The following is a 56730-nucleotide window of genomic DNA, read 5'->3' on the forward strand; positions in this document are numbered from 1 at the left end:
GGCGGCCATCAGCACGTTGTAGCCGTGCTGCGTGATCCGGCTGTCGTTGATCGGGATCCAGCCCAGGCCGGGGTGAACGCCGTTGGAGGCGCCGTCCCAGTTCTCCCAGTAGCCCTGCAGCACCTTGCCGGCCGGGCGGCCCTTGACCCCGCAGCCGGTGGGGTTGCTGGGGCTGGTCGACGGGCTGGGGCTGACCGAGACGCTGGGGCTGGGGCTGGGGCCGGTCGAGCGGGACGGCGACGGCGACGGGTTGACGCCGCCGTCGCACCCGCCGAGGCTCTTCCACAGGGTCGGCGTGGCGGCCGGGTTCCAGCCGGTGCCGGCCCAGGCGGTGTGCGTGACCAGCGCCTGGTAGAGCGTCGCCTGGTAGGTGACCTGCTGGCCGGCGGTGTAGCTGACCCCCTCGGCCCAGATCGTCGAGGAGCAGGCCACGGCCGCGTTACCGGTCGAGGCGAAGGCGACGGCCGAACCCAGCACCACCCCCACTCCGGCGACCAGGGCCAGCATCGTGCGGCGAACCCTCATGGCGAACTCCTCGACGAAGAATGTGACGTGTGTGACCACATCTTGAAGTTCACATACGTAAATATCAAGGGTTCTTAACAGTAAATGTGGCCTCAGTTCCCACCCGCGCGTGCCGAGCAGAACGACATGGTGCGGCGTCGGTTGGCCACTGCCGGGCTCCTGGTGCTGCTCGGCCTGGGCGCCGCGACGACTCTCGCCGTCCCGGCCCTGGGCGGCGCCGACCCCGCTGTCTACATGTCCGTGGTCGGTGGCGCGGAGATGCTGTTCAGCCTGCTCGGACTGATCTTCGCGGCCCTGGCCGGCCGCCTGCCCGGCCTGCCGCCCCGGGTCCGGCGGGCCTGGCGGTGGATGCTCCCGACCTACGCGTTGTGGCTCGTCGACGTGACGTTGTACGCGGTCATGCCCGCCCAGCGGTTCCCCAGCCTGCCCGAGGTCGGCCAGTTGCTCATCCCGCCGGTCACGCTGGCCGGGATCCTGGCCTTCACCCGCCTGCCGCACTCCCCGGTGGAGCGGATCAAGCTCTGGCTGGACGCCGGTGTCGCCGCCGCCGGCTCGGCGATGATCCTCTGGTTCCTCGTGCTCAGCCCGGCGCTGGCCGGCGCCGCCTCGGCCTCGTGGCACGAACTGATCCCGGGCATCCTACGGCCGCTGCTCTTCGCGGCGCTGCTCTTCGGTGTCGGTGTCGTGCTGCTGCAGGGCACCGAGACCGCCGCGGCACGGGCGCCGCTGATGACCGTCGTGGCCGCCATCCTGCTGCTGCTCATCGGCGACGTGCGCCGCGCCTACGTGGTCAACCACGGCGGGTCGCTGTGGCCCTCCTCCGACCAGACCACCTTCTGGGTCGCCGGGCTCTTCATGCTGATGCTCGCCCCGTACCTGCAGGTGTGGCGCTCGGGCCGGCCGCCCGTGCCCGGCGTGTCCGCCACCGGCGCCGCGCCCCGCTGGCCCTACCTGACGGCGGTCCCGGGCTATCTGCTGCTCATGCTGACCGTGGGGGTCGAACACCCGTACCCGGCGAGCGGACTGATCGCCGGCGCGTTCCTGGTCTCCACGCTCGTCTTCGCCCGGCAGATGATCGCCGCCCGGGAGAGCCGCCGGATGGCCGTCACCGATCAGCTGACCGGGCTCGCCAACCGGGTGCAGATGTACGAGGCCCTGCCCCGCGCGATGGCGCGCGCCCACCGCAACGAGACGACCGTCGCCGTGCTGGTCATCGACATGAACGGGTTCAAGCAGATCAACGACGAGTTCGGCCACCGGGCCGGTGACCGGCTGCTCGTCGGGTTCGCCGAGCTGTTGCGCCGCTGCGTGCTCGGTTCGGACCTGGTGGTGCGGCTCGGCGGTGACGAGTTCGCCGTCGTCCTGACGAACCTGACCGAACCGGACAACGCCGAGGCGGTGGTACGCCGGATCCGGGCCGCGATGGCCGAGCCGATCGACGTCGGCCCGACCGTGATCCAGCCCAGCGCCAGCATCGGTGTGGCCGTCGCCCGCCCCGGCGACGTCGAGATCGACGACCTGCTGCACCGCGCCGACGTGGCGATGTACGAGGTGAAGAAACAGAAGCTACGGCAGACGACGGCAGAGAAGAGCGTCGGGGGTACGTGACGACAGGAACCGCCCGGTGTAGGCGATCCCGGCCACGTACTCGTCGTCGGCGCACTGGCCCTTGTAGTGGCCGCCGGCGAAGTCGCCGCCCGGGCCGCCCGCCGGACGGTTGTCGCCCCGGTCGAACCACACCGTCCGGCCGCTGTCGGCCGCCGCCGTGATCGCCGTCGCGCACAGGGCGCTCGACACCGCCGCGCCGCGGACCGCGTAGCCGACCAGCACCGACGTCGCCGGGCACTGCAGTTTCGTGTAGCCGGACGCCCAGTCCCGGGAGACGTGCTGCTCACCGGTTACCACCTGGTACGCGCTCCAGGACACCGGGCGGCCGTGGTCGGTGCACAGGCCCCGGTTGCCGGTGTGGCTCAGGCCGATCAGGCGCTGGCCGTCCGGACAGGCGGCCTTGCGCGCGCCGCTGTCCCAGTCGGGCCGGCCCCGCATCGTCGCCGACGCGATGAAGTCGCCGTGGTCGGGGCTGAGCATGCTGCGCGCCGCGACCGGTGCGACGTACCCCTGCCTCGAAGTGGCCGTGACCAGCCGCCGCCAGGCGCCGGACCGCCAGTCCGGGCCGTCGATGATCCCAGACCGCCGCCCCGCGGCGTCGAAGAACAGCAGCCCCCACTCGTTGCCGCTCTCCGCCCAGCCGACCGCCGGCCAGTAGGCGAAGTCGGCGTCCGCCCGGATCAGGATGTCCACGAAATTCTCGAACCAGGCGCGCTGCCGACTGCCCTCGCTCGCGTTCGCGTCGACGCCGAACTCGCTGATCCACACCGGCGCGGTGAAGTGGTTGCCCGCCTCCCCCGCCACGAACAGCGCGTCCCGGTCGACGACGGCGGCCAGGTCGGCCGGGCTCAGGTCGCGGTAGCGCGGATCGGTGGTCTCGCCCGTGCCGGTGGCGCCGCTGTGGTTCGGGCCGGTGTAGTCGTAGAAGTGCGCCGAGTAGACCAGCTTCCCCGACCTGACCAGCGTGTGCGACAGGGTGCGCACCGGGCGCAGGGTGGGCCGCTCGTGGGCGAACCCGTCGACCGGGATGCCGGTCCAGTTGATGCCCTCGACGATGATCAGCAGGTTGGGGTTGGCCTCGGCGAGGATCCGGTCACCGGCGCGCTGCGAGGCGGCGAACCAGTCGTGGGCGTTGCCCCAGCCCCAGTTCGGGTCGTCGAGGATCGTGCGGCGCACCTCGTTGTACAGGTCGGCGCCGACCACCCGCGGATTGTCCCGGTAGCGGCGGGCCATGAACAGCCAGTCGTCCTCCCACTGCTGGACGCTCTGCGACGTGTTCCACCGCTCGTTGCCGTCGACCGCGCAGCACCAGCGGGTGGTGTTGGTGTGGTTGTTGAGGATCACCGCGAGACCGGCGCCGGTGAGTTCGGCGACCACCCGGTCGTACACCTGCAAGGGGGTTGATCCTCGCAGTTGGGGGTTGGCGGCCACGGCGGCGTCGCTGACCGGCGTGCTGTCGCGGACCATCTCGTTGGAGAACGGCAGGCGCACGCTGTTGAGGCCCAGGTCGCGGAAGCCGGCGACGATCGTCGCGATCGGCGCCCGGTCCAGGCCGAGCGGGATCCGGCCGGAGTTCTCGCCGGCGTGATGGTTCGCGTTGTCGGCGGTGTCGCCGGAGCCGTTCCAGGTGCCGCTCGCGCCGTGCCAGTTGGCGGACCGCAACTTGAACCGCTGCCCGCCGGCGTCGACGACATACCGCCCCCGCGTCGACAGCGGCCCCGTCCAGCCCGGCTCGGCCGCCGCGGTGGTCGCGGCCGCCGGCGCGGCGCCGGGCAGCAGACCGGCCAGGAGCGTCAAAACCATCAGCAGGGGTACGGCCGGACGCGTGATCGCCATGGCACACATTGAAGCCCATGGAACAGTTTATTGACAGATCGAGATTCCGGCGGTCCCATGGCCCTCGTGAGAGCTGTCGTCCACCACCGCTACGGCGGGCCTGATGTGCTGACCCTGGCCGAGGTGCCCGCGCCGGTCCCGGGTGACGGCGAGATCCTGATCCGGGTCCGGGCGGCCGAGGCCACCAAGTCCGACTGCGAGCTGCGCAGCCTCCACTTCCCGGTCCGTCGGCTCGCGCTGCCGCTACGGCTCGCGTTCGGCATCACCAAGCCCCGGCGGCACATCCTCGGCGGATACTTCGCGGGCGAGGTGGTGTCGGTCGGCGAAGATCAGGACCGGTGACCGGGTGCTGATCAACGGGGCCGGCGGCAGCATCGGGGCCCATGCCGTCCAGATCGCCCGGGCGATGGGCGGGCACGTCACGGCGGTCGACCATCGGAGCAAGGAGGATTTCGTACGCCGGATCGGCGCCCAGGACTTCCACGACTACACGGCCGGCGACGTGACAGCCACGGGACGGCGATACGACGTCATCTTCGACATGGTCGCGGGTGGGCCGTACCGCCGCTTGATCGGGATGCTCGAACCCGGCGGCCGATATCTCAACGGCAACCCCCGCCTGTCGGTGTTGTTCCGGTCGAAGGTCCTCGACCGCCGCACCGCCATCGTGACCTTCGCCCCGGAGACGGCGGAGGCGCTGGCCACGCTCACCGCCATGATCGAGAGGGGGGAGATCAGGCCGATCGTCGACCGCGTCCTCCCGATGTCCTCGGCGGCCGACGCCCACCGCCTCGTCGAGAGCGAGCAGCGGCTCGGCGCCATCGTGATCTCCCTCGACGACATCGTGATCCCCCTCGACGACTGAGCCGCCCGCCAACCCGGCGGGATGACGGGCGGCCGGCGGTCAGCCGATCGCGAAACTCGGATGCGGCGGCTGGTTGTAGGCGGTGTTCTGCCAGGCCACCGCCTCCCGGTACATCCGGTCCTGCATCAGCGACGGGCGGGAGATGCTCGTCGCGGTGGTCGTCGAGTAGATCCGCAGCGCGGTGTTGTTCGTCGTCGGCCAGATGACCTCCTCACGCCAGTCACCGAGGATGTCGGCCTGCAACGACGGAGTGGCCTTCGTGCCGTTGTTGGAGTGCACACCCTCCGCCGTCAGCAGACGGGTGTCGGCGCTCGTGCCGTACTTGTCGATGTGGGTGCCGTCGAGCAACTCCCGCTGCGCGTCGCCGTCCCACCAGATGACGAAGTTCGCGCTGGACGGCTTGCGCCCGATGTTCTGCCCGGACGTGTTGTAGATGCCGGACACCGCCGACGACCACGACTCGGCGCCGGGACTGCCGGCGTACACGTCGGCCGAGACACCCCGGCCGTTGTCGCAGCCACAGGAGGCGTTCGACCAGATGATCGATCCGGTACGGGCGTCGGCCATCCAGGCGGCCGGCTTCGTCGTGCTCTCGTCGACCTTGAAGACCTCCAGCCCGGCACGGCTCGGGATCAGGTCACCGACGTGGTAGGCGTCGCCGTGACCCTGCCCGTTGGTCCACAGCCCGTAGCCGTTGTCGTCGACGGCCATCGCGCCGTACATGATCTCGTCCTTGCCGTCGCTGTCGACGTCGGCGACGGAGAGCTGGTGGTTGCCCTGGCCGGCCCAGGCCGAGCCGTTCGTCGACGAGTTGCTGTCGAACGTCCAGCGGCGGGTCAGCGCGCCGTTGCGGAAGTCCCAGGCCACGATCACCGAACGGGTGTAGTAGCCGCGGGCCATGATGATGCTCGGATAGGAGCCGGTCACGTAGGCGGTGCCGGCCAGGAACCGGTCCACCCGGTTGCCGTAGCTGTCACCCCACGAGGAGACCGTGCCCCGCGCCGGAACATAGTCGGCGGTCGCCATCGCCCGGCCGGTCTGGCCGTTGAAGACGGTCAGGAACTCGGGCCCGGACAGGATGTAGCCGGAGGAGTTGCGGTAGTCGGCGCTGGAACTGCCGATCACCGTGCCGCCGCCGTCGACGGTGCCGTCAGCGGTCTTCATCGCCACCTCGGCCTTGCCGTCCCCGTCGTAGTCGAAGACCTGGAACTGGGTGTAGTGCGCGCCCGCCCGGATGTTGCGGCCCAGGTTGATGCGCCACAGCCGGGTGCCGTTCAGCTTGTACGCGTCGATGTAGACCGGCCCGGTGTAGCCGGACTGCGAGTTGTCCTTCGCGTTGGACGGATCCCACTTGAGGACGATCTCGTACGAGCCGTCGCCGTCCAGGTCACCGACCGAGGCGTCGTTGGCGCTGTAGGTGTAGGCGACGCCGTCGGGTGTGGTGCCACCGGCCGGGACCTGGATCGGCACGTCCTGGTAGGCGGCGGCCAGCGCGACCGCCGCGCCCGAGGTTGCGGCCAGTGTCGTGGCGGCGGCGCCCGCCGGACGGACCGTGTAGGTGGCGCCGGGCGGGGCGCCGGTGTCGGTGAAGTTGGTGGCCAGGGTGGTCGTCAGCCTCGTGCCGTCCCGGTAGACGTCGAAACCGGCGCCGGCCCGGTCGGATCCGAGGAGCCGCCAGGAGAGGAAGTTGCCGGTCGGGGTGCGGAGGCTGATCAGGGCACGGTTGCTGTCCGCGATCGTCGCCTGGTCGACGCTCTTGTCCGCGCTTGCAGCCGGTCCGGGGACGGCCAGCGCCGCGGCGACGGTCAGGGCCGTCGTGACGCCGGTGAGCAGTTTGAACATGGGGGATCCAAACTCTGTGCGGGGGAAACGGGGATTCCCGGCGGCTGTCTCGGCATGCGGCCGGGTGGCGCGGTGCCTCCCATCCATGAGGACTTCTGCCGACCGGGCATGCGGGGATCATGGCCGGGCGGCGGGGGTGGGTCAGCTTTGAAAGCTTTCAGTCACCCCGGGCCGATGCTATAGATAGGTGCCGATATCTGCAATAGTCGGCACCGGGAGCCGGGAGGGTATATCCCCTTGCTGCGGGTGGCCGCCACTCACTGAACCGACCCGCAACGCGGGCCACTGCCGGCCGGCCCCAGCAGCACCATGACCGCCAGGTCGATGGCGCCGGCCCGCGGCGCGAAGCTGACGGCCGTTTCCCGCCGGGAGGCCTCCCCCGAGGGAGGGCCTTCCCGGACGGACGCGCTCCTGCGACCTCTCCCCGCCTCGCGACCTCTCCCGGACCGGCCGTCCATCCCCACCTGACGGACGGTTCCCCCGCACGGACGCCCCATGCCCGGCGGGCGACCCCTGCCTCTTGACGACCCTTCCCGAACCAGCCACCACCGCCCACCGGACGGCCCCTCCCGGACCCGCCGCCACCGCCCACCAGACGACCCATCTCGGACGGGGCACCTACCCCACCCGACAGACGGTTCCCCCGCCCGGACGCCCCCTGCCAGGCGGGCGACCCCTGCCCACCTGACGGCCCTTCCCGGACCGCCCACCAGACGACCCTTCCCGAATCGGCCGCCACCGCCCACCGATCGGCTTCATCCTGACGGATTGCCCTTCCCGTACAGTGGCGCCGCCGCGATCCCGGAAACGAGCCGGCAGAGGATCCGGCAGTCCCTACAACGACTTCAGCACCAGCGGCAGTCCGACGAAGGCAGCGAACGGCTCCAGAGCCGGACGAGCCTCGTCGAGATCGAAATCAGCCAACGACTGGACGGTGACCGTCACCGCCTTCTTGCCGAGGGTGCGTTTCCAGGTAGCCATCACCCGGCCGTCACGAACCAGCGTGGACTGGAAGATGCCGTTGCCACCGGGGATGATCTTGGCGAGTTGCTCCTTCGTGGCCATCATCGAGCGGTCCTTGTAGCCCAGCATGTACTCGTCGAAACCGGGCAGCGCCCACCAGCCCGTCGCCGGCCCGGCGTCGAGCACCTCCGGGTCGGCCCACATCTCCACACCGTCCACATCGACAGCCGTCAACCCAGCGGCGTTGATCCCCTTGCGACAGTCGGTAACGGTCAGGCCGGTCCAGCCTGCGAAGTCCTTCACCGTCGTCGGGCCGTGTGAGCGGAAGTAGCGTTTCGCGAGGATGGCCAGCCCCTCCTCGCGGGACGGGCGGTTGCGCTCGGCCGCCCACTCGTCGAGCAGGACGAACGTCTGCTCAGTGCCCCGGTTGGGCGCGATGGCCGTCACGCCCCGCTGACTCACATACCACAACAGGTGGTAACCACGCTGGCCCTCGACCGAGATGCCGCCGTCGGTCAGCGCGGCCAGGCACTCGGATCGCGTAAGGCGTCCACCGCCGGCCGCGACCGCGGCGGCCAGGACGTCCATGGCCTGGTGGGCGGTCTTCTCGTCGAGCCCCAGGAAATCCCAGCGTCTCGCCACACCGGTGAGCGCCCGGACACCGGCGAGCTCCAACATCCAGTGAGCATCAGCGGACGGGATCAGGTGAACGGTGCCCCGCATCGGCCACGTGCGCACCACTTCACCACGCTCGGTGGCGGCGACGACCTCTGGCAGCGTCATCCCCGGCAGGCGGACACCGAGCGACCACAGAACACTGTTGAGGTCTTGCGCCTGCATGGCGCCGAACCACTCAACGATCCCGGCCACAGCCGCGCTCGCCACATCTCGACCGCCGGCCGCGCTCGCCACGTCTGGACCGCCGACCGCAGCTGCCACCGCTGGGCTCAAGGCCGCGCCCGTTTTATCCGGTCCAGCGGCCACGCCCGGCCCACTCCCGCCAGAAGCGCCCGTTTCGTCCGAGCCAACGGCCACGCTCGGCCGGCTCCCACCGGCCGCGCCCGTCGCAGCGGGTCGCGGGCGGGTGCCGAGCAGCAGGCTGGTCATCCGGAGGCTCAGGGCCGTGTTGGTGTCCACGGCCCTGAGCCTAGAGAACCGGTCTGACAGAAATCAGCGGCCGCGCTGCGTGCGGTACCGCTTGATCAGCGCGTTGGTCGACGAGTCGGCGTCGTCGGCGGGCGTCTCGGTGGAGGTCAGCTTGGGCGCGAGCTGGTTGGCCATCACCTTGCCGAGCTCCACACCCCACTGATCGAACGAGTTGATCTCCCAGATCACGCCCTGGGTGAACGTGATGTGTTCATACAGCGCGACCAGCTGGCCGAACGTCGCCGGGGTGAGCCGTTCGGCGAGGATCGTGGTGGTCGGGTGGTTGCCCTGCATGACCCGGTGCGGCGCGACCTTGGGATCGGTGCCCTCCGCCTGGACCTGCTCCAGCGTGCGCCCGAAGGCGAGCGCGCCGGTCTGGGCCAGGAAGTTGGACATGAACAGGTCGTGCATCTCGCCGATGTCGTGGTTGGGCACGCTGAACCCGATGAAGTCGGCCGGGATCAGCTTGGTGCCCTGGTGGATCAGCTGGTAGAAGGCGTGCTGGCCGTTGGTGCCGGGCTCGCCCCAGAAGACCTCGCCGGTCTGGAAGGTGGCCGGCTCACCCGACAGGCGCACCGACTTGCCGTTGCTCTCCATGGTGAGCTGCTGGAGGTAGGCGGCGAACCGGTGCAGATACTGCGCGTAGGGCAGGACGGCGTGCGACTGCGCGCCGAGGAACGTGTCATACCAGACGTTGATCAGGCCGAGCAGCGCCGGCACGTTGCGCTCGATCGGGGTGCTGCGGAAGTGCTCGTCGACGGCGTGGTAGCCGGAGAGCATCTCGGCGAAGCGCTCCTTGCCGATCGCGATCATGACGGAGAGGCCGACGGCGGACGGCAGCGAGTAACGGCCACCGACCCAGTCCCAGAAGCCGAACATGTTGGCCGTGTCGATGCCGAAGTCGGCGACCTTGGACGCGTTGGTGCTGACCGCCACGAAGTGCTTGGCGACCGCGGCGTCGTCGGCCAGTTTCGCCAGCAGCCAGGAGCGGGCCTCCTTGGCGTTGGTCAGCGTCTCCTGGGTGGTGAAGGTCTTGGACACCACGATGAACAGCGTCGTCGCCGGGTCGAGGTCACGGGTCTTCTCGAACAGGTCGGTGGGGTCGATGTTCGAGACGAACCGGCACTCGATGTCGCGCTGGGAGAAGTCCTTGAGCGCCTCGTAGGCCATGACCGGGCCCAGGTCGGAGCCACCGATGCCGATGTTGACGATCGTCCGGATGCGCTCGCCGGTGTGGCCCCGCCACTCCCCCGAGCGCACCTTGTCGGCGAAGGCGCCCATCTTGTCGAGGACCTCGTGCACGTCGGCCACGACGTCCTGGCCGTCGACGACCAGCGATGCCTCGCGCGGCAGGCGCAGCGCGGTGTGCAGGACGGCCCGGTCCTCGGTGATGTTGATGTGCTCGCCGGAGAACATGCCGGTGATCTTCTCGCTGAGCCTGGCCCGCTGCGCCAGCGCGAACAGGGCGGTCAGCACCTCGTCGGTCACCAGGTTCTTGCTGTAGTCCACATAGAGCCCGGCGACCTCGGCGGCGTAGCGCTCGCCCCGCTGTGGGTCGCTGCCGAACAGGTCGCGCAGGTGCACCGCGGCGAACTTCTCGGCCAGCCCCTGCAGGGTCTGCCACTCGGCGCTGTCGGAAACGTGTTCGCTCATCTCTCCCACTCCGAACCTGGACGACGCACAAATCGTGGCACGATCCGGTGCCCGGCACCCGCGAACCGGCCGCTCGGTCGTGTCCTGTCCGCGAGGTTAGTCCTCCGGACCACCCGATGCGGCTCCGGTGTCCTTCTTCTCACTTCCGTGAACCCGATACCCGTCCGCGGCCCGTCCATACCCGGCTTCCGCCACCGTCAGGACACTCGTCGGCGCCTTGGATCCGGACGGCCGGTCGAAATTGTCGTACCCCGCCTCTAGGTTCTGCGCATGTTTTCCGCGGCGTACTCGTACCTCGGCTCGTCGGCCCTCGACGACGGCCTCACCCTGCAGACTTCCGGTGGTCCCGCAGCGCACCCCCGCTTCTTCACCGGCTTCCTCACCGACCCCGGCGCCGCGGCCACCGGCCTGTTAGCCGTGGCCGAGGTCGCCCGGACCCGGTATTTCCGGCCCCTGCCACCGGCCAGCCTGGATCCGGTCGTCACGGCTGGCTCCGACCGGCTGCGGTTCGAGTCGTTCTCCGGCTGCTGCGGCGTCTACGCCCGGATGGACGTGCTGCCCGAGGGCCTCGACGGCGACATCGTCGCGCACGGCACCACCAACGTCGACGTCAACGTGCCGCTGCAGCGCGCGCTGACCCGTGTCGGCCGGGCCGATCCGATGCACGTCGCGGTCGGTCCCGACGACCTCACCGTCACCACGTTCGACGGCAGGCTGGTGGAGCGTAAGGTGCCGTTGCCGTCGCGCTGGCTACGCGGGTTCGCCGAGGCGCAGGTGCTCACCGCCCGGTTCGACCCACGAGCCGAGATCGGCGTTGCCGAGGCCCGCATCCTGCTCAACCGGCTCCCGGCCACCGACCGATCGATCCTGTGGGCGGTCCCCGCGGGGCGTTCGCTGCGCTTCACGTCCCGGCCGGTGCCGGGGGCGGTGTGCCTGCCGGGCGCCGGGCGGCTGGCGGCTCTCAAACCCTTCCTTCGGTACGCGACGAGCCTGCGCGTGTACGGCCCGGCTGTCGTCGCGGGCAGTGGCCCGGTGGCCAGCACGTGGGAGCTGAGCATGCGGTCGCTCCGGCTCTCGCTGACCCTCTCCCCCGAGCCGTATCGTGGCTTCTCCGGTGAGGGCGCCGTCCTCGACGCCCTGGCCAGCGACGAGGCGGCCGACGACGCCGACCTGGTCAGCGCCCTGCTCTCGTGGGACCCGACTATCGACGTGGACGCGCTGGCCACCGCCTCCGGGCTGGACGCAGGCCGGGTCCGTGACGCGCTGACCCAGCTCGGGACGGCGGGGCGGGTCGGCTACGACGTGGCCGAGGCGGGCTACTTCCACCGCACCCTGCCGTACGCGGCGGACGTGGTGGAGCGGATGAACCCACGGCTGGCCGGGGCCCGTGCCCTGGTCACGGCCGGTGCGGTGACAGCCGGGCCGGAGGTGTCGGTGGTGCGCAGTGGCGAGGAGACCTATCACGTCCGTGACGCCACCTCGTGCACGTGCCCGTGGTGGGCGAAGCATCGTGGCGAGCGCGGGCCGTGCAAACACGCCCTCGCCGTCCGCATGGTGCAGGCCGGCGCGGTCACCGAGGACGCCGAGGAGGAGGTGACGGCATGAGAGAGCCTGCGAGCGAATCATCAAGCAACGCCCTTAACTCATACCGGCGCCGGAGCGCAGCGGAGGTGACGGTATGAGCGAGCCTGCGAGCGAATCATCGAGCAACCCCTGTAACTCATGCCGGCGGCGGAGCGAAGCGGAGGTGACGGCATGAGCCTGGAGTGGGAGGTCGTCGACCGGCGGGCCCGCAGCGGCGACCAGCCCGGGGTGGCCCGGCTGATCCTGGAGGCGACCGAGGCGGAGCGGCTGGCGTTCGCGAAGGCTGTGGAGGCCGGGATCAAGGGCACCGACCCGGAGGTGTATTGGCGGGCCCGTGTGGATCCGGCGCCGGGCTACGCGCTCGCCGTGATCGGAACGGCGCCGACCGCCGCCCGCGCGGCGACCATGCTGCTGCGGCGCGGGTTGCGCGACTCGTGGCAGCAGATCCAGTTCGAGCGGATCACCCAGATCGCCGACGCCCGGCAGCTGGACTGGCTCGGCGAGCTGGGCGAGCGGCTGTGCGCCCGGCTGCCCACCCGAGACGTGTGGGACGGTGGCGACTGGGCGTTCGCCGCTCGGATCCTCGACGCGGGCGACACGCTGCCACCGGTCACCGAGGGTGTGGTGCGGGGCTGGCTGGCCCGGCTGATCCGGCCCCGTGGCGAGCGGATGCCGCCGCTGACCATGCGGCTGCGCGACGACCCGTATCTCGATCTGCTCCTGCCCGCGGTGTTCGAGGTCGACGGCATGGGCGCCGACATCTACAACGCCACCTGGGGTGAGGGCTCGGCGCTCCCGAAATCGGGGATCCGTTTCCACGACGCGGTCGCCGCGCTGGTCGCCGAGGGCCGGCTGGAGCGCAAGACGATCCTGGCCGCCATCGCGGACCGGCTGGCCCGGGGCGACAAGCCGAACGCGTTGCGCCCGTTCGTGCTGCTGCACGACGAGCTGGCCCCGACGGTCGACGAGATCGCCGCGCACGCGCTCGACTACGCGCGACTGCTCGCCGAAGGGCCGGGCGCCATCGCCACTGTCGCGCAACGCTGCCTGCGTCTGCTCGACGACACCGGCCGCCTCGACCTGGACACCCTTCTCGAGACCAGCATGCCGGTCCTGCTCCGCAAGGAGAAGACTCTGGTCAAAGCGCAGATCAGCTGGCTGGAGAAGGTGGCCGGCCGGGAGCCGGAGCGGGCCGGTGAGGTGTTCGAGACGATCGCGGTGGCCTTCGGGCATCCGGCGCTGGACATTCAGGAGCGCGCCCTGGCCCTGGTGATCAAACACCTGCCGGGCCTGCCCGCCGACGTGGTGGCCCGGCTCGCCGACGCGTCCGCCGTTCTCGCCGGTGACCTGCCCGCCCGGGCGGCCGCCGTGTTCGGCACGACGGTCGTCACCGAGGCCACGCCCGAGCTGCCGCCCTACGCCGGGCCGGCCGCGATGCCGGCGCCGATCACCACGGCCGCCCAGCTGGCCGAGGAGATCGCGGCCCTGGTGCACGAGGAGTCCGGAGTCCGCTGGGAGCAGGTGCTCGCCGCCCTGGTCAGCCTGCACGCCGACGGCCGGCGCGACGAGCTGGCCGCCATGCTGCCGCCGGTGCTGGAGAGGTATCCGGGACACCTCGGCGAGCACTCGTGGAACGCGGTGTCGGCTCTGGCCTGCCTGGGCGCCGCGATCACGGCGGCGACCGGCCTGCCCCGCGACCACGACACCTACCAGCGGCTGTACGGCGCGGTGCGTACGGCCCGGCAGGAGGGGCGGCGCGGCGGCGTCGGCTCGGACCTGTCCGCCGGCCCCGACGGGGTGCTCGCCCTGCGGGTCGCCGAGATCGCGGTGCACCTCAACGGTTCGATGATGCCGATGCTCGTGGCCACGCCCACCCACGTGAACGGCAGCCTCGACCCGGCGGTCCTGCTGGACCGGCTCTCCCGGGCCGAGGCCGAGGGCTGGCAGCCGTGGCCGTTCGACCTGGAGCAGGCTCTGCTGCGCCTGCCTCGGGCCGCGGCACCGGCCGAGGTGTCGGCCCGAGCCGCGGTGCTGACGTCGCCGGCCGGGCGGCAGTTCGCCCAGTGGCTCGCCGGCGGTGGCCTGCCCAACCCGGTCAGCGAGCTGCTCGTGCAGGTGCCGGAGACCAACGAACACGGACATGTGTGGGGCCTAGAGCTGCCACGGCGGATGGCCGCGACGCTGCGCCCGTCCCGCGACGGCGGTCTGCGGCTGGAGCGGCAGTTGCTCACCCTCGACCCGCCGCAGCACCCCGAGTGGGCGCCGGACGAGTTCAAGGAGCAGCCGGGGGTGCTGGCCATGGTGCTGCCACATCACCGGGAGGTGGCCGCGGCCTGGGCGATCGGCGAGCTCGCCGCCCTGGCCGACCAGGACCAGCGTGGCAGCGGCCGGTTGCTGCCACTGCTGGCCGAGTGCACCGGCCCGGTCGGCCCGGCGCTCGCCTACGGTCTGGCGTACACGTTCGGCGCCAAACAGGAGTCCGATCGGGCGGCTGCCGTCGATGCGTTCCTCATGCTCGCAACGGGTACGGAACCATTCGCCGGCGCGGTCGGCGCGGCGCTGGCCGACCTGGCCACGGACAGTTCGGTCAAGCTCAACCGGGCACTGCCCGCTCTGATCGACGTCCACCGCTCCGGGGCGTCCGCCGCCGTCTGGGAGCTGCTGACGGCGGCGCTGCCCCCACTTCTGGCGGCCGGCCACCGGGCTGTCCCCGACCTGCTGGAACTCGCCACCCAGGTCGCCGTCACGATCGGCGCCCGGACCGAGATCCCCGGCCTGGCCGAGGCGGCCGCCCGACCAGGTTCGTCCCGCCTGGTCCGGGAAGCGAAGCGCCTGCAGTCGACCCTCACCACCTGACCACCGGCGACCCGTCGGGCGCCGATTTCCCGGCGCCCGACGGACCTGCCCTGGGCCGACGGACCTGCCCTGGGCCGACGGACCTGACGCAAGCCGACGGACCTGACGTAGGCCGACCGACCCGCCGTAGGCCGACCGACCCTCCGCAAGCCGACGGACCTGCCCTGGGCCGACGGACCTGCCCTGGGCCGACGGCCCCGCCGCGTGTGGGGACAGCGGAAACGCGCCCCCGATTGAGGGCGCGTGACCGCCGTGCGGTGGGTCGGTCAGGTGGCCAGGAAGGATCTGATCTGGGTGAGGATGATGGTGTCGGTCAGGTAGCCGAGGTGGGTCTGGCACGCCACGTAGTTGTTGGTGGCGCCGCTCAGAGCGGTGCTCGTGTAGGGGATGATGATGCCGTCGCACGGGGAGTACCAGGTGGCGTAACGGGTGCTGCCGGGCGTCTCGTCACCGGCGCTCAGCGTGTTGATGAACGAGGAGCCCGGGTACATCTGCTGGCACGTGACGAAGGCCAGGCAGGCCCCCGCGTAGGTGGTGCCGTGGTTGGCGCCGGCGATCGATGCCAGGTGGCGGACGTACTGCGCGCCGCCCAGCTGCTTGAGATACCACTGGCTGACCAGGCCGCCCATCGAGTGGTTGACGATGTCGACCTGGGAGGCGCCGGTGCGGGAACGAACCTGACTGACGTAGCTCGCCAGGCCCTGCGCGTTGGTGATGTTGTTGCCGTAGGAGTTGTACTCGTAGGCGAAGAGCTGACTGCTGGGATAGCCACCCGCCCGGAAGACCGACATGGCGGTGGTCCAGTTCGAGGCGCTTCCGGTGTAACCGTGCACGAAGATCACCGGAGTGCCGGGCGCGGCGGCTGCCGGCAGCGACGGGCTCAGGGCCAGCGCGGCCAGCACGGCGGTGAGGAGTACGACGAGACGGCGCATGAAACCTCCAGGGGAAGTCGGGGGTTTCTGCATCGTCAGTGCAACAGATATGAACGGGCATCGGCGAAATTGCCAGCTATCAATGTTTGGCAGTGTCGCCCGGAAGACCCACGACTGCCGGGGCTGCCACGACAGGCGGAACGGGCCGGGCGAGCCGACGAGGGCGACGGCGTGGTCGGCAGCGAATGCCCCACGTCCGAGCCGGGTGGGCGCCGGCCGGCGAACGGGAGCAGATCAACGCCCGAACCGCCGAGGCGTCCCGCGCGGGTCAGCGGATGGGCAGCCTTCCAGCCGTTCAACCACGCTGACCCACCGGACAGTCTCCCGACCACGCTGACCCATCGGATAGCCAGCATCCCATCGGTCAATCACGCCGACGCACCGGACGACCAGCCTCCCAACCGGTCAACCACGCCGACCGATGGGCCACGGGCCACCCTCGGCCGCAGGCAGGCGGGAAGAGCGTTCGCAAAGGGATGGGCGGAGACGCCGACCGGCGCGGCAGACGGTGGCCTGGGTGGCGGACGGTGGCCTGGGTGGCGGCCGCGAGTAGGGTCGGAACGGCTCGGCAGAGGTGGACTCGCCTCCTGGCCGGGGTCCTTCCCACCCGCGACCGCCCGGCGCGTGGGCTCTCGCCCTAACCCTTTCCGGTGGCGGGGGCCAGGATCCATTCGACGGTGATGGTGGCGGACAGGCGCTGGCGGCCCGGCTCGATCGGGACGGACATGTCGGTGGAGGCCATCGCTGCGGCCAGGGTGTCGCGCTGGCCCGGTTCCGCGTAGCTGTATGCCGCCTCGCTGATCTTGACCACTCGGCCCAGGGGGCGGGCTGCGGCCTTGGCATACAGGTCGGCCTTGCTGCGGGCGTCGGCGAATGCCTTCTTCCGGGCTTCGGCCAGCAGGGTGGCGTTCTTCTCGATCGTGAACGACACACCGTTCAGACGCGCCGCGTCGCCGCCGGCCGCGATGGCCGCGGTCATCAAGGTGCCGGCTTTCGTCAGGTCGCGGATGGTCGCGTTGAGACCCTGGTTGACGCTGTAACCGGTGACCTTGCCGTCGTCGTCGGATGTCGAACTGACGCTGATGTTCGTCGTCTGCAGGTCGGCTCGGGCCACCCCGGCGCGGACGAGCGCGTCGCGCATCCGGGTGGCCGCGGTGAGCGCCTGATCCAGGGACGCGCCGACGGTGGAGGCGGTGGTCTCGACCGCGAAGTCGGCGGTCAGCGTGTCGGGCTCACCGAAAACCTCGCCGGTCCCGGTGACGACGACACTTTCCCATGCCGGATCACCGGAGGAGGCGGCGCCTCCGCGACTCCTGCCGGAGGAACCGGCGGCGGGGGCGGCCCCGGCGGAAGGCGCCGGCGAATCCGGGAGCCCCGCAAGGACCGAACCGTGGGCCGCCCCCACGGAAGACCCGGGCGAATCCGACAACGCCGCAAGGACCGAACCACGGACCGCCCCCACGGAAGACCCGGGCGAATCCGGCAACGCCGCAAGGACCGAACCATGGACCGCCCCCACGGAAGAAACGGGCAAATCCGGCAACGCCGCAAGGACCGAGCCGTGGGCGGCGGGTATGGCGGGCGTGTGGGGCGCCGCGTAAACAGCGCCCGCCGCGAAGAATTCCATGGACAGGGCGCCGGCCGTGGCCAGAACGAGTGCCGGAGCAGAAACACGTAAACGATACATTTTCTCCCCTTTTGTGAGCGTTTTCTCCTCCATTCAAGGTGGCCTGCCCGGCGGCGCATCGGGGATTGCCCGCATCTCGACACGTCAGGGCGAAGGGGCCGCGGCATGACGGGGGCAGGCTGGCTGCGTACTGTATGTCGGTCCCTGTCCGCGACGTCGATGGGCTTGATCGATGAAGAGTCCGCTGCGCCCCGGTGACCCGCGTGAGCTGGGTGGCTATGAGCTGCTGGCACGCCTCGGCGAGGGCGGCATGGGGTCGGTCTTCCTGGGGCGGCGCGATGGCGGCCCGCTGGTCGCTATCAAGATCATCAAGGCGGAGTACGCCCACGAGGAGGAGTTCCGGGGGCGGTTCCGCAGTGAGGTCAAGCGCGCCCGGCAGGTGCCGCCGTTCTGCACCGCCGCGGTTCTGGACGCCGACCCCGAGCACCGTACGCCGTACCTGGTCGTCGAATATGTCGACGGCCCGAGCCTGGACGAGGTGGTGACCCGGGAGGGGCCGCTCGCGGACAGCCGCCTGCACGGGGTGGCGGTCGGGGTGGCCACGGCGCTGACGGCGATTCACGGGGCGGGCGTGATCCACCGGGACCTCAAGCCGCGCAACGTGCTGTTCGCGCTCGGCTCGCCCAAGGTCATCGACTTCGGGATCGCGCGGGCGCTGGAGGTGACGAGCCAGCACACGCACCCGGACCAGATGGTGGGGACGGTCGCCTACATGGCGCCGGAGCGGTTCGACGGCATCCATCGTGACATCACCCCGGCCGCCGACGTGTTCGCGTGGGGCGCCGTGATCGCGTACGCGGGGACCGGCCGCACCCCCTTCCGGGCCGACTCACCGGTCGCCGTCGCGGCCCGGATCCTCACCCAGCCACCGGACCTGACCGGGCTGTCCGGGCCGTTGGCCGACCTGGTGGCGCTGGCCCTGTCGAAGGACCCGGAGGACCGCCCGACCGCGTACGAGCTGCTGAATCTGCTGCTCGCGCAGAACACCGACCCGAACACCTTCAGCCGGCCGCCGACTCTCGATCCGCGGCTGCGGGAGGCCGCGGAGGCGGCGCAGCTGTCCGGTCATCACGTGTCCGGCGGCGGGCCGCGGCCGGGGCTGCCGGTCGCGCCCGCTCCGGCCCGGCGCCGGCGATGGCGCAAGCGGACCGTCGTGGCCGCCACCGCCGCCGCGACCGTGTTGATGGCCGGCCTCGGCATGTTCACCCGCGCCGACGACGACGTCGCCACGGATCCGTCCAGCGAGCTGATCGCCCAGGCGGCGATGCCGGTTCCGGGCGCGGTCCGCGGCCCGTGGGTGGTGGACGCTCTGGATCGCCGCGGGCAGTGGAAGGAGTCCACCGACGACTACGGTGGCCGCTGCTCGTTCAAGAACGGCCTGGTCATGACGACGTCGGCGTTCGGGCTGGAATGTCCGGGGACGACCGAGACGTTCGCCGGCAACCAGTCGATCGCCGCGGGCGTCACCGTGACCAATGACCTCTCCTGTGCCGAGGTCCGGTTCCGGGTGGCGGGTGACAGCTCCTACTGGCTGGACCTGTGCCCGCAGCTGATCCGGATCCGGCATCAGGGCGCGCTGCAGGTGACCACGCTCGGCTCGGCGGACTCCGGCCTGTTCACGCCGGGCAAGCGCCGCGACGTCGTGCTGCAGTTGCTGGACGAGGAGGCGTCGGTGGCGGTCGACGGCACGGTGGTGCTCACCGCGTCGCTGACCGATCCGAGTCTGCTGGCCGGCACGGTGAGTTTCGGGGTCGGGCCGATCGACGCGGCGCGCAACGACGAGAAGCAGGTCGGCGCGGTCGTCACGAAGGCGGAGATCAGGCCGATCGAGGAGTTCGAGACGGCGCCCGGCGGGTCGGTGCCGACGTTCACCGACGTGCGCGCGGGCAAGACCACATCGATCGTCAAGGTACGGTCGTACCAGCCGAAGACCAGGTCGATCGTCGTGGAGCCGGTGCTGTTCATGACCGGCGACGAGTACTGCCGGACGTTCCGGCTGGAACCGTCGGCGGACGCGCCCTGTGAGCAGGCCTGGGTGACCGAGGACAGCCGGATGACGGTGACCCTGTCGACGTCGGCCGAGCCGAAGCTGACCAGCACGTTCGACGAGCCGGACCGCTGTGCGGGCGACCCGGTCACGGTGGGGACGTGCTCGATCACCGCCGCCAAGCTCGCCACCCGCCTGGGCAACGGCGGGCTGGCCCAGGTGAGCACAGCGGACGGCGTGGTCACGGCGATCGCCGAGGTCTACACCCCCTGAGGCACAGTCCACACTCTGAGGCACAGTCCACGACATCGGAGACGGGCGGGAACGACCCCGATAACACTTTCCCGGGCGGCGCCGCGAAATGGCGTACCAAAGGACGGTCTTTTCTTTTCTTTGTGTTAAGTGCCTGTCCGGCGCCCGCGCGCGCTGCCTAGCATTTCGGCGGCCGATCGCACGTCATGTCAGGGAGCAACCGTGTCGTCCTCCGCATTTCCCGAGCCGCCGCCGTCGCCCGGCCGTCACGCCCGCCGCCCGCGGGGCGCCGCCGTGGCCGCCGCCGGTGTGGCCGTCGCCGTGATCGCCGGGGCGGCCGTGTGGATGACGCGGCCGGCCGCCGGAAAACAGGCATCCGAAACGGCCGCCGTCCGGTCGGAAACGGGCACGCCGGCGCCCGGGATCGCATCGTCCGTGTCCGCGCCGGCCTCGATTTCGGTATCGGCGTCACCTCCGGCAAAAGCCGCGACCACCGCCGCGACGAAAGCGCCGCAGGTGGTCGCCAAGGGCGGCTGGATCCCGGTCGACCAGGCCGTCTGGGGCAAGCAGCTCGCCGACTACCAGCGGACGAAGGCGGACCCGCCGGGCAACGCGGGCAACCTGCCGGAGTTCCGGGCCGACTGCAAGTACAGCCACCGCAAACCGGACGACCCGATCGTCGCGCCGGGGCTGCCGGGCGCCTCGCACATGCATTCGTTCGTCGGCAACAAGGCGGTCGACGCGCACACCACCGCCGGCGATCTGATGAAATTCACCGCCACCACCTGCAAACCGGTGGTCGACCATTCCGCCTACTGGGTGCCGACGCTCTACGAGGCGGCGTCCCGCACACCGGTCGAGACCACGGGATTCCGGGTCTACTACCGTTCGCTGCGGAGCAATTCGACGGGAGTCGTCCCCATTCCGAACGGGCTGCGCATGATCGCCGGTGACGCAAAGAAAAAGGTGCCGACGCCGCGGGGCGCGCAGGGCCAGTTCTACTGCGCTTTCTACGGGCCGGGTGACATCGACGGTTATGCGCGCAGCGAGAACGGGAACTGGCCGATCTGCGGTGAACCGGCGAGCCTGCATTTCATGCTGCAGTTCCCGGACTGCTGGGACGGCGAGAACCTGGACAGCCCGAACCACAAGGACCACGTGGCGTTCGGGACGAACGAGGGCTGCCCGGCCGCCCATCCGGTGCGGATCCCGGCGCTCACCTTCGACATCGCCTACGGTGCGAAGGGGTCGAAGGCCGGCTACTACCTGTCGTCCGACCCGGACGGGCGCAGCGCCTCGTCGATGCACGGCGACGCGTTCGTCATGTGGGACGCCGACGCCATGAACCAGCGGGTCCGCAACTGCATCGCTCAGCGCCGGACCTGCAACAACGACGGCTACGACCCGTTCTCCTACTGAACGCTCTCACGAGCCGGTGACCCGTACGCCGGTGAAGGTGGCGTCGGCGCCCCACGCCCGGACGGCGACGCCACCGCACTCCACCTCGGGCAGGTCGAAGGCGGCCAGTTCCCGGCCGTCGATGCTGACGGTCATGGCCGCCCCGACCGCGGAGACGACGACGTGGCGACGGGTCCGCAGGTCCGGGGCCGGGACCGGCGCGACGTCGACCGACCAGGCGCCGCCGGGCAGCTCCACCGGCCGCACCACCGGGCCGGGGCGGCTGCTGACGTCGGCGGTCTGCCACTCGTACTGGACGGAGTAGCCCTGGGGCTGGTCGCCGGGGAGGGTGCTGCGCGGGGCGACGGCGATGCCGTAGTTGTCGCCGGCCGGTTTCACCGCCACGTCGAACTCGACGGTGGCGGCGCAGTGCCGGGTCGGTGACCAGAAGCCCCACAGGTGCTTGAACCGGTCCACGCCGGAGGGCGGGCTGATCGACAGTGTCCCGGGCCCGGCGGTGGCGGCGAAGTCGGCCCACTGACGGCCGAAGACGGCGAAGCTGACGTCGTCACCCGGCCCAACGGAGGCCGGCCCCGCAGAAGCCGGCCCCACAGAAGCCGAGCCCGCTCCGGCTAAGGGCTGCCGCGGATCCGGACGATCCGGCCACAGCGTCCAGGCAGACGTGGCCAAGGCGGCGGTCAGCGCCGCAGCGGTCAGCCCCCGCCGGACGCGCCGCCGATGACGCGCGGGATGGGCAGGAACGGCGGGTGGGCTGGGGACGGCGGAAGGGCTGGGGACGGCGGAAGGGCTGGGGACGGTGGAAGGGCTGGGGACGGTGGAAGGGCTGGGGACGGTGGAGGGGGCCGCGACGGCAGGTCCCGGGGCCAGAGCCGCGATGATCCGCCGGCTCCAGGCGACCGGCCCGATCCGTGCGCGCACCACCGGATCCGGCGACAGGTAGGCGCTGATCAGCTCCCGCAGAGCCTCCCCCGCCTCCCCCGGCGCCTCCGCCCACGCCGTGGCCGCGAGCCGCCGGCCGGCCTCGGCGTGATGATCCGGATCCTCGGCGCTGGGCGGCGGCTCACCGACGAGCAGGTGGTACGCGACCGCGCCGAGCGAGTACAGGTCGGAGGCGGCGGCGCGTGGCCGTTGCGGCGCGGCGAGCACCTCGGGCGCCGCGTAGGGCGGGCTGCACAGTCCGCGACGGGTGGTGTCCGACCCGAGCCGGGTGATCGCGCCGGTGTCCACGAGCACCAGCCCGCGGTCCTCGGTGATCAGGCAGTTCCCGGGTTTGATGTCGCCGTGGACGATCGGGTTGTTGTCGGTGCGGGTGACCGAGTGCAGCATGTCGATCGCCTCGGCCAGGTCGCGGACCCAGCCGGCGCGCTCGGCGACGGAGACCGGCCGGGCGTTGACGACCGCGGCCGGCGGCGCCCCGTCGATCCATTCCATGACGAGGTACGGCGTCCGGAAGACCCGTGCCGGTGTGGACGCGGTGCCCGCGCCGCCGAGGAAGAGCTCGCGCACCTGGACCAGGTGCGGGTTGGCGGGCAGCCCGCGCAGCAGCGCCACCTGGTCGTCGAGGTGCGGCCAGGTCCCGTCGTGCGGCCAGGACCGGTCCGCGCCGACCGGGCACCGGTACTCCTTGACGGCGACCAGCCGGGTCGACGTGCGCCCGCGTCCGGCGTACCTGGCCCGGTAGACGGTCCCCTCGGCGCCTCCGCCGACGTGTTCGAGCCGCTCGTAGGTGGCCGGGTGGTGCTCGGGGCCGATCCACACCCCGTCCGCGGGAACCGGAGGCGGCACGTAGGCGGCCGGTGACGTCTCGTCCGAGGCGTCGGTGGTCGCCGGCGCCCCCTCAGGTGTCATCGGCGAACCGCTCCAGGTCGGTGTCGGTGACGTTCCCCGACCGGATCGCCCAGTGCGCGAGCCGTTCCACGCCGGTCAGGTCGGGGATGTCGTGCTCGTGGGTGAGCCAGGCCCGCAGCTCGTCGAGGTTGTTCCGGATGGTCTTGGCCCGGTAGGGGTGCCCGTGCGCGACCATCAGCTCCTCCATGGCGGCGTAGGACGGCACCTGGCCGCGCGGCCCGGACGAGGTCATCACCGGCAGGCAGAGCGCGGTGAGGAAGAACCGCTGCCGGGGCTTCATCGGGATCCGCTGGAACCCGGCGGTCGGCGCCGATCCGTCGGCCCCCGCCGGGCTGGTGCGGGCCGGGCCGAGCCCGCGCAGGTCGATGGTGATCCGGTACTCGGTGACGGCCCCGGTGAGGCTCAGGCGAACCAGTGGATGCGGGTGGGTGCCGGTGACCATCATCGGGAGGATCTCGTAGCCCGGGCCGGGGAACGTCGCCACGGTCAGCGTCCGCTTGTCGCTGAGATTGTGGATGAGCACCCCGTCGTCGCGGCATTCCAGCAGCCCGGCGGTACGGGGCACCCGCCGGTCCTCCGGGGAGTGACCGATGCGCAGGTCGTTGCCGGGGGCGCGGCCGAAGCGCAGCGACTGCCCGGCGACGAGGCGCCGGGTGAGGTCCCCCGAGCTGATCAGCGCCGCCGGGGTGGCGTCGTCGGAGGCGGTCACGGCCCGGATCGTCAGTAGCAGGAGTAGCCGGGGACGATCGTGCCGGCGCCAGGGTGATAGATCGCCGGGCGGACCGAGGACATCCGGTCGTTCCAGGTCGCGTTGAAGCTGACTCGCTGCCCCGCCTCGATCCGCAGCGGGGCGCTGCCACCGTAGCCGGGGTTCGCGAAGACGCAGACCGGCTTGGACGTGCGGTTGTACCAGGAGCTGGCCATGTCGTTCCAGGTGCCGTTGGCGCCGCTGTTGGTGGAGCTGCGACAGCCGCCGCACGGGTTGTTCTGCAGGTTGGCGTTGCTGCCGGCGCCGAGGTTGTACCGGGGGCCGGAGTAGTTGGAGTCCACCCAGAAGCAGAAGCTGCCGCTCGCACAGTCCAGGGCCGCGGCCGAGGCCGGCGACACCACGCCGAACACGCCGGCCAGCACCATGCCGAGGCTCACCAGAAGCGCCGTGATCGTTCTCCGCACCTGCATCCCGTTCCTTCCCCAGACGACGCGCGCAAGGTTAACGGGGTGGGCGTACCCCGCTGATGGCCTTTCCGGAGTGGAGAGATCAGACATTCGGCCAGGTCACAGCCCTGCCGACGGCTCTCGCCGGGTGGCCGGCGCCGGAAATAGTTCACTCGCCGGGATTAGCCGGAAAGGCGGAGAAGAGGGGGACCGGGGCACCCCTGCCCTGGAGAGAGTGCCCGCCGCGCGGCGAATCTGTTGTCGACGCACCGGCCCCACCCCCGGGGCCACCGTCACGAGCAGGAGGTTTCGCGATGACCCACACCACCCGGACCGGCAAGCGCACCCTCCGCGCCCGTCTCGCCGCCCTCGCCGTCCTCGGCGCCGTGGCGACCGGCGGCGCGGTGGCCGTCCCCACCCCGGCGCTCGCCGCGAGCACCTACGGACCGGTCACGATCAACTGCGGGATCGTCACGTGCAGCGCGTACCTGTCCCGGTCGGCGACCAAGGCGGCCTACCGCAAGCTCACCATCGGCGGCGGCGGGTTCGCGGCGGCCGCGGCGGTGGTCTGCGCGCCGCTGATGACGCCGCCGCTGACCCCGATCGGGGTGGCGTGCGGGGCGGTCGCCACGGTCCACGGGGCGTGGATCGCCCAGTCGATCACCGAGGCCGCGACCATGCACGGCTCGCGCGGCGCGTGCCTGAAGGTCACCTACACCCGGCCGGTCCGCGGGCTGTCGACGATCACCTACTGGTCGACGAACAACGGCACCTACTGCAAGAACTGATCACGGGCGGCGAGCATGGCGCAGAACAGGGCGCCCTGTTCGAGGGCGTCGTCGAGGGCCACGTGGCTGTGCGGGGAACCGCCGAACCAGGCTCGCGGCATGGTCCGCTTCACCGTCGACCGGAAGTCGGTGCCGAGCAGGGCCATCGCGTACGACTTCAGGTCCAGGGCCGAGTGGGAGAACGGGCTCGCGCCGGTGAAGCGGATCAGGTACCAGTACACGAACATGAAGTCGAAGGCCGCCGGGTAGCCGACGAAGACCGGGCGGCCGGGCAGGCTCTCCAGCCAGGTGCGGTAGGCGGGCATCGCGACCGCCGGGTCCTGCTGGCCGGCCCGGCACGCCGCCCACGCCCGCGGCTGGGTGGCCCACCAGGCCATCGTCTCCGGGTGGCCCTGCGCGCCGGGCAGCGTGGACAGGTTGGCGGTGAAGGTGCCGTGCAGGGTCTTGTCAGCGGTGAAGGCCGCCGACGCGAAGCTCAGCATCGAGTGCGGACCGGGGATCGGGCCGTCGGACTCGATGTCGGTGCTGATGTAGATCTCGGGTCGTGCCATCCCGGCACCTTAGGTGGCACGACCCGCGGCGTCGACCGGATTGTGCCGGCCGGCGAGGGAAGGCCTCGGCCCGGCGGTCGCGAGACGGCCGGGAGGGGCCGCCTCGCTCGCGGGGCCGCCAGGGCCGGGTGTGGTGCTCGTGGGGGCGGCGTGGCTCGTACCCCCTGAGGTCCAGCGCCGTGTGAAACGCACCAGCAACCGGCGGGCGGGCTCCTCGATGTATTGATGGGCGCCCTCGGCGATCAGCAGCAGCACCGCGAGGGTGATCAGCAGGGCGCCGTAGGGGGCCCAGCCGCCGCCGGTCCTGATCCGGTCGGCGGTGCCGAGGTCGAAGAGGATCCAGCGATGGGTGAGGTAGAGGGCGTAGCTGGCCAGGCCGAGGCGGACCATCACGGTGGTGGAGAGGATGCGGGCCATCCAGCCGCGGCCGGACGCCAGACTGATCATGACCAGCGCGAACGGCACGACGAAGAGCAGGCCGTAGGCGGCCGAGCTCCAGCCGGAGCCCATCGGGCGGAAGGCGGCCAGGCCGAAGACGTAGCTGAAGACGAAGGCCTGGATGGCCTGGTGACGGCCGGTCGACCAGCGTCCGGTGTACGGGATGAGGAAGGCGACCGCCATGCCGACGACGAACATCGGCAGGTGGCAGAGCGGGTTGCGGTAGAGCCAGCGGTGCGCGGACGCCGGGTTGTCGGCCTTGAAGGAGGAGTGGCCGGTCAGGTGGAAGGCGGCCCAGAGGGTGAGGATCACCGCTGTCATCGCGAGGATCAGCAGGATCAGACCGCGGGCGCCGGAGCGGCGGGCCAGGCTGGCGACGAGCGGGACGAGGAACGGGAACAGCGCGTAGAAGAACAGCTCGACGCCGATCGACCAGCCGGGGCTGTTGTAGTAGCCCATCGCCACCTTGAGGTCGCCGCTCCAGGTCTGCACGGCGAGCAGGTTCTGCAGCAGGGCCCAGCCGTGGTTGGGCCGGCCGTAGGCCCAGAGGTAGACGGCACAGTAGGCGATCACCGCCCAGTAGAGCGGCATGACCCGGGCGATCCGGGCGATGTAGAACCGGATCGTGCAACGGCCCTCCCAGCCCCGCAGATCGGGGTAGTTGTAGGCGAGCACCACCCCGGAGAGCATGAAGAACATCGGGACCCCGATGTGGCCCCAGCTCGCGATCCGGCCGAGGTGCTCGGGCAGGCTCGCCGGCACTCCGCTGTGCGAGACGACGACACCGATCGCGGCGACCGCCCGCAGGCCGGTGAGGGCGGTGAGCACGGGCCTGTTCTGTTCTGCCACTTACCTGTGTCCCCCATGTGCGTGATGCCGACTCGGCATTGCAGCAGCGGCCGGCGAACGCAAAGTGTCGGGACAGGAAATGCACAGCGAAAAGCGCCGCCCGGCGGGGGACCGGGCGGCGCTTCTCATCCGGGGGGGAGGTCAGCCGAGCTTCACCTGGAAGATCGGGTTGGCGGCCAGCTTCTTGAACGCGGCCAGGCTCGCCGGGGTGCTGTCGATGCTGATGTCGCGGTCGCCCTGGTCGTCCTTCTTGGTGTCGAAGTGCACGATCGCCTTGATGGCCGGGCGCTTGCGCAGCTCGGGGACGACGCTGTCGTAGACGGCCGACTTGTCGGTCTTCTTGCCGACGCGGTGGTAGGCGCCCCACTCGGCGACCATGATCGGCTTGGTCGGGTGCTTGCTGGTCGCCCAGTCGTAGAAGCCGAGGCCGCCGCCCTTGGGCTTACGGTCGAGCAGGTCGGCGAACGTGCCGTAGTGGTAGTAGCCCTTCTCGACCGAGACGTACGAGTCCAGGCCGATCCAGTCGACGACCTCGTCGCCGGGGTAGAGGTCCTTCCACCACGACTGGGCCATCCACTTCTCGTTGCCCATGTAGGCGAGCACGTTGACCACGTTGGTCACGCCCTGCGAGCGCAGCCGCTGGATGGTGTGCCGGTACATGGCGGCGAAGTCCTTGGCCTCCCAGCCGGAGCCCTTCTTGGCCTTGACGTCGTTCTCCGGCTCGTGGTTGAGGACCAGGAAGAACGTCTTGCCGTACGCCTTGGCGCGTGCCGCGAAGGCGTCGATGCGCCGGTTCTGCTCACCCTTGGCGACCTTGGCCCACGACGAGCCGTAGGCGATCTTCCAGTTCAGCAGCAGGGCACGCGGGTTGTCCGCGTCGTTGGTCATCGCGATCTCGGCCTTGGTCGGGAAGGCCTCGTCGCCCTTGTGGTACTGGTGGAACAGGCTGGCGGTCCGGCCGCTGGCCTTCTCCCAGGCCTTCAGCGCCTGGTCACGCGGGGCGCTGGTGAACCCACCGGCCGCGCCGCCCCAGAGGACGCCGCAGGACGGGACGAGCTTCGCGTCGGTGACGCATGCCGCAGGGGCGGCGGTGGCGGCGGTGCTCGGGGCCAGGGCGGCTCCCGCACCGGCGAGAACGGCGGTCAGAGCTGTCAGGAACTTCGGCAGCTTGGCCAGGCGCATTCAGTGACTCCCCCAGTTTGTCCGGCTCGTTGTCGGCCGGGCATGGGAAAGAGATTCCAGGCCGGCGGGTGCGGGTCGAGTGCCCGTGCCGGTGCCGGCCGGTTGCGGTGAAACGAGCCCCGATCGGGCGGATCCGCTTGCACGGACAGCCGGTGGCCGGTAGCCAGAAGAAATGAACTTGATCATCGACGGCCACAACGACCTGCCGATGCGCCTGCGGGAGTGGCAGGGCTCGGCGGTTCCGGACCTGGTCGGGGTCCCGGGGCTGCACACCGACCTGCCCCGGCTGCGCAAGGGCGGCGTGGGCGGGCAGTTCTGGTCGGTCTACGTGCCGTCGGACCTGCCCGAGCCGGTGGCCGTGACCAGCACGCTGGAGCAGATCGACCTGGTGCACCGGCTGGTCGCCGCGCACCCCGAGGACCTGGCGATGGCCTACACGTCGGCGGACGTGGAACGGGCGATGGCGAGCGGGCGGATCGCGTCGCTGATCGGCGTGGAGGGCGGGCACTGCCTCGCGAGCTCGCTGGGGGTGCTGCGGTGCCTGGCGCGGCTCGGTGTCCGTTATGTCACGCTCACCCATAATCACCACACCGGGTGGGCGGATTCGGCGACGCAGGACGCGGCACACGGTGGCCTGACGGCCGAGGGGCTGGTGATCGTACGGGAGATGCAGCGCCTGGGCGTGCTGGCAGACCTCTCGCACGTCTCCGCCGCGACCATGCACGCCGCCCTGGACGAGGCCGCCGCCCCGGTGATCTTCAGCCACTCCGGCGCCCGGGCGGTGACCGACCACCCGCGCAACGTGCCCGACGACGTGCTGTCCCGGCTGCCCGGCAACGGCGGAGTGATCCAGTTGACGTTCGTGTCGTTCTTCGTGTCGGCGCAGGTCCGCGACTGGATACAGGCGGCCGACGACGAGTGGGAGCGGCTGGGCCTGCCCCCGTACGGCGAGGACTGGCCGCGCGCGCCGCGTCCCGGCGAGGAACCGTCGCGGGTGCCGGTGGCGGTCCCGCACGACTGGGCGGCCGAGCCGGCGTTCGCCCCGTGGCTGGCGGCGCACCCGAAGCCGTCGGCGACGGTGGCCCAGGTCGCCGACCACGTGGACTACGCCCGCGAGGTGGCCGGCGTCGACCACGTGGGCATCGGCGGCGACTTCGACGGCACGCCCGAGGTGCCCGACGGGCTGGCCGACGTGTCCGCCTACCCCCGGCTGCTGGCCGAGCTGCGCGAGCGCGGGTGGTCATCGGACGACCTGGAGAAACTCGCCAACCGCAACATCCTGCGCGTGCTGCGCGACGCCGAGGAGCACGCCGAGGAGCCACTCTGGCCCCGCTGACCCCGGATGACGAAGGCCCCGGCGGCGGATCGACCGCGCCGGGGCCTCAACTGTCGGCTCAGGTCACCACTTCTCGAAGATGTACAGGCGGTAGCCGGGCGAGTCACGCTCGCACATCCAGTCGGTGTAGCTGTCGGTCTTGCTCCGGTTGACTTCCTTCTTGCCGTCGGCGTCACAGCTGGACTTGTACTGGTACCAGCCGAGGTCGATCCACCGGCCCGGAGCGGCCTGCGCCGGCGCGGCGAACCCGAGAATGCCACCCGCCACAGCGGTGGCCGCGATCACGCCGGCAAGGCGCACACGAATCCTGCTCATCGTTCTCTCCCCGTGAATCAGATCGATGGCTTTCAAGATCCCGGGAACCGTAGCACTCCCCCGGGCCGCGCGCTGCCCCATCATGCCGGGCAGGGTCACCGGCTGAGATGTATCGACAAACGTCACTTTCTTGTAACTTCGGCCCCGGGCACCAGCCCGTTCCCCCGAAGGCACGAAGGGACGTTGACATGCGCCTTCCCGCCCGGATCCTCCTGGCCACCGCCGTCGCGGCGGCCGGCCTGTTCGCGCCGGCCGCCGCCCTGGCCGCCCCGCCGGACCCCGGCCCCGCCACCCAGGTCGTCGGCGGCGAGCCGGCCACCGAGAACTACTCGTTCATGGTGTACGTGTCCGGCTGCACCGGCTCGCTGATCAAGGCCAACTGGGCGGTCACCGCCGCCCACTGCCCCACCCCCAGCACGGTACGGGTGGGCAGCGTCAACAGGTCGAGCGGCGGAGTCGTCGTCGCGGTGCGCCGCGCCGTCACCCACCCGCGGATCGACGTCAAGCTCCTGGAGCTGGCCACCTCGGTGACCTACGCCCCGGCGCCGATCCCGACCACCTCCGGCGCGGTCGGCACCGCGACCCGGATCATCGGGTGGGGCCAGACCTGCCCGACCCGGGGCTGCGGCTCCACCCCGACGGTCGCCAACCAGCTGAACACGTCGATCGTCGCGGACAGCCGCTGCTCCGGCATCGACGCCGCCTACGAGATCTGCACCAACAACACCAACGGCAACGCCGGCGCCTGCTACGGCGACTCCGGCGGCCCGCAGGTCCGGCAGGTCAGCGGCCGGTGGGCACTGATCGGCGTCACCAGCCGGGCCGGCAACAACAGCTCCACCTGCGCCACCGCCCCGTCGATCTACGGTGACCTGCCGTCGATCCGCGCCTGGGTGAACACCCAGGTGGGCGGCCTTCCGGCCTGATGCCGGGGCGGGGCGGGCGGCGTGGCTCCACGCCGCCCGCCCGGCTCAGTACCGGAACGCGGCGACGAGCTCCCGCAGATCACCGGAGGCACGGGTCAGGTCGTGGGCGGTGACCCGGGTCCGTTCCGCCCCGTCCGTGGTGTCCTGGGCGGTCCGCGCGACCGAGTGGATGCCGGCGGCGATCTCACTCGACCCGGTGGCGGTCTCGCTCACGTTGCGGCTCATCTCCGCGGTGGTCGCGGTCTGCTCCTCGATGGCCGACGCGATCGTCGTCTGCGTGGCGCTGATCTCGTTGACCACCTCGGTGATCCGGCCGATGGCGGCGACCGCGGCGGCGCTTCCGGCCCGGATGGCCCCGATCTGCTCGGCGATGTGCTCGGTGGCCGAGGTGGTCTGCTCGGCGAGGTTCCTCACCTCACCGGCAACGACCGCGAAGCCCTTGCCGCCGTCACCGGCCCGGGCCGCCTCGATGGTCGCGTTGAGAGCCAGCAGGTTGGTCTGCTTCGCGATCGCCGTGATCAGGTCGAGGATCGACTGGATCTCCTCCGAGGAGGCGCCGAGCTGCGTCATCGTCCGGGCGGCCTCATCGGCGGCCTCGACACCGTTCCCGGCGATCTGCGAGGCACGCGCGGCGCTGCGGGCGATCTCGGCGATGGAGGCGCTCATCTCCTCGGCCGACACCGCCATGGTGGAGACGATCGCCGACACCTCCTCGGCGCCACCGGTGACGAGCCCGGCCTGCGTGCTGGTGCCGCTCGCGCCGTCGGCCAGCGTGGCGCTGATCGTGCTCAGCTCGCCGGCCGCCCGCGCCACCCGGTCCGCCTCACCGGCGACCCGGGCGACGAGGTCCTGCATCCGGTCGGCGAACCGGTTGAAGCTGCGGGCGGCCTGCCCCACCTCGTCGGGCGCCCTGTCGGCGATCCGCTGGGTGAGGTCGCCATCGCCGTCGGCGATCTCGGCGAGCCGGTGGTTGAGATTGCTCAGCGGCCTGGTGATCGACCGCACCAGCAGAACCGCCAGTGCCGCGCCCATCAGGACCACGCCGGCGCCCGCGACCAGCAGCAGCTTCTCCGCCCGCGACGAGGCGGCATCCGAGGCGGTGATCGCCGCACGGGCCTGCTCGTCGATCGACCGGACGAACTCGTCGATCAGCGTGGCGATCTCGTTGAAGACGGCGATCTCGTCGACTGCGACGAGCTTCTCGGCACTGCTGATCCGCGCGGGGTCCCCGCTACGATAGTCGGCGACGATCTCCTCGTCCAGCTTCATGAACTTCCCGAAAGTGGCGAGCGCCCGGTCGACGGCGCCACGGTCGGCCGCGTTCAACTCGGCACGCTGCAGCTCGGCCAGCTCGCTGCGGAACGCGGCCACCGAGGCCAGGAAGGCGGCCCGGCCGTCCGCGGTGTCGTCGGCCGCGCCCCGCACGCCCCGGGAGACGTCGAACGCGTACGCCGTCTGCCAGCCGTTGAAGTCCGCCGACCGGAACTTGACCTGCATCGCCAGCCGGGTGGTGGTGCGCAGCCTCTGCACGGTCGCGGTGGCCGCCCGCTGGGTGGACAGCGCGGTGAAACCGACGGTGACCATCGCGACGATCATGGCCAGCAGCAGGCTCACACTGCCTGCCAGGCGGGCCGCGATCCGGATCTTCCGAAAGCTGGACATGGCGCTCCTACTGCTCGACGGGGGCGTCGGCGACTGCACCGGCACCCTGTCGTCGACCTGCGCGGACGCACTGTTAGCGGAAACATTCGAGCGGTTGGGGTGCAGAACGGTTGGCCTCGCGGGCGCGGGCTCAGCTCCCGGTCGCGACCGTGCCGGACGGCGATCACGCCCGGCATCGGCGACACCTCGTCGGCCGGCGCCGGACCCGCGCAGCCGTTCGGTCGCGGCGGCCCCATTCAAAGATGACCTGATCATGGGGTCAACGGTGTTCGCCTTTGGCTGTTTGTGAACGAGTGGGATCGAACGATCGCGTGAGCGTTCACATCATTACCAAGGTGTTGCCAGACACGTTCCCCGCGTGGAAGGACGAGACCTTGAGACCCACCCTCCTCCGTGCCGTCATCGGCGGCCTCACCGCGCTCGCGCTGATCCCCGTCGGCGTCGTCACCGGCGCCGCCCCGGCCGCCGCTGTCACCAACCAGTTCCGCGGCATGAACTGGGCCGTGCTGGGCGACAACTTCAGCACCGGCCCGCTCGTCGTGCAGGGCCTGAGCCAGTCGGACAGCAACGCCACCGTACGTGCCAAGGCCAACGCCCTCTACGACGACATGGCGGCGATCGGCGTCAACACGGTCCGGCTGCCGATCAACACGCACACCGTCGGGACGACCTGGTGGAACGCCTACCGGGGCGCGATCGACGCGGCCACCGCCCGCGGTTTCAAGGTCATCCTCGCCTACTGGGAGGACGGCGCCGCGTCCGGCGGCCGGATCACCAACATCGCCGCGTGGAACACCATGTGGTCCAACGTCACCTACCTGTACGGCGCCAACACCAACGTCTACTTCGAGCCGATGAACGAGCCGCACGGCTACACCTCGGCGGAGTGGCGCACCGTCGCGGCGAACTGGATGAGCTACCACTACTCGGCGGTACCCAGCCGGACCCTGATCGGCGGCACCGGCTACAGCCAGGACCTGCGCGACATCTGCAACGACAGCCGGTTCAACGGCACGCTGCTGTCGTTCCACCACTACGCGTTCTTCTACGGCGCCATGACGTACGACGCGTTCCGTACCCACGTGCAGACCCGCCTCGGCAACTGCGCCTCCCGAGCGGTCGTCACCGAGTACGGCGCACCGATGTCGACCGGCCTCAACTACGCCGACGCCGGCAGCACAGACAACTTCGTCCGGCACATCCGGGCCGTCACCCAGGTCATGCGGGACAACCAGATGGGCGGCGTCTACTGGCCGGCGCTCGGTGGCAAGCCCACCGGCACCTCCGGCTTCGACCACTACTCGATGTTCGCCTTCAGCGGCAGCGGCACCGACCTGAACCTCGCGGTCCGCAACCCTTCCGGCCGCGACCGCATCCGGTACGGCTGGGGCCTCTAGCCTGGACACATGATGCGCGACGAGTTGCTGCGGCTGCGGGCGGAGTTCACCGCCTCGGCCGCGGCGCTCGCGGCCGACCTGGAAGCGCTGTTCGAGGCGTCCCGGGATGTCAACGGCGACGACGAGCACGACCCGGAGGGCGCCACCGTCGGGTTCGAGCGCGCCCAGCTGACCGCGCTGCTGGCCACCGCCCGGCAGCGGGTCGCGGAGGTCGACGAGGCGCTGCGGCGGATAGACGCCGGCGTCCACGGCGTCTGCGAGGGGTGCGGGCGGGCGATCCCGCCGGAGCGGCTGGCGGCCCGGCCGTTCACCCGCAGCTGCGTGACCTGCGCCTGAGCGGTTTTGTCGTACCCCTGTGGCAGGGTCCTCAGGTGTGTACGAGGAATGGCCGTCGCCGCTGCCGCATGTCGTCGCGTGGCGCAGTGTCACGCCGCCGGGCCAGAGCCTGGCGAAACGGATCCTGCCCGACGGCTGCCTCGACCTGATCTGGCAGGACGGCACGGTCTTCGTCGCCGGGCCGGACACCACCGCCCAGCTCGGCCATCCCCCGCCGGGCAGCCGCTATGCCGCGCTACGGTTCGCCGCCGGCACCGGGCCGGGGGTGCTGGGTGTGCCCGCCTGCGAGCTGGTCGACCGGCAGGTGCCGCTGGAGGCGCTGTGGCCGGCCGCCGAGGTCCGCCCGCTCGCCGAGGCCGCCGACCCGATGGCCGCGCTCACCGCCGCCGCGCGCCGGCGCTGGGCCCGGCCGGATCCGATGATGATCGCCCTGGCCCGGGCCGCACGGGCCGGAGATCCGGTGGGCGCGGTCGCTGAGCGGTGCGGCCTCAGCCCACGGCAGCTGCAGAGGAGGAGCAACACCGCTTTCGGGTACGGTCCGAAGACCCTCCACCGCATCATGCGGCTCCAGCGGGCGGTCGCGCTGGCCCGGGGCGGGCAGCCGTTCGCGGCGGTGTCGGCCGAGGCGGGCTACGCCGACCAGGCCCACCTCTCGCGGGAGGTGCGGGCGATGGCCGGCGTGCCACTGAGCGACCTACTCCGATGAGGGCCCGGCCGGTGTCGTCGTCGCTGCTTCCCCGCCCGTTCCGCCGTCCCCTTCCGGCCTTTGTTACGGCTTTTGTTCCGGCTCGCCCTCCGGTCCCTCCTCCGGCTCGCCCTCCGGCTCCTCCTCCGGCTTCGCCCAGGCGAAGAGGTCCACCACGTTGCCGTCGGGGTCCCGCACCTGCGCGTATCGCTGACCCCACGGGGCGTCCCAGGGCGCGTTGACCGACGGGTGGCCGGCGGCGACCAGGCCGGCGTGCACGCTGTCGACCTCGGCCGGGCCAGCGCAGAGGAAGGCCCAGCCGCCCGACGGCGGCCCCGGCTCGTACCCCGGGTCGAAGGTCCGCAAGGCGGCGTGGGTGTCCCACATGAGCCGGATCCCTCCGGCGACGACCGCCTCGGTGTGCGGCTCCCGCTCGGCGCCGGGCGGAAACTCCAGGCCCAGCCGGCGGTAGAAGGACAGGGAGGCGGCCATGTCGGCCACCGCGATACCGATCGCGTTGAAGGTGGGTGCCATGGGTCCGACGCTACGAGAGACACCGGGGCCCGGTCTTGAACGAATCAGACATCGGCGTCGTGGGCGGTGCGGGCCGCGCTCACCGGCTCCTTCAGACGTCGGCGCCGCAGGCCACGCGGGCCGCGCTCACCGGCTCCTTCAGACGTCGGCGCCGCAGGCCACGCGGGCCGCGCTCACCGGCTCCTTCAGACGTCGGCGCCGCAGGCCACGCGGGCCGCGCTCACCGGCTCCTTCAGACGTCGGCGCCGCAGGCCACGCGGGCCGCGCTCACCGGCTCCTTCAGACGTCGGCGCCGCAGGCCACGCGGGCCGCGCTCACCGGCTCCTTCAGACGTCGGCGTCGTAGGCCGTGCGGGCCGCGAGCACCGACTCCTGGTGCCGCACCGACCAGTGCAGCAGCTCGGTCAGCGGGCCGGCCAGCGCTCGGCCCGGGGCGGTCAGGTCGTACTCGACCTTCGGCGGCACGGTGGCGTGGACGGTCCGGGTGAGCAGGCCGTCGCGTTCCAGGCCGCGCAGCGTGTGCGTGAGCATCCGCTGGCTGATGCCCTCGGCGCCGCGCATCAACTCGGTGAACCGGCGGGGCCCCGGCAGCAGGAGCACCACGACGATCACCGTCCAACGGTCGCCGATCCGGTCGAGGGTGTCGCGCAGCGGGCACCGCTCCTTCATCGCCGGTGTCACCGACATGCCGGCCGGCAGCAGTAGTGCGAGGTCCAATGGTTACTCCCGTGTGCCTGGGGCAGGAAATAGTGCGTTCTTCCGGGTGGGCGGATGCTCGCCGACGATGGGCGGCGTGAGCAAACGAATTGCGGTCACCGGCGCGGCCGGGGCACTCGGGTCGGCCGTGGTGCGCCGGCTGCGCGACCGGGCCGACGTCATCGCGGTGACCAGGCGGCCGGACGCCGTAGCGCCGGGGGTGGAAGTTCGCCGTGCCGACTTCGACGACATCGGCCCGGCCGCGTTCGCCGGGGCCGACGCCGTCCTGGTGGTCAGCACCGATCATCGGGACAACGGCCACCGGGCGGCGCAGCACGCGGCGGCTCTCACGGCGGCCGCCGCAGCCGGGGCAGGGCATCTCGTGTACACGTCGCTGGTCGGCTGTGACGGGCCGCCCGACCTGCTCAACGCGGCCCACCGGGAGACCGAGGCGGCGCTGCGCACGGCCGGGCCGCCGTGGACGGCGCTGCGGAACAACCTGTACCTGGAGGGGCTGGACGGTCTGCGGGCCGCCGCGGCAGCGACCGGCCGGCACGTCAGCAACGCGGGCGCCGGCGCGGTGTCCTATGTGAGCCGGTCACGGTGCGCGGAGATCGCGGCCGAGACGCTGCTCGGCCCGGCACGCGGCGTCGTCGAGGTGCACGGCCCGCGGCCCCTGGACACCGCGGCGGTGGCGGCCCTGCTCAGCGCCCGCCTCTCCGGTCCGGTCGAGCCGGTCCTTCTCGACGACGAACGGTACGCCGATCACCTGCTGTCGACGGGCACCCCACCGGCGCTGGCGGCCGCGCTGGTCGCCCTCGGCCAGGCCGTCCGGGCCGGCGTCTACACCGGCCCACGGCGGCCTTCATGATCGGATAGCATCTCGGCTCGACCACGGAGGGCAGGGGTTCGCATGGGCGCGAAGACCGCGTTGCTGGCCTTCGCCGACGGTGATCTGCCGGCGGCGCTGAAACGGGCCGGGCCGTCCCGGGCCGATGAGGCGGAGGCGGTCGTGCGCCGGCTGTCGCCCGGGTACGAGGTGACGCCGATCCGCGACGGGACGCTCTCCGAGGACTGCCACCCACCGGACGACGTGGCCTTCGCCGCCGTGCTGCCCGGCGCCGTCGTGCTGTGCGACCGGCGGCTCGTCGCCGTGACCCCGTCCGAGCTGCCGGAACGGCTTCTGGCGGAGGCGGCGGGCCGGCGGGTGCTGCTGCATGCGATGCACTCGGTCTCGGACGCGCTCACCTTCGCGGTGTGGGAGGACGGGCGGTTGATCCGGTCGCTGAGCGTCTCCCCGGACACCGGTGTCGTGGAGGATCTCGGCGAGCCGCTCCCCTTCGAGCGGCCGTACTGGACCGGCGAACGCCCGGTCACCTCTCCCGGGTTCCCCGGCCAGGGGCCGTACCCGCTGCCGTTTCACCCGCTGGATCTCGGTCAGGACGCGCTGCGGGCCCTCTTCGGCTTCGTCATCGAAGGCCGCCGCGAGCCGGACGACGTCGACGCGGGGGCGATGGTGCTGCACGGCTTCCGGGTCGCCGACCCGACCGGCCGGGAGCAGGAGGAACGGGAGAACCACCTGCGCGAGGTGCTCAGCCGGATGGGGCCGCCCCGCAGGTACCGGATGGGAGCCGACGGCGCCTTCCACGAGCTGACCCCGGACGACACACCCTGAACGGGTGGCGCCTCACGCGGGCTTCCACACGTACCGGATGTCGGGGGCCTTCTCCTCGTTTCCGGAGCCGTCGGTGGTCTCCGCCTCGATGAAACCGTGCCGGAGGTAGAAGCGCTGGGCGCGGACGTTGGAAGCGAACGTCCACAGCTGCAGACCGCCGGGGCGGCGCGACTTGGCCAGCTCGACCAGTCGTGAGCCCAGGCCGCGGCCGGTGGCGGACGGGTCGACGTAGAGCTGGTCGATCCCGTCGTCGTCCAGCACCAGGACCGCCAGCGCACGGCCGTCGGGGTCCTCGGTCAGCCACACCTCCCGCTCGGGGACCACCACGGTGGCGACCCACCCGCGCACCTCGTCGTCGGAATGGGCCGGCGGCGGGATCGCGTCGCCGGCGCCACGCCGGGAACGGATCAGGAGGTCGGCGACCGCCGGCGCGTCGACCGGCTCGGCTCGGCGGGAGGTGCCCGGCAGAATCATGGCAGCCATCCTGGGAACCCCCGGACGAGGACGCAACCGAATTCCGGCCGCCCGGCTGTCCGAACGCCACGCACCGCGTCACCGCTGCGCGGTTCTCCCGGATGTCGCCGGAACCGATGGGATCTCCTCTGGCCGGCGCGAGCGGGCTGACGCGCCCCCGCCTGCGGGTGATGACGTTGTGCCGGTACCCGGGCCGTGCAAGGCTGAGGTCGTCCCGGCCCCAGGGAGGGTGTCCATGCTGGACGAGAAGCCCACGCTTGCGGAGGAGAACGACACCCCCGCCCGCTCACCACGGGAACGGACCGTGCTGGTGGCCGTGGCCTGGCACCTCACTGCCCTGGCCGGTTTCCTGGCCAACGCCTACCTGGTCCCCTGGGAGACCGCGTCGTGCGCCGACCAGCCCGGCTATTGCGTGACCACCGACGACTTGATGCACATCCTGCTGTTCCTCGGTGTCCCGTTCCTGCTCGTCTCGTTCCTCGTGGCAAGGATGGCCGCCGTGCCGCTGTCCCGCCGCCTCCGCCCCTCAGCCGCGGGCGCCCTCGCCACGCTGGCCGGCCTGCTGACCACGATCGCCGCCGCCACCACCCTGGTCGCCGTCGCCCGCTGACAGAACGGCTGTCACCGCCGTCTCGTCATTCGTGGCGGTGCAGGTCGGCCAGGGCCCGTAGCCGGCGGACCTCGTCGATGATCAGCTGGTCGTCGGCGTCCGGGAGGCGCAGCACCGACGCCAGCGTGGCGCGCAGGTCCTCGGAGGGGGCCGCGTCGAGCTCGCGCAGCATCATCTGCACCGCGCCGTCCACTTGGGCCCGGTCGTAACCGCGGAGAACGATCGTGAAGTCGGCCGTCTGCAACGCCTCCCGGGCCCGCGCACGCTGCGACGCGTCCTCGGCGTCGAGCGCCGCGGATGCCCGGCCGAGCAACGCGTCGACCTGGGACCGGTCATATCCCCGCAGCACGAAGGTGAAGTCGAGCCTCATGGCGGACATCGTAGAGACGTCCCGCACCAGCCAGTCGCCGACAGCCGACAAGACGCAGACCCGGGTCACTGACGGCGACGAAACAGAGGCGGCCGACGTAACCGGACACGGTCCACGGCGGGCCGAGGCGCGCAGCGGGCGGACCCCGGCGAAGCCCGCGGCTCAGTCGTCGGTGGCCAGCCACAACCAGACGACGAAGGCGCTCGCCACCACCGCGGCGATGCCGGCCGCCCCGGTGACGAAGGTCAGCCGGCTGGGTTCGGGTGAGGCCGCCGTCATGGCGTCGGCCGATTTGCCCAGCAGCAGGCCGATCACCGTGGCGGGGATCCCGATCACGGCGGTGACCAGCAGCGGCACGGTGGCGAGCCGGGTCGGCCGGCCGGGTGCGGCGACGGCCCGCCGGGCGCGCAGCGCCCGGACGCCGAGGACGGCGACGGCGCCCCACGTCAGGACCACCAGCAGCGCGGCGATGATGTCGCTGGGCCGGTGCCATCGCGCCCACACGGTGCCGATCGCGATGGCCGCCGTGTATCCGGCGCCGACCAGCGCCGTGGGCCCGCGCAGCGCCGCCGGCACCACGATGACCAGGGCGAACGCCACTGACGCGGCGGCTGTGGTGTGGCCGCTGGGCAGCGAGTTGGGGTAGGTCAGGCCGTCCAGGGTGGGCCGGGGCAGCCAGTCCTTGAGGAGCTGGGTGGTGGCGTTGCCGGCCAGCACCAGGACCGCGGCCGCGATCGCCAGGTCGACGCGTTTGCGGACCACGCCGACGGCGGCCGCGATCACGCACACCAGCACGAGGCTGGACAGGGTGGTGGCGTTGAGGATGCTCCGGAGCAACTCCTCGAGGCGGGCGTGGTGGACCTCGGTGCCGAGCATCGCGGCGGTGTCGAGCCACTGGCCGGAGATGGTACGGACGAAGACGTGGTAGGTGGCGAGCAGCCCGGCGCCGGCGGACACGCCGATGAGCAGCGGCGCCACCAGGTACGTCGGACCGGGACGCCCCCGGGTGTGCTGCCGCACGCTGTCGGGACTCAGCGTGGTCATCCGTGGCCACCTCCGGGTTCGTCGAACGCCCGAGCTTACGGACCGCCGTCAAACGCGCCGACGACGCCCAGGAGTTCCAGTTTGCCGTAGCTCTCCGTGCCGGGCACAGCGGTGTACACGAGCAGGGAGTGTCCCTGGTCGGGGTCGAGCAGGGCCTGGCAGGTGAGGTCCAGGTTGCCCACCTCGGGGTGGACGAACCGTTTGAGATGCGAGAAGCGGAAGCCGATCTCGTGCTCGGACCACACGGCGCGGAACTCCTCGCTGCTCTCCATCAGCAGGCTCTGCAGGTGCGCGGCCCGGGAGCGGGGCCCGCGGAGGGTGACCACGTGACGCAGGCCGGAGACGAAGACCCGGGAGTGCATCGCGTGGTCGTCGGGATGGTAGAGGGCACGGCAGGCCGGGTCGGTGAACCAGCGGTAGCCGATGCTGCGGGCCGGCCCGGTGAACCGGGTGAGGTCGCCGTTGAGGGCGACGCCGAGCCGGTTCTGCCGCAGGGTCTCGCCGAGCTCGGTGACGATCTCGGCGGGGGTGTCGTCGAGCCGGTCGAAGATGCGCAGCAGGCCGGGGCTGATGTGCTCGCCGGAGGCCCCGCGGACCGGCGGGTGGTGCCCGGCCAGCCGGAACAGGTGGTCACGTTCGTCGTGGGACAGGTGCAGGCCCTGCGCTATGGAGGCGATCATCTGCTCGCAGGGGTGCGGGCCACGCTCCCGCTCCAGCCTGCTGTAGTAGTCGGCGGAGATGTGACAGAGCGTGGCCACCTCCTCCCGGCGCAGGCCGGACGTCCGGCGGCGCTGCCCGCGGGGCAGGCCGACGTCCTCGGGTTGCAGCGACTCACGCCGCCGGCGCAGGAACTCGGCCAGACCGGCCCGATCGATCTGCATCACGTCACCGTAGCCGCGCGAAGGACGTGGCGGTCAATTCCTCGGAGGTACGCCACACCCGCGCGGCCTCCTCCTCGGAACGCAGGCGCGAGTACAGCTTCTGCTCGGCCGGCGCGCCACCGAGGTGCCCGGGTCCGCTCGGCCCGTAGAAGCCGCCGTCGCTGCCGGTGGTGGCGGCGAGGACGGCGGGCAGCGCGGCGGACCCGGCCGTGCCGAGCAGGATCCCGCGGGCGGAGAGCGCGCCGATCAGCCGTCGTCCGGCGGTGTCCCGGGACCGACCGACCTCGGGGCGGGCCGCGAGCAGACTGGTCGGGGCGACGCCCGGATGCGACAGGGTGCTGGTGATGCCCCAGCCCTGCTGCCGGCTGCGGCGGGCCAGTTCAAGACCGAAAAGACCAAAGGCGATCTTCGATTGGCTGTACGCGCGCCCGCCGTCATAGGAACGTTCCCAGTTGAGGTCGTCCCAGTTGATCGCGCCGGAGTTCGCCGCCACGCTGATCTGCGTGACCACCCGGGCCCGGCCGTCCCGCAGCAGGGGCATCAGGTGCGCGACGAGCGCGAAGTGCCCTAGGTGGTTGGTGCCGAACTGCAGCTCGAAGCCGTCCGCCGTGACCTGCCGGTCGGGCGGTGTCATCACTCCGGCGTTGTTGATCAGCAGGTGGACGGGCCGGCCCTCCTGCCGCAGCCCGGCGCCCAGCTCGGCCACCGACTCCAGCGACGACAGCTCCAGGCTGCGCAGCGACAGCGTGGCGGCGGGGGTGCGCCGGCGGATCTCGGCGATCGCGGCCTCGCCCTTGCGGGTGTTGCGGACCGGCAGGACGATCTCGGCTCCGGCGGCGGCGAGGCGGGCGGCGATCTCGAGGCCGATCCCGTCGCTGGCGCCGGTGATGACGGCGAGCTTGCCGGTGAGGTCGGGAACAGTGACGGTGGGTTGTCTGCGTGCCATGTGACCAGCATGCGGGCGGCCACCGGAGGTATCCACGGCCTGACGATCCCAGGCTGCGACGCTACCGGCCGCGGCTGTTGCGGCAGCCGCGGATCAGGGCGGTCCGGCAGGCGGCCGACCCCGTCGGCGAGGCGGGCCGCCGGTGCCGGCCGGTTTCGGCAACCACATATCGGAAACGGTCACCGGGCCGGCCGACGACAGCGATTCAGAGCGAGACCCATGCTCCGGTACGCACGGAGTCGAGCATGGCGTCCAGGACGACGGCGGCCGCGACCGCGTCGTCCAGGGTCGGGCCGTACGGCGTGTCGTCGGCGATCGACCGCAGGAAACCCGCCGCCTCGATCACCTTGGTGTCGTCGTAGCTCATCGCGATCCCGGCGCCCGGCTGGAAGGCCCCGAAGTCGCCCTGCCCCGGCCCGGCGAAGACGGTCCGGTAGCTCTGCGACTGGTAGTCGGCGCCGGTGCTCACCGACAGCTCCCCCATCCGCCGGAAGTCCCAGGCCAGCGCCCCGGTGGTGCCGTGCACCTCGAAGCCGTAGGTGTTCTGCTCGCCGACCGCCACCCGGCTGGCCTCCAGCACGCCGCGGGCGCCCCCGGCGAAGCGCAGCAACGCGTGCACGTGGTCCTCGTTCTCGACCGGCCCGGGTGGCCCGTCGGCGCGGGAGAAGTGGCTGGCTGCGCCGGTGACGGTGGGCCGTGAGGGGATCACCGTGGTGGTGTCGGCGACCAGCGCCTCGATGTCGCCGAGCAGGTGCCGGGCCAGGTCGACGGCGTGCGAGGCGAGGTCGCCGAGGACCCCGCTGCCGCCGTGCGAGCGGGTGAAGCGCCAGGACAGCGCGCCGTCCGGGTGGGCCGCGTAGTCGCTGAAGAACCGGAACCGGGCGTTGGTGACCCGGCCGATCGCGCCGCCCGCGATCAGGGCGCGGGCCTCGGCGACGGCCGGCGCGGCCCGGTAGTTGAACCCGACCGTGCTGCGCACCCCCGCCGTCGTGGCGGCGCCGGCCACCCTGCGGGCGTCGTCGCCGGTCAGGCCCACCGGCTTCTCGATCCACAGGTGCCGTCCGGACTCGGCGACGGCCGCGCCGATCTCGCGGTGCAGGAAGTTCGGGGCGGTGACGCTGACCGCCTCGACCCGCGGGTCGGCGAGCACGTCGCGCCAGTCGGTGGCGGCGGTGGCGAAGCCGTACTGCGCGGCGGCCGCCTCGGCCCGGCCCGGTTCCGGGTCGGCGACGGTGACCAGGTGCGGCACGATCGGCAGGTCCGGGTACTGGTGGCGGACCCGCAGATAGGCGCGGGTGTGCGCGTGCCCCATCCACCCGAACCCGACGACCGCCACCCCGAGCGGCCGGGTCATCGGACGCCCTCCGCAGAAGGCCGCTCGACCACCGCGACACCGGACGGCCGGGTCATGAGGTGGCCTTGCCGGCGGGGTTGCGGTCGAGCTCGTGGGCCAGCTGGTCCAACTCGGCGCCACCGGCCATCATCCGGGTCAGCTCGGCCAGCGACAGCTCGCTCTTGGCGAAGTCGCCGAGGCTCTTGCCCCGGTTGAGCAGCAGGAACCGGTCGCCGACCGGGTAGGCGTGGTGCGGGTTGTGGGTGATGAAGACGACCCCGAGCCCCCGGTCGCGGGCCCGCGCGATGTAGCGCAGCACCACCCCGGCCTGTTTGACGCCGAGCGCCGACGTCGGCTCGTCGAGGATCAGCAGGCGCGCCCCGAAGTGGACGGCCCTGGCGATGGCCACCGACTGCCGTTCGCCGCCGGAGAGGGTGCCGACCGGCTGGTCCGGGTCGCGGATGTCGATGCCCATGTCCGCCAGCTCACGGCGGGTGGTCTCGATCGCGGTGGCCCGGTCGAACCGGCGGAACGGCCCCCACCCCTTGGTCGGCTCGGAGCCGAGGAAGAAGTTGCGCCAGATCGCCATCAGCGGCACCATCGCCAGGTCCTGGTAGACGGTGGCGATCCCGGCGTCGAGCGCCTCGCGGGGGCTGCCGAGCCGGACCGGGTTGCCGTCGATCAGCAGCTCGCCGCCGTCCGGCTGGTGCACCCCGGACAGGATCTTGATGAGCGTCGACTTGCCGGCGCCGTTGTCGCCGAGCACGCAGGTCACCTGGCCGGCGCGGACGGTCGTGGAGACTCCGCTGAGCGAGATGACGCTGCCGAACGTCTTGCTGACGTCCCGGATCTCCAGCAGTGGACTGTCGCTCATCCCCTACCTCCTCGACAGCTCGGCGAAGCGCCGGATGTACTGGTTGGCGAGCACCGCGAGCAGCAGCATCGCGCCCAGGAAGAACTTGAACCAGTCGGCGTCCCAGCCCGCGTAGACGATGCCCTGCGAGGTCATGCCGAAGATCAGCGCGCCGATCGAGGCGCCGATCGCCGAGCCGAACCCGCCGGTCAGCAGGCAGCCGCCGATCACCGCGGCGACGATGTAGATCAGCTCCTGCCCGAAGCCGGCCTGCGCCTGGATCGAGGTGAGACGCACGATCTGGGTGGTGCCGACGAACCAGGCCGCGAAGGAAGTGATCATGAAAAGCGAAATCGTGGTACGGGCCACCGGCACCCCGACGTTGCGGCCCGCGTTCGGGTCCCCGCCGGTGGCGAAGATCCAGTTGCCGAACCGGGTGCGCAGCAGCAGCCACGAACCCAGGATCGTCGCGACCACCCACCACAGGATCGCGATCTGGAAACTCGCCCCGCCGATGGTGATCTCACTGGCGAAGACGGCGTGCAGCACGTCGTACCCAATGATCTTGTTGAAGTTGTTGACCTGCACGGTGTTGGTCACGAGCTTGGTGATGCCCAGGTTGAGGCCCTGCAGCATGAGGAACGTGCCGAGCGTGATGATGAAGCTCGGCAGCCCGGTGCGCACCACGAGGTAGCCGTTGACGAAGCCGATCGCCAGCACCAGGGCCAGCGAGATCAGCAGCGCGGCCCAGGTGTTGACGCCGTAGTAGGTGGTCAGCAGCCCGCTGGTGATCGCCGCGGTGCCGGTCTGCACGCCGGCCGACAGATCGAAGTGGCCGCCGATCATCAGCAGCGCCACCGCGACGGCCATGATGCCGAGCGTGGAGGCCGGGTCGAGCCAGTTCGCGACGCCGCTCGCCGACCGGAAGACGTCGGAGAGGGCGGCGAAGAACACGAAGACCAGCACGGCGCCGATCGAGGCGCCCAGCTCGGGCTTGAGCAGCAGGCGTTTCAGGAGGCCGACCCGGGCGAGACGCTCGTCCGGGCCGGCCGCGGTGGCGGTGCCTGTCGACATGTCAGCGGGTCCCGGCCGCCGCGAGCTGGGCGACCTGGGCCGCGTTGTCCTTGGTGACCAGGGCCGGGCCGGTCAGCACCTGCTGGCCGCCGCCGAGGACGTTGAGGTTCGACTTGTACTGGGTCAGCATGACGACCGCCTGGTAGCCCTGCAGGTAGGGCTGCTGGTCGACGGCGAAGAGGATCTTGCCGTCCTGGACCGCCTTGGCGACGTCGGCGTTCAGGTCGAAGGTGGCCAGTTTCGCGGACGAGCCGGCCTCGCCGATCGCGGCCGACGCGACGGTCGCGACCGGGCCGCCGAGCGTGACGACACCGTCGATCGCGGTGTCCGCCTGCAGCTTGGCCTTGATGGTGGCCTGCGAGGACTGCAGGTTGTTGATGTCCACCTGGAGGTTCTCGATGGGCGCGCCGAGAGTGCTCGCGACCGCGGCGCAGCGCTCCTCCAGACCGACGTTGCCGGCCTCGTGGATGACGCAGACGGCCTTCTTGACACCCTGGTTCTTCAGTTCGGCGCCGACCGCCTCACCGGCGACCTTCTCGTCCTGTCCGATGTGGGTGAGCGCGCCGAACTCCTTGGACCGCGACGCGCCGGAGTTGATGGTGATCACCGGGATGCCGGCGGCGACCGCCTTCTCGACGCTGGCCTTGAGGGCGTCCGGGTTGGCCATCGAGACGACCAGGCCGTCGACCTTCTGGTTCACCGCGGCGTCGATCAGCTGCGCCTGCTTCTGCGGGTCGCCGTCGCTGGAGTAGTTGATGGTGTCGCCCATGTCGGCGCCGGCCTTCTCCACACCGTTCTTCACGATGCTCCAGAACGCGTCACCGGCCGCCCCGTGCGTGACGACGGCGATCTTGTATCCGTAACCGCCCTTGCCACCGCCGGCGTCGGTGGTCTTCTCGGCGTTGACCGCGTTGTCGCTGCTGCAAGCGGCGAGTACGAGCATCGTGGCGGACAGGGCGGCCACCGACGCCCACCTGCGAGACCTGCGCATCATCGGATCCTCTCTATATGTTTCCGCCGTGTTTCGCGGCGGTGCAACTGCAGCCTGTGACTGACCAAGACCAAGGTCAATACTTTGTCCTGACAATATTCGGAAGGCGCTGACAAGGCGCCACGATTGTCAGTACGCGCCACGGTAGGGCTCGGGCACGGTGGCGGCACGCCGGAGGTCGTAACCGGGTTCGAGCGTGCCGAACAGGCGATCCCAGACGGTGGTGTAGAAGCCGAGGTTGAAACGCGGATCGGCGTGGTGCCCGACGTGCATGGCCGGGGTGGCCACCCAGCGGAAGACGACGTGGCGGCGCACGGCCGGCGGCAACGGCTCCACCCCGAGGTGGCCGAGGATGCCGAAGATCAGGTTGAGCGCCGCGTAGGCGGCCAGGGCCCACACCGAGAACGGGTGGATCGCGAGGATGACCAGCCACATCGCCCCGAAGCCGATCGCTTCGAGCGGATGCAGGGCGAACAGGGTGATCGGCCGGGCGTCGGCGAAGACGTGGTGCAGCCGGTGCACCCACGGGAACAGCGGCCGCAGGTGGACGGTGGCGTGACCGACATACATCAACGCGTCCATGACCAGGACGAGGACGGCCAGCTCGGCGATCGCGGCCAGGTCCAGGCGGGCGCGCAGGACGATGACACCGCCGGTCCACAGCCACCAGCCGGCCACGGTGATCGCGGTGTTGACCACCGTCGTGCTCACCACCAGGGCCAGCTCCAGAGGCTCGACCAGGCCCGGATCGGGGGTGAGCCGCCGGGCGCCGGGCAGCCGCAGCGCCACGTGCCCGAGGAGCGCGCCGAGGCCGACGAGAGCGACATTTTCCACCAGGGCGAGCAGTGTGAACCAGCCCGGGTGCAGGCTGTCGAGGAAGGTCAGCACGCTGGTCACGGGGCAGAGCGTACGGGGCAGGCCCGGCAAGGGGCGCCGGGCCTGCCTGTCTCGTGGTGGCGGTTACTCCTCGTCAGGGGTGAGGACGACCTCGGCGGAGCCGGTCTGGCCGTCGGCATCGGTGTACTCGGCGACGAAGACCGCCGCCAGGTTCTCCGCGCCGGCGTGGCCGGGGTCGATGAACGTGGTGATCGAGCCGCTGCAGCCGGTGCTGGTGGAGAGCGGGTGCCCGTGCTGGTCGTGACCGAGGATGTAGGACACCTGCACGTTCGCGCAGTTGACCGGGCTGTCGTCGACGACGGCGACCTCGAAGTTCACCGTGTCGCCGAACTCGAAGGGCTGGCCCTCGGTCGGCGTTACGAACGAGACGGTAGGCGCCACCGGGCCGACGTGCAGCAGGAACTCGGCGGAGGCGGACCGGCCGGTGGAATCGGTGACCTTCAGGGTGGCCCGGTAGTCGCCGTTCTCGGTGTACGTGTACGACGGGTACGGGTGCCGTGAGTCGACGTCACCGTCGGCGTCGAAGTCCCAGGCGTACCGCAGCGCGTCGCCGTCTGGGTCGACGGTGCCGGCGCTGGTGAAGTTGACCGTGAACGGGGCGGATCCGACCGTCGGCTCGGCGTTGATCTTCACGATCGGGGTCTTGTTCGCCGGCGCGTAGTCGATGCGGGCCAGCTGCGCCTCGGGGTTCTCGGCGAAGTAGCCGTCCCCGTACTCCAGGACGTAGAGGGCGCCGTCCGGGCCGAACTCCAGGTCCATGGGGTTGTCGAAGACGATCGACGGGAGCACCGACTCGATGTTCGTGACCCGGTCGTCGTCGTCCAGGGTCAGCGCCTTGACGTAGTCCCGGGTCCACTCGTAGAACAGCGGCTTGCCGTCGAAGTCGGCCGGCCACTTGACCTGCGACTTGCTGCGCCGGTCGTACTGGTAGGCGGGGCCACCCATCGGGCCGATGCCGCCGGTGCCGAGTTGCGGGAACTGGGCGCTGGCGCCGTACGAGTAGACGATCTCGGCCTTCTCCACCGGCGGCAGGTTGCGCAGCCCGGTGTTGTTGGGCGACGCGTTGACCGGTTGCGCGCAGTTGAACGGCTGCCCGGACGTGCCGGTGGCGAAGTCGTAGTCCACATAGGGCATGTCCGGGGCGACGCAGTACGGCCACCCGTAGTTGGCCGGCTTGTCGATGGCCATCCAGCGGCCGTGGCCGGCGGGCCCGCGGGCCGGGTTGGGCTGGTTGGCGTCAGGCGAGTAGTCGGCCATGTAGACGACACCGGTCCGCTCGTCGACGTCGAAGCGGAACGGATTGCGCAGACCCATCGCGTAGATCTCCGGGCGGGTCTTCGGGGTGCCCTTCTTGAAGAGGTTGCCCTTCGGGATCGAGTACGTGCCGTTCGCCTTGACCGTGATGCGCAGCAGCTTGCCCCGCAGGTCGTTGGTGTTGGCCGCGCTGCGCTGGGCGTCGAAGGCGGGGTTGCGGTCCGGGCGCTCGTCGATCGGCGTGTAGCCGGAGGACGCGAACGGGTTGGTGTCGTCGCCGGTGGACAGGTACAGGTTGCCCTGCCCGTCGAAGTCGATCTTGCCGCCGACGTGGCAGCAGATGCCGCGGTCGACCGGGACCTGGATGATCTTCTGCTCACTGGCCAGGTCGAGGGTGTTGCCGCGCAGCTTGAACCGGGACAGCTGCAGGTGGCCCTTGAACGGGGCGAAGTCGGCGGCGGTGCCGGTCTCCGGGGCGTCGCCCTCGTTGACGCCGGGGGTGGCCGGGTCGTCCGTCGGGGTGTCGAGCACCGGGGAGTAGTAGACGTACACCCAGTGGTTGCGGCTGAAGTCCGGGTCGATGGCGATGCCCTGCACGCCCTCTTCGTCGTGCAGGTAGACCGGAATGGTGGCGGCCAGCACATTGCGCCCGGTCCGTGGCTCGTGGATGCGGATCTGCCCCTTGCGGGCGGTATGCAGCACCCGGTTGTCGGGCAGGACGGCCAGGGCGATCGGCTCGCCCGGGAAGTCGTCGAGGGTCACCTTCTGGAAGTCGGAGTCCGGCGGCGGCGCAGCCTGGGCGGGGCTGCCGGACCCGGCGACACCGGTGGTGGCGAGCAGGGCCGCGGCGGCCGCGGCGAGAAGACGTCGCATGTCAGTACCTCAGCCCGGTCAGGTATTGGTAGCCGACCCGGGCGGTGTCCAGGGCCTGCGCGGGAGTGCGTGGCGGACTGCCCGCGTCGTCGCGTTCCACGATGTACTCGACGAGTCCCGCCTCGGCGGCCCGGCGGAAGACCCGTTCGAAGTCGATCAGGCCGGCGCCGGGGTCGGCGAAGCTGCTGCTCACATCCATGTCCTTGACGTGGACCTGCTTGATCCGGCGGCGGTTGCGCTCGATCAGGTCGACCGGGTCGGCGGCGCCGCGCCAGGCCCAGTAGATGTCGACCTCCAGGTGCACCAGGCGCGGGTCGGTCTCCTGGGTGATGATGTCGAAGCCGGTGCGCTCCCCGCCGTCCTGGCGCAGGAACTCGTTGTGGTGGTTGTGGTAACCGAAGCTGAGCCCGGCCCGGCGCGCCAGCTCGCCGGCCTTGTTGAGGTCGGCGGCGAAGGCACGGTAGACGGCGCCGTTGCGGATCGGCCCGTTGGCGTCGGTGCCGAAGTACGGGTGGACGATGAATTTGTTGCCGACGATCGCGGCGTCGTCCAGAGCGCGCTTCCAGGTCTCGGCGTTCCACGGCTGCGGGATGCCGGCGTGCCCGGACGTGGCGCGCAGTCCGGCGTTGTCCAGCGCGGTACGGAACTGGGCGGCGGTCCGGCCGACGAACCCGGCGTGCTCGACCCGCTTGTAGCCGATCGCGGCGAGCTGGGTGAAGCTGCCCTCGAGGTCGACGGCGAGCTGGTTGCGCAGCGTGTAGAGCTGCACGCTGATCTGGTCGCGGGGGACCCGGCGCGGGGACGAGTGCCCGCCGGCCGCGGCGGGCGAGCCGAGCGCGGTGGACGCGCCGATGGCTGCGGCTCCGGCAGCGGCGGCGCCCAGGAGGCCGCGGCGGCTCAGCGAGGACTGTTGGGGTGGTGACTCGTGCATGCGGTGGTGCCTCCGGTTTCGCAAATTGAACACGGATGGCATGCGGGGGCACGGTGGCGGCAAACCCGCATGCGGCAACTTTCGTGCAGAGCGGTTTCCGTACCGCACGTTACCGCGAATTTACGTTCGTCACTAGAGAAACATATGGATGAAACAAATGAAACTATTGCTGGCCGCAGCGAAAGGGCACGGCGGAGTGGCCGGACGCGGCAACGCCCGGCCCCTCGCGGTGAGCGGCGGTTACTGGTTGGAGGAGAAGGCCGCGTCGAACGCCGCCGACGGGGCGTCGAACGCCAGCCGGCGCACGAACTGCAGGGCCTCCGGCGCGCCGACCAGCCGGTCCATGCCGGCGTCCTCCCACTCGACGGAGATCGGGCCGTCGTAGCCGATCGCGTTCAGCGCCCGGAAACAGTCCTCCCACGGCACGTCGCCGTGACCGGTGGAGACGAAGTCCCAGCCGCGCCGCAGGTCGGCCCACGGCAGGTGGGAGCTGAGCCGGCCCCGGCGGCCGTCGCCGGTGCGCACCTTCGCGTCCTTGCAGTCCACGTGGTAGATGCGGTCGGCGAAGTCGAAGATGAAGTTGACCGGGTCGAGCTCCTGCCACACGAAGTGCGACGGGTCCCAGTTGAGCCCGAAGGCCGGCCGGTGGCCGATCGCCTCCAGCGCCCGCTTGGTGGTCCAGTAGTCGTAGGCGATCTCACTGGGGTGCACCTCGTGCGCGAACCGCACACCGACCTCGTCGAAAACGTCGAGGATCGGGTTCCACCGGTCGGCGAAGTCCTGGTAGCCGCGCTCGATCATCGACGGCGGGACCGGCGGGAACATGGCCAGCGTGTGCCAGATCGACGATCCGGTGAATCCGACGACGGTACGCACCCCGAGCGCCGCCGCGGCCCGGGCAGTGTCCTTGATCTCCTCGGCGGCCCGCCGGCGCACCCCCTCGGGTTCGCCGTCGCCCCAGATCCGGGCGGGCAGGATGTCCTGGTGCCGTTCGTCGATCGGGTGGTCGCAGACGGCCTGCCCGACCAGGTGGTTGGAGATCGCGTACACCTGAAGGTTGTGCTTGGCCAGGGTCTCGCGCTTGCGTTCGATGTAACCGTCGTCGGCGAGCGCCTTGTCGACCTCGAAGTGGTCGCCCCAGCAGGCGATCTCCAGGCCGTCGTAGCCCCAGCCGGAGGCCAGCCGGCACACCTCGTCGAACGGCAGGTCGGCCCACTGGCCGGTGAACAGCGTGATCGGTCGCGCCATGGTCTCACTTCCTCGCAGCAGAATTCCGAAAAGGGGGATTCGGTGCCGGCGCGAGGAGCCGGAGAGGGGCGAGCGGTCAGGACAGGCTGCGGCGGGTCTGCCGGGGTGGGTTGCGCCTCCCGTCCCCGGACACCGCTGTGTCCACGGTCGCCGCAACCCACCCTAGTAGCGGTGGTACGTCTAGGGAAGACGCCACTGCTGGTTCGCGCCGGTGTGACAGTCCCAGAGGTGGATCTGCTGACCGTCGGCGGAGCTGTTCTGCGACACGTCCAGGCACCGGCCGGACTGCGGGTTGCGCACGGTGCCGCCGGCCTGCGCCACCCAGTTCTGCGCGCCGCTGCCGTTGCACGTCCACAGCTGCGCCTTCGTGCCGTTGGCGGTCGCGCCGCCGGCCACGTCGAGGCACTTGTTCGACTGCGGGTTGCGCCACACCTGCCCGGCGATCGACCAGACCTGCGCGCCGGAGCCGTTGCAGGTCCACAGCTGCACCTTGGTGCCGTCCGCGGCGCCGCCGCCACTGATGTCCAGGCACTTGCCGGCCAGGCCGACGACCGGCCCGGCGCCACCGGCGGGGCCGGTCAGCTCCTTGATCCGGATGTTGCGGAACGACGCGTCGTCGCCGTCACCGTGGTTCTGGATGCCGATGTGGCCGGCGAGCGACCGTACCGGATCGGTGTTGGTGAAGTCGTTGATCTTGACGCTGTTGAGGAAGACCTGCAGGTGCTCCCCCTCGACCAGGAGCTCGTAGGTGTTCCACTCCCCCGGCGGGTTGAGCGCGGCGTCGCGCGCGGCGATGTCGGCGGCCTGGAACGTGTAGACCGAGCCGGTGGTGCGGTCGGCCGCGTCGGTGGCGTCGATCTGGATCTCGTAGCCGTTGTTCACCGCCGACCACGGGTCGCTCGACGGCGGGAAGCCGAGGAAGACGCCGGTGTTGTCGTCGCCGGCCAGCTTCCAGTCCAGCTTGAGCGAGTAGTTGGTGAACTGCTTCGCCGAGTACCAGTAGAGGCCCATGCCCCCGGTCGAGGTGAGCGTGGCGTCGGTGTCGGTGAAGGCGCCCGGCCCGGCCTGCGACCAGCCGGTCGCCGACCCGTTGTAGAGGGCGGTGTAGCCGGTCTCCGGGCGGCAGTCGGCGTTGGTGCGCTTGGCCGTGTAGCGGATGCCGCCGAGCAGGTGCGCCCGGAACGCGGTCTCGGCGTAGGCCGGCGGGGTGTGGCCGCCGCCGGTGTAGAAGGAGCGGCCCGCGTCCACCGTCTTGCACCAGGCGTGCGGGTGGTCGGCGCCCATCTGCCCGCCCGAGTACGACCCCTCGTCGAGTGTGGCCAGCACGTGCGCGGTGCCGCGGGCGTTGGTGCGGTAGTCGTACCACTCGTCGGTGCGCGGCCACGTCTGCGACAGATGCGCGGTGGACGCGTGCGCCCGGTCCTCCACCTTGACCGTGGCCTGCTGCACCGCCGGGTGGGAGGCGAAGTACGCGCCGACGAGCCGGCCGTAGAAGGGCCAGTCGTACTCGGTGTCGGCGGCCGCGTGCACGCCGGTGTAGCCGCCGCCGGCCCGGATGTAGGACTCGAAGGCGGTCTGCTGGTCGGCGTCGAGGACGTCGCCGGTGGTGTTGAGGAAGACGACGGTCGCGAAGCGGGACAGGTTGGCGGTGGTGAACGCGGTGGCGTCCTCGGTGGCGGTGACGGTGAAGTTGTTCGCCGCCCCCAGGTCACGGATCGCCTGGACGCCCGCGGCGATCGAGTCGTGCCGGAACCCGGCGGTCTTCGAGAACACCAGCACGTCGTAGGCGGGGTCGGCAAACCATCGACTTTTGTCACTACGAGCGGAACTTTTCAACGCTGACGGTGAACCGTCTCGTAGGCCAGGGCGGTCAGCGCCGCCTCCACCTCGGCCGGGATCCCCGCCCCGGCCAGCGCCGACAGCGCCGCACCCACCCGCAGGTCGATCAGCCGCTCCACCCCGTCCAGGGCGCCGGTGTCGATGATGATCCGGCGCAGCTCGGCCGCCCCGTCGGCGTCCAGATCCGCCCTGCCCAGCAGCTCCCGGATCCGGGCCGCCTGGCGGAAGTCGGCCGCCTCCCGGGCCAGCGCCATCATCACCGTGCGCTTGCCCTCACGCAGATCGTCGACCACCGACTTGCCGGTCACCGCCGGATCGCCGAAGACCCCGAGCACGTCGTCGCGCAACTGGAACGCGTCCCCGAGCGGATCGCCGAAGGCCGCGTAGGTCTCCAGCAGCTTGTCGTCGGCGCCGGCCAGGGCCGCCCCGATCTGCAACGGCCGGGTCACCGTGTACCGGGCCGACTTGAGCCGGATGACGGTCAGCGCGCTGGCCGCCGAGCCGTCGCCGACCCCGGAGACCAGATCCAGGTACTGGCCGGCGATCACCTCGGTCCGCATCGCGCCGAACATCGCGTACCCGCGGCTGATCTGCTCGTCGCTGAGCCCGCAGTCGTGGAACATCTGGTCCGCCCAGGCCGCGCAGAGGTCGCCGCAGAGCAGGGCGGTGTTGCGTCCGTACCGGGCCGGGTCGCCCCGCCACGCGGACCGGGCGTGCAGCTCGGCGAAGAGCGCGTGCACCGACGGCTCGCCGCGGCGGCGGTCGCTGCCGTCCATGATGTCGTCGTGGATCAGCGCGAACGCGTGGAAGATCTCCAGCGCGGCGGCGGCCGTGACGATGCCCGGCCCGTCCTCGCCGCCCGCGCTGCGCCACCCCCAGTAGCAGAACATCGGCCGCAGCCGTTTGCCGCCCGCCAGCACGAACCGCTGGATCGTGCTGAACAGCCCGCGCGGCGCACCCTCCGGCCATTGTGGACCCTGACCGGTGAGGAAATCGGTGAGCCGGGCGTCGAAGCGGGCCCGCAACGTCACGGCGCCCACCCTCACCGGCCGGCCAGGCGCAGCAGCAGGCTCTTCACCTCGGTCGCGGCGATCCGGTCCGCCGTCACCGACGGGTCGGTGCAGAGCAGCACCGGGGCGTCGGCGGCGCTGTCCGGCAGACGGCCGTGCGAGCCGCGGACCGCCCGGGCGCCGGCGTCCAGGCCGACCACCTGCATCAGATAGCGCATGCCGAGCTTCTTGCGGGCCAGCGCCACCGCGGCCCGGCGCTTCGCGGCGCCCGGATCGGCCGGGTCGAAGAACAGCTCGGCCGGGTCGTAGCCGGGCTTGCGGTGGATGTCCACCAGACGCGCGAAGTCCGGGGCGCGGTCGTCGTCGAGCCAGTAGTAGTAGGTGAACCAGGCGTCCGGCTCGGCGACCAGCACCAGCTCGCCGGACCGCTCGTGGCCGAGGCCGTCGTGCACCTCGGCGACCCCGTCCAGATCGGCGAGCAGCGCCGCGACCTTCGGGACGTCGGCCTGGTCCCGCACGTACACGTGGGCCACCTGGTGGTCGGCGACGGCGAACGCCCGGGACGTCCAGGGATCCAGATACTCCATGCCGGCCTGCGTGTATACCCGCAGCAGCCCGTGCTCGCGCAGCAGCCGGTTCACGTCGACCGGCCGCCGGACCGGGGTGATCCCGTACTCCGACAGCGCCACGATCGTCGCCCCGCGGGCCGTCGCCGCGTCCAGCAGCGGGCCGAGCACCGCGTCCAGCTCGGCCGCCGCGGCCGCCGCGCGCGGATCGTCCGGGCCGTACCGCTGCAGGTCGTAGTCGAGGTGCGGGACGTAGACCAGGGTCAGATCGGGGTCGTGGGCGGCCATCACCCGAACCGCGGCCTCGCAGATCCACCGCGACGACGCCAGGCCGGCGCCCGGTCCCCAGTACGAGAAGAGCGGGAACGTGCCGAGCGCCGCCGTCAGGTCGTCGTGCAGCTCCGGCGGATCGGTGTAGCAGTCCGGATCCTTGCGCCCGTCGGCGTGGTAGATCGGGCGTGGCGTGACCGTCCAGTTGACGTCGGCGCCCATGGCGTACCACCAGCAGATGTTGGCGACCGTGTATCCCGGGTCGCTGCGGCGGGCGGCCTGCCAGATCTTCTCCCCGCCGACCAGGGCGTTGTGCTGCCGCCAAAGGAACACCTCGCCCAGGTCCCGGAAATACCAGCCGTTGCCGACGATGCCGTGCCCGGCCGGGGTCTCCCCGGTCAGCAGAGTGGCCTGCACGCTGCAGGTGACGGCCGGCAGCACCGGGTCGAGGCGGGCGGCCGGGCCGATCGCCCGCAGCCGGGGCATGTGCTCCAGCAGGCGCGGGGTCAGGCCCACCACGTCGAGGACCACGAGTTTCGTCATGATGCGCCTCCGGTCAGCTGGTCGCGGGTCCAGGCGAGCTCACCGGCGATGCCGTCGGCCAGCCCGGCCGGTGAGGTGGGCCGCTGCCCGGCCGGCAGGACGTCCCAGGTGTAGGTCTCCACGTCGAAGTGGTCGCAGTCGGCCACCGCCAGAGCCGCACGCAGCAGCGGCGTGGTGGCGGTCAGCGGCGGCGCCGGTGGCGCGTGCAGCGGGACGTGGAAGTGGATGCGCCACGGGCCGGGCGGGTTCTCGGCCAGGGCCAGGTCCAGGTCGTCGCAGGCGTGCCCGGCGGCGCTGCGGGTCTGGTGCAGGAACCGGGGCTCCGCATACTGCTCCAGCACCGGCCGGGCCGCGACCGGATCGGCGACCTCCAGGGCGGCCGACACCTGCACCTTCACGATCGGGATCCCGGCCGTGGCCAGCCGCTGCACGGCCTCCGCCGGGTCCTCCCACGCGCAGGCCAGGTGGGCCAGGTCGAGGCAGACGCCGAGCCGGTCGGTGTCGGCCCCGGCGAGCATGTCCACGGCCTGCGCGGTGGTCTCGGCGACACAGCCCGGCTCCGGCTCGAACGCGACCCGCACCACCCGGCCGGTCTGCCAGGCGATCTCGGCCAGCCCCTCGGCGAGCCGGTCGAGCATGTGCCGGGCGGCGTCGCGCTGCGCGGGCGGCCACGGTTCCCGCCAGGCCAGCGGCAGCGTCGACACCGAGCCGCGGTCGGCGTCGGCGGGCAGCAGGTCGACCAGGATGCGGGCCAGGTCCAGGGTGTAGTCGAGACGGGCGGTGGTGGTCCAGTCCGGCTGGTAGACGGCGTGTTTGACGACCGGGGCCTGGAACGCCTCGTACGGGAACCCGTTGAGCGTCACCACCTCCAGGCCACGCGCGTCCAGCTCCCGGCGCAGCAGCCGGCGCGCCTCCCCGTCGTCGGCCAGGGCGGCGGCGACCGGCGCGGCCAGCCACAGGCCGAGGCCGAGCACGCCGGCGTCCAGACGCTCGCGGACCGGTACGGCGTACGTGTCCAGCTGCCCGATGATCCCCGGCAGGTCCTCGGCCGGGTGCACGTTCGTGCAGTAGCTCAGGTGCACGGTCCGGCCGTCGGTACGGCGTACCCGCATCAGCTGCCCCCTCGCAGGATCGAGCTGCCCTCGAAGAGCGGCCCGGTGCCGGCGACGTCGCTGAGGTCGAGCCGCCCCGACTGC

The 56730-nt window shown here is 71.4% G+C and carries 52 protein-coding genes (2 of these 52 only partly in view); 16 read left to right on the top strand and 36 right to left on the bottom strand.

Going from position 1 to position 56730, the window contains the following annotated elements; all coding sequences use genetic code 11:
• Nucleotides 1–525: the 5' end (the start) of a carbohydrate-binding protein gene (locus BM290_RS07445; protein WP_093612383.1), read on the bottom strand. Its footprint begins 795 nt before the window's first position; only the first 525 of its 1320 coding nucleotides appear in the window; the start codon lies at nucleotides 523–525; its stop codon lies off the left edge, out of view.
• A 126-nt stretch (nucleotides 526–651) separates the two neighbouring features.
• Between BM290_RS07445 and BM290_RS07450 the strand changes: the two genes are divergently transcribed.
• Nucleotides 652–2133, top strand: coding sequence for a GGDEF domain-containing protein (locus BM290_RS07450; protein ID WP_143133651.1), 1482 nt, complete (start codon nucleotides 652–654; stop codon nucleotides 2131–2133).
• Here BM290_RS07450 and BM290_RS07455 read toward each other — a convergent pair.
• Complete coding sequence (locus BM290_RS07455) at nucleotides 2092–3969, bottom strand: glycoside hydrolase family 5 protein (RefSeq protein WP_203779062.1); 1878 nt, start codon at nucleotides 3967–3969, stop codon at nucleotides 2092–2094. The genes BM290_RS07450 and BM290_RS07455 overlap by 42 nt on opposite strands.
• A gap of 66 nt (nucleotides 3970–4035) precedes the next feature.
• On the opposite strand from BM290_RS07455, the gene BM290_RS49055 reads away from it, so the two are divergent.
• Both BM290_RS49055 and BM290_RS49060 read left to right on the top strand, forming a co-directional pair.
• Nucleotides 4036–4311, top strand: coding sequence for an alcohol dehydrogenase catalytic domain-containing protein (locus BM290_RS49055; protein WP_203779060.1), 276 nt, complete (start codon nucleotides 4036–4038; stop codon nucleotides 4309–4311).
• 4 nt (nucleotides 4312–4315) lie between these two features.
• Nucleotides 4316–4834: a zinc-binding dehydrogenase gene (locus tag BM290_RS49060; protein WP_203779059.1), complete on the top strand. Its 519-nt coding sequence runs from the start codon at nucleotides 4316–4318 to the stop codon at nucleotides 4832–4834.
• Between the two features lie 39 nt (nucleotides 4835–4873).
• On the opposite strand, the gene BM290_RS07465 is transcribed toward BM290_RS49060, so the two are convergent.
• The 3 genes from BM290_RS07465 to pgi form a co-directional block, all read right to left on the bottom strand.
• Nucleotides 4874–6676: a rhamnogalacturonan lyase gene (locus BM290_RS07465; protein WP_177319628.1), complete on the bottom strand. Its 1803-nt coding sequence runs from the start codon at nucleotides 6674–6676 to the stop codon at nucleotides 4874–4876.
• 834 nt (nucleotides 6677–7510) lie between these two features.
• The gene (locus tag BM290_RS07470) at nucleotides 7511–8746 is read right to left on the bottom strand and encodes a winged helix DNA-binding domain-containing protein (RefSeq protein ID WP_093612387.1); all 1236 of its coding nucleotides are present in this window, start codon (nucleotides 8744–8746) and stop codon (nucleotides 7511–7513) included.
• Between the two features lie 63 nt (nucleotides 8747–8809).
• Complete coding sequence (pgi, locus tag BM290_RS07475; protein ID WP_093611417.1) at nucleotides 8810–10438, bottom strand: glucose-6-phosphate isomerase; 1629 nt, start codon at nucleotides 10436–10438, stop codon at nucleotides 8810–8812.
• Nucleotides 10439–10708: 270 nt separating this feature from the next.
• Here pgi and BM290_RS07480 point away from each other — a divergent pair, with 270 nt between their 5' ends.
• Together BM290_RS07480 and BM290_RS07485 are read left to right on the top strand one after the other, a co-directional pair.
• Complete coding sequence (locus BM290_RS07480) at nucleotides 10709–12043, top strand: DprA-like winged helix domain-containing protein (RefSeq protein WP_093611419.1); 1335 nt, start codon at nucleotides 10709–10711, stop codon at nucleotides 12041–12043.
• 150 nt (nucleotides 12044–12193) lie between these two features.
• Nucleotides 12194–14878: a DUF7824 domain-containing protein gene (locus BM290_RS07485; RefSeq protein WP_143133652.1), complete on the top strand. Its 2685-nt coding sequence runs from the start codon at nucleotides 12194–12196 to the stop codon at nucleotides 14876–14878.
• A 266-nt stretch (nucleotides 14879–15144) separates the two neighbouring features.
• On the opposite strand, the gene BM290_RS07490 is transcribed toward BM290_RS07485, so the two are convergent.
• Nucleotides 15145–15810 carry an esterase/lipase family protein gene (locus tag BM290_RS07490; RefSeq protein ID WP_093611423.1) on the bottom strand — a complete coding sequence of 222 codons (666 nt, stop codon included), beginning with the start codon at nucleotides 15808–15810 and terminating at the stop codon, nucleotides 15145–15147.
• 637 nt (nucleotides 15811–16447) lie between these two features.
• The gene (locus BM290_RS07495; protein ID WP_239143255.1) at nucleotides 16448–17530 is read right to left on the bottom strand and encodes an SIMPL domain-containing protein; all 1083 of its coding nucleotides are present in this window, start codon (nucleotides 17528–17530) and stop codon (nucleotides 16448–16450) included.
• Between the two features lie 139 nt (nucleotides 17531–17669).
• Here BM290_RS07495 and BM290_RS07500 point away from each other — a divergent pair, with 139 nt between their 5' ends.
• Nucleotides 17670–19757: a serine/threonine protein kinase gene (locus BM290_RS07500; RefSeq protein WP_093611427.1), complete on the top strand. Its 2088-nt coding sequence runs from the start codon at nucleotides 17670–17672 to the stop codon at nucleotides 19755–19757.
• A 245-nt stretch (nucleotides 19758–20002) separates the two neighbouring features.
• Here BM290_RS07500 and BM290_RS48175 read toward each other — a convergent pair whose 3' ends face one another.
• Nucleotides 20003–20263, bottom strand: a complete 261-nt coding sequence (locus BM290_RS48175) for a hypothetical protein (RefSeq protein WP_177319629.1) — start codon at nucleotides 20261–20263, stop codon at nucleotides 20003–20005.
• Here BM290_RS48175 and BM290_RS07505 point away from each other — a divergent pair.
• Nucleotides 20253–21155, top strand: coding sequence for a DUF1996 domain-containing protein (locus tag BM290_RS07505; RefSeq protein ID WP_177319630.1), 903 nt, complete (start codon nucleotides 20253–20255; stop codon nucleotides 21153–21155). The genes BM290_RS48175 and BM290_RS07505 overlap by 11 nt on opposite strands.
• A gap of 6 nt (nucleotides 21156–21161) precedes the next feature.
• On the opposite strand, the gene BM290_RS07510 is transcribed toward BM290_RS07505, so the two are convergent.
• From BM290_RS07510 to BM290_RS07520, 3 genes are read right to left on the bottom strand one after another with little or no spacing between them, the layout of a single operon-like run.
• Entirely contained in the window at nucleotides 21162–23003 is a 1842-nt protein-coding gene (locus tag BM290_RS07510; protein ID WP_093611431.1) for a protein kinase domain-containing protein, read from the bottom strand.
• Nucleotides 22993–23712: a hypothetical protein gene (locus BM290_RS07515; protein WP_093611433.1), complete on the bottom strand. Its 720-nt coding sequence runs from the start codon at nucleotides 23710–23712 to the stop codon at nucleotides 22993–22995. Before BM290_RS07515 ends, BM290_RS07510 begins: the two co-directional genes overlap by 11 nt.
• Before the next feature lie 11 nt (nucleotides 23713–23723).
• The gene (locus tag BM290_RS07520) at nucleotides 23724–24176 is read right to left on the bottom strand and encodes a peptidase inhibitor family I36 protein (protein ID WP_218163282.1); all 453 of its coding nucleotides are present in this window, start codon (nucleotides 24174–24176) and stop codon (nucleotides 23724–23726) included.
• 296 nt (nucleotides 24177–24472) lie between these two features.
• Between BM290_RS07520 and BM290_RS07525 the strand changes: the two genes are divergently transcribed.
• A complete protein-coding gene (locus tag BM290_RS07525; RefSeq protein WP_093611437.1) occupies nucleotides 24473–24946 on the top strand; it encodes a hypothetical protein in 474 nt (157 codons plus the stop codon).
• Here BM290_RS07525 and BM290_RS07530 read toward each other — a convergent pair.
• From BM290_RS07530 to BM290_RS07540, 3 genes are all read right to left on the bottom strand, one after another.
• Nucleotides 24931–25497, bottom strand: a complete 567-nt coding sequence (locus BM290_RS07530; protein ID WP_093611439.1) for a 3'-5' exonuclease family protein — start codon at nucleotides 25495–25497, stop codon at nucleotides 24931–24933. The two genes, BM290_RS07525 and BM290_RS07530, sit on opposite strands and share 16 nt — an antisense overlap.
• Before the next feature lie 9 nt (nucleotides 25498–25506).
• Nucleotides 25507–26763: an acyltransferase family protein gene (locus BM290_RS07535; RefSeq protein ID WP_177319632.1), complete on the bottom strand. Its 1257-nt coding sequence runs from the start codon at nucleotides 26761–26763 to the stop codon at nucleotides 25507–25509.
• 162 nt (nucleotides 26764–26925) lie between these two features.
• Complete coding sequence (locus BM290_RS07540) at nucleotides 26926–27966, bottom strand: glycoside hydrolase family 26 protein (protein WP_093611443.1); 1041 nt, start codon at nucleotides 27964–27966, stop codon at nucleotides 26926–26928.
• Nucleotides 27967–28138: 172 nt separating this feature from the next.
• Here BM290_RS07540 and BM290_RS07545 point away from each other — a divergent pair, with 172 nt between their 5' ends.
• Entirely contained in the window at nucleotides 28139–29302 is a 1164-nt protein-coding gene (locus BM290_RS07545) for a dipeptidase (RefSeq protein ID WP_093611445.1), read from the top strand.
• A gap of 63 nt (nucleotides 29303–29365) precedes the next feature.
• On the opposite strand, the gene BM290_RS07550 is transcribed toward BM290_RS07545, so the two are convergent.
• Nucleotides 29366–29617, bottom strand: a complete 252-nt coding sequence (locus tag BM290_RS07550) for a hypothetical protein (RefSeq protein WP_143133654.1) — start codon at nucleotides 29615–29617, stop codon at nucleotides 29366–29368.
• A gap of 188 nt (nucleotides 29618–29805) precedes the next feature.
• On the opposite strand from BM290_RS07550, the gene BM290_RS07555 reads away from it, so the two are divergent.
• On the top strand, nucleotides 29806–30543 hold the full coding sequence (locus BM290_RS07555; RefSeq protein WP_093611449.1) for a S1 family peptidase: 738 nt from the start codon (nucleotides 29806–29808) through the stop codon (nucleotides 30541–30543).
• 45 nt (nucleotides 30544–30588) lie between these two features.
• Here BM290_RS07555 and BM290_RS07560 read toward each other — a convergent pair whose 3' ends face one another.
• The gene (locus tag BM290_RS07560) at nucleotides 30589–32205 is read right to left on the bottom strand and encodes a methyl-accepting chemotaxis protein (protein ID WP_093611451.1); all 1617 of its coding nucleotides are present in this window, start codon (nucleotides 32203–32205) and stop codon (nucleotides 30589–30591) included.
• Between the two features lie 374 nt (nucleotides 32206–32579).
• Here BM290_RS07560 and BM290_RS07565 point away from each other — a divergent pair, with 374 nt between their 5' ends.
• From BM290_RS07565 to BM290_RS07575, 3 genes are read left to right on the top strand one after another with little or no spacing between them, the layout of a single operon-like run.
• Nucleotides 32580–33602, top strand: coding sequence for a glycoside hydrolase family 5 protein (locus BM290_RS07565; protein ID WP_239143254.1), 1023 nt, complete (start codon nucleotides 32580–32582; stop codon nucleotides 33600–33602).
• Nucleotides 33603–33611: 9 nt separating this feature from the next.
• The gene (locus BM290_RS07570) at nucleotides 33612–33938 is read left to right on the top strand and encodes a TraR/DksA family transcriptional regulator (protein ID WP_093611453.1); all 327 of its coding nucleotides are present in this window, start codon (nucleotides 33612–33614) and stop codon (nucleotides 33936–33938) included.
• 37 nt (nucleotides 33939–33975) lie between these two features.
• Nucleotides 33976–34644, top strand: a complete 669-nt coding sequence (locus BM290_RS07575) for a helix-turn-helix domain-containing protein (protein ID WP_093611455.1) — start codon at nucleotides 33976–33978, stop codon at nucleotides 34642–34644.
• Nucleotides 34645–34707: 63 nt separating this feature from the next.
• Here the strand turns inward: BM290_RS07575 and BM290_RS07580 are convergent, their stop codons facing one another.
• On the bottom strand, nucleotides 34708–35157 hold the full coding sequence (locus BM290_RS07580) for a VOC family protein (RefSeq protein ID WP_093611457.1): 450 nt from the start codon (nucleotides 35155–35157) through the stop codon (nucleotides 34708–34710).
• Between the two features lie 326 nt (nucleotides 35158–35483).
• A complete protein-coding gene (locus BM290_RS07585; protein WP_342352037.1) occupies nucleotides 35484–35873 on the bottom strand; it encodes a winged helix-turn-helix transcriptional regulator in 390 nt (129 codons plus the stop codon).
• A 76-nt stretch (nucleotides 35874–35949) separates the two neighbouring features.
• Between BM290_RS07585 and BM290_RS07590 the strand changes: the two genes are divergently transcribed.
• Together BM290_RS07590 and BM290_RS07595 are read left to right on the top strand one after the other, a co-directional pair.
• The gene (locus BM290_RS07590; protein ID WP_177319633.1) at nucleotides 35950–36723 is read left to right on the top strand and encodes an NAD(P)H-binding protein; all 774 of its coding nucleotides are present in this window, start codon (nucleotides 35950–35952) and stop codon (nucleotides 36721–36723) included.
• Nucleotides 36724–36765: 42 nt separating this feature from the next.
• Complete coding sequence (locus tag BM290_RS07595) at nucleotides 36766–37527, top strand: DUF6928 family protein (protein ID WP_093611463.1); 762 nt, start codon at nucleotides 36766–36768, stop codon at nucleotides 37525–37527.
• Between the two features lie 12 nt (nucleotides 37528–37539).
• Here BM290_RS07595 and BM290_RS07600 read toward each other — a convergent pair whose 3' ends face one another.
• Complete coding sequence (locus BM290_RS07600; RefSeq protein ID WP_203779053.1) at nucleotides 37540–38010, bottom strand: GNAT family N-acetyltransferase; 471 nt, start codon at nucleotides 38008–38010, stop codon at nucleotides 37540–37542.
• Between the two features lie 226 nt (nucleotides 38011–38236).
• Here BM290_RS07600 and BM290_RS07605 point away from each other — a divergent pair, with 226 nt between their 5' ends.
• Complete coding sequence (locus BM290_RS07605) at nucleotides 38237–38611, top strand: hypothetical protein (RefSeq protein ID WP_093611465.1); 375 nt, start codon at nucleotides 38237–38239, stop codon at nucleotides 38609–38611.
• Nucleotides 38612–38636: 25 nt separating this feature from the next.
• Here the strand turns inward: BM290_RS07605 and BM290_RS49065 are convergent, their stop codons facing one another.
• From BM290_RS49065 to BM290_RS07690, 17 genes are all read right to left on the bottom strand, one after another.
• A complete protein-coding gene (locus BM290_RS49065; protein WP_239143253.1) occupies nucleotides 38637–38981 on the bottom strand; it encodes a DivIVA domain-containing protein in 345 nt (114 codons plus the stop codon).
• Between the two features lie 162 nt (nucleotides 38982–39143).
• Nucleotides 39144–40025, bottom strand: a complete 882-nt coding sequence (locus BM290_RS07615) for a phosphatase PAP2 family protein (RefSeq protein WP_093611469.1) — start codon at nucleotides 40023–40025, stop codon at nucleotides 39144–39146.
• A 35-nt stretch (nucleotides 40026–40060) separates the two neighbouring features.
• Nucleotides 40061–40906 (bottom strand): helix-turn-helix transcriptional regulator, encoded by an 846-nt coding sequence (locus BM290_RS07620; protein WP_093612391.1) that lies wholly within the window; start codon nucleotides 40904–40906, stop codon nucleotides 40061–40063.
• A gap of 4 nt (nucleotides 40907–40910) precedes the next feature.
• Nucleotides 40911–41852, bottom strand: a complete 942-nt coding sequence (locus tag BM290_RS07625; protein ID WP_093611471.1) for an SDR family oxidoreductase — start codon at nucleotides 41850–41852, stop codon at nucleotides 40911–40913.
• Nucleotides 41853–42057: 205 nt separating this feature from the next.
• Complete coding sequence (locus BM290_RS07630) at nucleotides 42058–43206, bottom strand: Gfo/Idh/MocA family protein (protein ID WP_093611473.1); 1149 nt, start codon at nucleotides 43204–43206, stop codon at nucleotides 42058–42060.
• 52 nt (nucleotides 43207–43258) lie between these two features.
• The gene (locus tag BM290_RS07635) at nucleotides 43259–44059 is read right to left on the bottom strand and encodes an ATP-binding cassette domain-containing protein (protein WP_093611475.1); all 801 of its coding nucleotides are present in this window, start codon (nucleotides 44057–44059) and stop codon (nucleotides 43259–43261) included.
• A 3-nt stretch (nucleotides 44060–44062) separates the two neighbouring features.
• The gene (locus BM290_RS07640; protein WP_093611477.1) at nucleotides 44063–45112 is read right to left on the bottom strand and encodes an ABC transporter permease; all 1050 of its coding nucleotides are present in this window, start codon (nucleotides 45110–45112) and stop codon (nucleotides 44063–44065) included.
• Nucleotide 45113: 1 nt separating this feature from the next.
• The gene (locus tag BM290_RS07645; RefSeq protein WP_093611479.1) at nucleotides 45114–46103 is read right to left on the bottom strand and encodes a sugar ABC transporter substrate-binding protein; all 990 of its coding nucleotides are present in this window, start codon (nucleotides 46101–46103) and stop codon (nucleotides 45114–45116) included.
• 129 nt (nucleotides 46104–46232) lie between these two features.
• Nucleotides 46233–47000: a sterol desaturase family protein gene (locus BM290_RS07650; RefSeq protein ID WP_093611481.1), complete on the bottom strand. Its 768-nt coding sequence runs from the start codon at nucleotides 46998–47000 to the stop codon at nucleotides 46233–46235.
• A 63-nt stretch (nucleotides 47001–47063) separates the two neighbouring features.
• The gene (locus tag BM290_RS07655) at nucleotides 47064–49127 is read right to left on the bottom strand and encodes a PQQ-dependent sugar dehydrogenase (RefSeq protein ID WP_093611483.1); all 2064 of its coding nucleotides are present in this window, start codon (nucleotides 49125–49127) and stop codon (nucleotides 47064–47066) included.
• 1 nt (nucleotide 49128) lies between these two features.
• Nucleotides 49129–50058, bottom strand: coding sequence for a sugar phosphate isomerase/epimerase family protein (locus BM290_RS07660; RefSeq protein ID WP_093611485.1), 930 nt, complete (start codon nucleotides 50056–50058; stop codon nucleotides 49129–49131).
• Between the two features lie 240 nt (nucleotides 50059–50298).
• Nucleotides 50299–51306, bottom strand: coding sequence for a sugar phosphate isomerase/epimerase family protein (locus BM290_RS07665; protein WP_093611487.1), 1008 nt, complete (start codon nucleotides 51304–51306; stop codon nucleotides 50299–50301).
• 180 nt (nucleotides 51307–51486) lie between these two features.
• Nucleotides 51487–53079, bottom strand: a complete 1593-nt coding sequence (locus BM290_RS07670) for a ThuA domain-containing protein (RefSeq protein ID WP_239143252.1) — start codon at nucleotides 53077–53079, stop codon at nucleotides 51487–51489.
• A 59-nt stretch (nucleotides 53080–53138) separates the two neighbouring features.
• Nucleotides 53139–54176, bottom strand: coding sequence for a polyprenyl synthetase family protein (locus BM290_RS07675; protein ID WP_239143251.1), 1038 nt, complete (start codon nucleotides 54174–54176; stop codon nucleotides 53139–53141).
• An 11-nt stretch (nucleotides 54177–54187) separates the two neighbouring features.
• Nucleotides 54188–55537, bottom strand: coding sequence for an alkaline phosphatase family protein (locus BM290_RS07680; RefSeq protein ID WP_093611493.1), 1350 nt, complete (start codon nucleotides 55535–55537; stop codon nucleotides 54188–54190).
• Nucleotides 55531–56646, bottom strand: coding sequence for a metabolite traffic protein EboE (eboE, locus tag BM290_RS07685; protein ID WP_093611495.1), 1116 nt, complete (start codon nucleotides 56644–56646; stop codon nucleotides 55531–55533). The genes BM290_RS07680 and eboE overlap by 7 nt, the downstream gene beginning before the upstream one ends.
• Nucleotides 56646–56730: the 3' portion of a TatD family hydrolase gene (locus BM290_RS07690; protein ID WP_093611497.1), read on the bottom strand. The gene runs 767 nt beyond the window's last position; 85 of the gene's 852 nt are visible here — the last part of the coding sequence; its start codon lies off the right edge, out of view — the gene reads right to left on this strand; the stop codon is at nucleotides 56646–56648. The genes eboE and BM290_RS07690 overlap by 1 nt, the downstream gene beginning before the upstream one ends.

The organism is Actinoplanes philippinensis (assembly GCF_900113015.1).
Lineage (GTDB): Bacteria > Actinomycetota > Actinomycetes > Mycobacteriales > Micromonosporaceae > Actinoplanes > Actinoplanes philippinensis.

What these genes read in the sequence shown, in the direction of transcription:
- BM290_RS07450 (WP_143133651.1), top strand. Translation starts at nt 652, where the DNA reads ATGGTGCGGCGTCGGTTGGCCACTGCCGGGCTCCTGGTGCTGCTCGGC.
- BM290_RS07455 (WP_203779062.1), bottom strand. Translation starts at nt 3,969, where the DNA reads ATGGCGATCACGCGTCCGGCCGTACCCCTGCTGATGGTTTTGACGCTC.
- BM290_RS07465 (WP_177319628.1), bottom strand. Translation starts at nt 6,676, where the DNA reads ATGTTCAAACTGCTCACCGGCGTCACGACGGCCCTGACCGTCGCCGCG.
- BM290_RS07470 (WP_093612387.1), bottom strand. Translation starts at nt 8,746, where the DNA reads ATGACCAGCCTGCTGCTCGGCACCCGCCCGCGACCCGCTGCGACGGGC.
- pgi (WP_093611417.1), bottom strand. Translation starts at nt 10,438, where the DNA reads ATGAGCGAACACGTTTCCGACAGCGCCGAGTGGCAGACCCTGCAGGGG.
- BM290_RS07480 (WP_093611419.1), top strand. Translation starts at nt 10,709, where the DNA reads ATGTTTTCCGCGGCGTACTCGTACCTCGGCTCGTCGGCCCTCGACGAC.
- BM290_RS07485 (WP_143133652.1), top strand. Translation starts at nt 12,194, where the DNA reads ATGAGCCTGGAGTGGGAGGTCGTCGACCGGCGGGCCCGCAGCGGCGAC.
- BM290_RS07490 (WP_093611423.1), bottom strand. Translation starts at nt 15,810, where the DNA reads ATGCGCCGTCTCGTCGTACTCCTCACCGCCGTGCTGGCCGCGCTGGCC.
- BM290_RS07495 (WP_239143255.1), bottom strand. Translation starts at nt 17,530, where the DNA reads ATGGAGGAGAAAACGCTCACAAAAGGGGAGAAAATGTATCGTTTACGT.
- BM290_RS07500 (WP_093611427.1), top strand. Translation starts at nt 17,670, where the DNA reads ATGAAGAGTCCGCTGCGCCCCGGTGACCCGCGTGAGCTGGGTGGCTAT.
- BM290_RS07510 (WP_093611431.1), bottom strand. Translation starts at nt 23,003, where the DNA reads ATGACACCTGAGGGGGCGCCGGCGACCACCGACGCCTCGGACGAGACG.
- BM290_RS07525 (WP_093611437.1), top strand. Translation starts at nt 24,473, where the DNA reads ATGACCCACACCACCCGGACCGGCAAGCGCACCCTCCGCGCCCGTCTC.
- BM290_RS07530 (WP_093611439.1), bottom strand. Translation starts at nt 25,497, where the DNA reads ATGGCACGACCCGAGATCTACATCAGCACCGACATCGAGTCCGACGGC.
- BM290_RS07540 (WP_093611443.1), bottom strand. Translation starts at nt 27,966, where the DNA reads ATGCGCCTGGCCAAGCTGCCGAAGTTCCTGACAGCTCTGACCGCCGTT.
- BM290_RS07545 (WP_093611445.1), top strand. Translation starts at nt 28,139, where the DNA reads ATGAACTTGATCATCGACGGCCACAACGACCTGCCGATGCGCCTGCGG.
- BM290_RS07550 (WP_143133654.1), bottom strand. Translation starts at nt 29,617, where the DNA reads ATGAGCAGGATTCGTGTGCGCCTTGCCGGCGTGATCGCGGCCACCGCT.
- BM290_RS07555 (WP_093611449.1), top strand. Translation starts at nt 29,806, where the DNA reads ATGCGCCTTCCCGCCCGGATCCTCCTGGCCACCGCCGTCGCGGCGGCC.
- BM290_RS07560 (WP_093611451.1), bottom strand. Translation starts at nt 32,205, where the DNA reads ATGTCCAGCTTTCGGAAGATCCGGATCGCGGCCCGCCTGGCAGGCAGT.
- BM290_RS07570 (WP_093611453.1), top strand. Translation starts at nt 33,612, where the DNA reads ATGATGCGCGACGAGTTGCTGCGGCTGCGGGCGGAGTTCACCGCCTCG.
- BM290_RS07580 (WP_093611457.1), bottom strand. Translation starts at nt 35,157, where the DNA reads ATGGCACCCACCTTCAACGCGATCGGTATCGCGGTGGCCGACATGGCC.
- BM290_RS07595 (WP_093611463.1), top strand. Translation starts at nt 36,766, where the DNA reads ATGGGCGCGAAGACCGCGTTGCTGGCCTTCGCCGACGGTGATCTGCCG.
- BM290_RS07600 (WP_203779053.1), bottom strand. Translation starts at nt 38,010, where the DNA reads ATGGCTGCCATGATTCTGCCGGGCACCTCCCGCCGAGCCGAGCCGGTC.
- BM290_RS07605 (WP_093611465.1), top strand. Translation starts at nt 38,237, where the DNA reads ATGCTGGACGAGAAGCCCACGCTTGCGGAGGAGAACGACACCCCCGCC.
- BM290_RS49065 (WP_239143253.1), bottom strand. Translation starts at nt 38,981, where the DNA reads ATGAGGCTCGACTTCACCTTCGTGCTGCGGGGATATGACCGGTCCCAG.
- BM290_RS07615 (WP_093611469.1), bottom strand. Translation starts at nt 40,025, where the DNA reads ATGACCACGCTGAGTCCCGACAGCGTGCGGCAGCACACCCGGGGGCGT.
- BM290_RS07620 (WP_093612391.1), bottom strand. Translation starts at nt 40,906, where the DNA reads ATGCAGATCGATCGGGCCGGTCTGGCCGAGTTCCTGCGCCGGCGGCGT.
- BM290_RS07625 (WP_093611471.1), bottom strand. Translation starts at nt 41,852, where the DNA reads ATGGCACGCAGACAACCCACCGTCACTGTTCCCGACCTCACCGGCAAG.
- BM290_RS07630 (WP_093611473.1), bottom strand. Translation starts at nt 43,206, where the DNA reads ATGACCCGGCCGCTCGGGGTGGCGGTCGTCGGGTTCGGGTGGATGGGG.
- BM290_RS07635 (WP_093611475.1), bottom strand. Translation starts at nt 44,059, where the DNA reads ATGAGCGACAGTCCACTGCTGGAGATCCGGGACGTCAGCAAGACGTTC.
- BM290_RS07640 (WP_093611477.1), bottom strand. Translation starts at nt 45,112, where the DNA reads ATGTCGACAGGCACCGCCACCGCGGCCGGCCCGGACGAGCGTCTCGCC.
- BM290_RS07645 (WP_093611479.1), bottom strand. Translation starts at nt 46,103, where the DNA reads ATGCGCAGGTCTCGCAGGTGGGCGTCGGTGGCCGCCCTGTCCGCCACG.
- BM290_RS07655 (WP_093611483.1), bottom strand. Translation starts at nt 49,127, where the DNA reads ATGCGACGTCTTCTCGCCGCGGCCGCCGCGGCCCTGCTCGCCACCACC.
- BM290_RS07660 (WP_093611485.1), bottom strand. Translation starts at nt 50,058, where the DNA reads ATGCACGAGTCACCACCCCAACAGTCCTCGCTGAGCCGCCGCGGCCTC.
- BM290_RS07665 (WP_093611487.1), bottom strand. Translation starts at nt 51,306, where the DNA reads ATGGCGCGACCGATCACGCTGTTCACCGGCCAGTGGGCCGACCTGCCG.
- eboE (WP_093611495.1), bottom strand. Translation starts at nt 56,646, where the DNA reads ATGCGGGTACGCCGTACCGACGGCCGGACCGTGCACCTGAGCTACTGC.